Below are 57,671 nucleotides of genomic sequence, written 5' to 3' on the forward strand. Positions count from 1 at the left end.
AATATTGACTCCGCATATTGGAGGAAGCACAGAAGAAGCGCAAGAAGATATTGGGCATTATGTGGCCAACAAAATAATTAATTACATCAATACAGGTACTACTTACGGAAGTGTAAACCTTCCTGAAATTCAACTTCCTGAACTTCAAAGTGCGCACCGTATCATGCATATTCATGAAAATGTAAAAGGTATTTTGGCGCAAATCAACAATATTCTTTTGGAATATGACAACAATATTTTGGGACAATATCTTAAAACCAACGAAACTTTGGGTTATGTAATTACCGACATCGATAATTTTCATAACAAAGATTTGGAGAAAAAACTGAAAAAGATTCCGAATACCATTCGATATAGAATTCTGTACTAAATAATTTTAGATTTCAGCTTATAGTTTCAAATTAACCGAAATCTATAAGCTGAAATTTTTTAAATCTAAAATCACCAAAATGAACCTTGAAAGTCTTGAAAAGCAATTAGATGGAAAATTACTGTACGACCATACCATGCGTACGCTTTATGCCTCTGATGCTAGTGCTTACAAAGAAATGCCGTTGGCAGTTGCCATTCCAAAAACGAAGGAAGATATTCAAAAAATCATTGCCTTTGCTAGAGAAAATAAAAGCAGTGTCATTCCTCGTGCGGCAGGAACATCTCTTGCTGGACAGGTTGTTGGAAATGGAATCGTGGTTGATATTTCACAGGAATTTACCAAAATCCTTTCAGTTGATCCGGTTGAAAAATCGTGTTGGGTTGAACCTGGAGTGATTCGTGATGAACTGAATATCCATTTAAGACCCTTTAAATTATTCTTTGGACCAGAAACCTCAACCAGTAATCGCTGTATGATTGGCGGAATGGTAGGAAATAATGCCTGTGGTGCGAGATCCGTAATTTATGGCTCCACCCGTGAGCATTTGCTTGAAATTAAAGGTTTCTTGGCCGATGGAAATGAAGTTACTTTTGGTGCTCTTACCCATGCGGAATTTGAAGACAAATGCAATGGACTAAATGTAGTAAGCCCTTTGGAACAAAACATTTATGTCCAAACCAAAGAATTATTATCATCACCAGCCAACAGAGCTTTATTTGACGAAAATTATCCTAAAAAATCAATTCCTAGAAGAAATACAGGATATGCATTGGATTTATTGGCCGACAGTCAACCTTTTGGCGATCCGATCGAAAAATTTAATTTCTGTAAATTAATCGCCGGTTCCGAAGGGACATTGTTCTTTTCAACCGCGATTAAACTGAATTTGGTTGATGCACTAAAACCTTTCGCTGGTTTGGTCTGCGTACACCACAATAGCATCAACGAATCGTTGAAAGCCAATCTAGAAGCCTTGAAATTCAACCCGGACAGCGTTGAATTGATCGATCATTATATCCTGGAATGTACCAAAGAAAATATTGAGCAAAGCAAAAATAGATTCTTTGTGGAAGGCGATCCACAAGCGATTTTGGTTGTTGAATTTTTAAGGGACTCGAAAGAAGAAATTATTCAGGCAGCCCAAGAAATGGAAGAGCTGATGCGTTCCAAAAACCTTGGTTATCACTTCCCGATTGTTTGGGGCGAAGACACCAATAAAGTTTGGAATCTTAGAAAAGCGGGATTGGGATTATTGTCTAATATTCCGGGCGATGCCAAAGCAGTTGCCGTTATTGAAGATACTGCGGTTGACGTCAATGATTTACCTGATTTTATCGAAGATTTCAATATCATTTTAAAAGAACGTAATCTAAGTTGTGTGCATTATGCGCATGCGGCGACAGGAGAATTGCATCTTCGACCAATTATTGATCTAAAAACCAAAGAAGGAGCAGCACTTTTTAGAACTATCGCCACCGACATTGCTCATTTGGTTAAAAAATACAAAGGTTCACTTAGTGGTGAACATGGCGATGGAAGACTTCGCGGTGAATTTATTCCGCTGATGCTGGGGGAAGAAATATACCAATTGTTTATTCAAGTGAAAAACACTTGGGATCCGTGGGGCATTTTTAATCCGGGCAAAATCGTGAATACACCACCAATGGATACCAGCTTGAGATATACACCGGGTCAGGATACTCCAATGCCCGAAACCTATTTTGATTTCTCCGAACATAACGGTATTGTTCGTGCAGCCGAAATGTGCAACGGATCCGGAGACTGCAGAAAAACCGAGAAAAGTGGTGGTACTATGTGCCCAAGTTATATGGCAACCCGTGATGAAAAACACACGACTCGCGCCAGAGCCAACATTCTTAGAGAAACTATCAACAACTCTACCAAAGAAAACAAATTTGACGATGAAGGGTTACTCGAAGTAATGGATTTGTGTTTGAGTTGTAAAGGATGTAAATCCGAATGTCCGTCAAATGTTGATATGGCAAAACTAAAAGCCGAAACCTTACAACAATACCATGATAAAAACGGAGTGAAATTCCGTTCCAAATTAATCGGTAACACCCCAAAAATCAATCAATTGTTTGCTTCGGTGCCTTGGTTGTATAATTTTGGTTCCAAAGGAATTCTGGGAAACCTAATGAAACGTTCGACCGGTTTTGCCACCGAAAGATCATTGCCGTTAATGCACAAAACCACTTTTGCCAAATGGTTCAAAAGCTTTAGACAAACCGGAAATTTAATACAAGGAAAAGTATATCTGTACAATGATGAATTCCTGAATTTCTATGATGTCGAAATAGGTCAAGCTGCAGTAAAGCTATTTAATCGTTTGGGGTATGAAGTTGCGGTTCCTGAAATTGGCATCAGCGGAAGAACCTATCTTTCGAAAGGAATGCTGAAAGAAGCCAGAGAAATTGCCGAAAAAAATATACAGGCTTTCGCCAAAGAAATGCCGGAAAACACAATTTTGGTTGGAATTGAACCATCTGCTATATTATCATTCCGCGATGAATATCCTGATTTGTGCCGTGGTGATTTTAAAACAAAAGCAAAATCGATTTCAAACAGAGCAATGCTTATTGAAGAATTTTTAGCCAAAGAATTAGACGAAGGCCGCATCACATCAGATTCTTTTACAGAAAACACCGAAAGAGTCCGTATGCACGGCCACTGTTTTCAAAAAGCGTTATCATCATTGGTACCACTTAAGAAAATCTTGATGCTTCCAAAAAATTATACCGTCCTCAATATCCCAAGTGGTTGTTGCGGTATGGCGGGATCTTTTGGATATGAAAAAGAGCATTATGACATTTCTATGAAAATCGGAGAATTGGTTTTATTCCCAGCCATCCGTGCCGAAGAGGAAGCGACGCTAATATCTGCCTCTGGAACCAGCTGCAGACACCAAATTAGCGACGGAACAAGCCGAAAATCATTTCACCCTGTTGAGATTCTTTTTAAGGCTTTAAAATAGGGATTTTTGATGTTGATTAACGAATTAAGATTGCAGATGTTTTTTATAGACATCTGCAATTTTTGATTACGGTTCTTTCAAAATAAATTTTAGCTACAAATCATTTATATTTACAAAATAACTAAAGTCCTTTAAGACGAAAGTCTACAATGCCTATTTTCTTAATTCAGATCTAAAAATTACATCATGAAGAACCTTCTTTTCACCTTCTTTTTACTGATTAGCATTACAGCATCTGCGCAGTTAACGTTTGACAAAAGAATACTTGATTGTGAAAATAAATGGGTTGTATTTCCGGAGGAATATGGTGGATTACATAAGTATGGTTTCATTTACGTGGATTCGCGAGCAGTTCTTATATTTGAGTATCGAGGCAATTTAAAAATTGATTCTACAGGAAAGATTAAAGCATATCCAAACGAAGAGAACGCTGAGATAAAAGTCCCCTTATATCCAAGTAAAACCCTTATTGCTGTAATACCTGAAGCAAATCTCGAGCAATTAAAAATAAGCAAAGATCCCGGTTCGCTAAGCTTAAATAAATTGAAAGAAGGCTCAATTGAACAATTGTATAGCTGGGGTTCTATTTATAATGCTTGGGGAGAATATCAAAAAGGAATGGAGTTATTAGAAAAAGCATCTAAAATCAATAGCGAATATGAAGGATTATCTGTCCAATTAGCCTACTCGTATAATCGCTTGCAACAATATAAAAAAGCTATTGAATTACTAAAAAAAGCGCTAGTTGTAAATCCTACAGATGCCTTCATTAATAAAGAATATATTTATGCATTGGTAAATACTCAACAATTAGATGCAGCTATCGCTAGCTACACAAATTCTTTGGAAGTTTGTCCCGATAAAACATATGTTGCCGAAAATGCGTTTTACATTTTACAAGGCTATTTTTACAAGATTGATAAAAAGAACTTTGATAAGTGGTTAACCCAAACAGAAAATGTGATGTCTTCCAATGAACAAATAAAAAAAATAGTAGAACAAATGAAAATTGAAATGAAAAATGAAATGAAAAAAAACAAACAATAAAATAAATATAAATAAAAAAAAGACACCTAGAATACAACGGGAGATTGCGAAAAATATATAGCAGTAGAATTGAGGAATAGGACTGGATTCCTGCAACTATTCCAAATACCTAATAGCGTTAAATCGCCTCAAACATTTTCCCCGGCAAAGGTCGTATCACTCCTTTTAATTCCATATTCAACAATAAACCCGATATTCTGTAAATGGGAAAATCACAATGCAGGGCGATGATGTCCATCAACTCTTTTCCTGTTTTCAAAAGATAGTCGTACACTTTTTGCTCGTCATCATCAAGCGTGACAAACAGTTGTTTTTGAATGGGTTTGGTTTCTTTCTCGATATCCCAATTTAAAATATAAATCAAATCGGCAGCGCTGGTCAGCAGATTTGCTTTTTGGGTTTTAATCAAATTATTGCAACCCTGACTGTATTTGTCGGTAGTGCGCCCAGGAACGGCAAAAACATCCCGGTTGTAATCATTGGCCATATTGGCGGTGATGAGCGAACCGCCTCTATCGGCAGATTCGATGACAATCGTCGCTTCACTCATTCCGGCCACAATGCGGTTTCGTCGAACAAAATTCTCCTTATCAGGATTCGAAGAACTCCAAAATTCGGTCAAAAAACCTCCATTTTGTTCCATTTTGGTGACGTATTTTTTATGTGGTTTTGGGTAAATTTGATTCAGACCATGTGCTACAACTCCAATGGTTTGTAAGTCATGATCCATTGCCAGTTGGTGCGCCACGATATCCACACCATAAGCAAAACCACTGACAATAATGGGATCCAAAGGAGCTAGATCTTCAATTAATTTTCTGCAGAATTCGGTTCCATACGACGTGATTTGGCGCGTACCGACAATACTTATTATTTTTCGGTTTTTCAAATTGACATTTCCGGATGAAAAAAGTAAAACTGGGCCGTCAATGCAGTGCTTCAATCGATCTGGATACTTTTCGTCTTGAAAATAAAGCACATCGATCTCGTTGTTTTTTATGAAATAAAGCTCTTGTTTGGCTTTATCGAAAATAGTTTTGTCTTTAAAGTTTTTCAACAAAACAGTCCCTACCCCATCAATAGCGGACAGTTGCGAAGGTTTGGCATTCAAAACATTTTCGGCAGTTCCAAAATGAGTGAGCAACTTTTTGGCCATTATATCACCTACCCCTTCAACGCGGAGCAAAGCCATTATATAAAATAAATTTTCTTCTGACATATCTTACAATTATACTACATATTTTTGAATCAAAAAAAATTTCAGAGTCTAAATATTAATAAACAAACAAAAAGATATTTAAAAAAAAGAGGCTTTTAAGAAAAAAAACAAAAGCAAAACAGATTTATAGCACTTGATTTACGAATGCTAAAACAGTAATGCGCTGATGCTTAAAAGTATGTAAATTGTTAATAAAAATTGTGAATAAAATTTTGATAACTATTTTGGTTGTATAACTTTGTTACTATGAAAATCGAACTTTACATCGCGCAGCTTTTATACCGTTATCAATGTGTAACCGTTCCGGGTTTTGGAGCTTTCCTAACCGAAATCCAATCCGCTCAATTGATTGAAAACTCGCATTCTTTTTTTCCGCCAAAAAAGACGATTTCTTTTAATTCCCACCTTAAGAACAATGACGGATTATTGGCCAATCACATTGCCCAAGCCGAAAAAACTTCTTATGATTATGCCGTAAGTGCCATAGAATATGAGGTGTTGAGCTGGAAAAAAGCATTACAGGAAAACAAAACTTTTTCGATAAAAAGCATTGGAGTTCTGGGTTTGAATTCGGATAACAATATCATTTTTACGCCAAACGAACAAACCAATTATTTGGCACAATCTTTTGGATTAACTTCTTTTGTGTCGCCAATTGTAAAAAGGGAAATTGCATTTCAAAAAATTGAAACTGCAACAGAAAAAGCGGTAGTCGATCAAGAAAAACCAATTTTTAATTTTATCCCAGAAACCAGAAAAAGAAGCCCTTATCTTAAGTATGCCGCTGTCCTTGTTGTAGGACTGGCTGTCACTGGATCTATAGGTTACCCTTTATACCAAAATCAAATTGCTTCTGAAACTATTTTGGTTGAAACAGCCGTGCAAAAACAAGTGCAAAATAAAATTCAGGAAGCCACTTTCTTTATTCAAACGCCAATACCGGCTGTAACACTTTCTTTAAAATCGAATGAAGAAGAGGTAAAATACCCGTATCACATTATGGCTGATGCCTTTAGAAGTGAGGCCAATGCCAAAAAAAGATACAATCAATTAATTGCCAAAGGGTATAAAGCCAGAATATTGGCAATAAACAAAAACGGTCTGTATCCGGTTTTGTATGGCAGTTTTTCTACTTTTTCGGAAGCAGAAAAAGCAAAAAACGAAATAATAGAAAATGACAATCCCGATGCTTGGATTTTGATACAATCATTATAGAAAATTCTAAATTTCCGAATAAAAAAATCACGAATAGAACTGAATCAAATCGGTTTATTCGTGATTTTTTATTTTCTGGCAGTACAAATCCGTTTTGAGACTGAAATCTGGGTTCGTTTTAAGATGTTTTAAGCCCTTTTTGATTTAAAAACCCATTTGCCTTACCCAATAAAAAAACTGTCGTAGAAATCAACTATTCAAAAACTTACCAAATGCCATACTAAATGCATACAATCATGCAATAGTTTCGCTATCTGTTACTATTGCCAATTCCATAAACTTTCCTTTTATTCAGCGAATGAATAAAGTAGATTCATCAATAAATCTGGTTTCTGTTTTTCTCATAATCACTCAATAATAAACCAATTCCCAAGTGAAATCAAGACCAACAGGACGTTAATGCCTTAAATTAATACTAAAATTAACCCGTTGGGTGAAATTCAGATAAAATAAAAATTTAACCACATAGAATCATAGATTAATGCTGAATAGGCAAAGAATAAATAGAAATAGCACTATTTCACACATAGAATAGCTATGTGAATAGTAAAACGTCTATTTCTTTCTTTTAAAAAATATAAATTCTATGTTTCTATGTGGTAAAAAATAATTTCACCCAACGGGATAAAATTAGTACTTGGTATAATTATTATCCTTTTAAAAACCAGAATGTAATTCTGAAATAAGATCCGTTCTATTAATCACGAATACAATCTTAAAAAAATATTTGCTTAGCCCTTCTATCTTTTGTGTTTTAATCGGATTATCAGGCTTTTGAGCAGATTTATTTTTTATAAAAAAACGATTCACGTAATTTTATGTGACCCAAATTTTTGATGTTTAAAAATACAATTGAGTAATTAACTTAAAACAATCAAAAATGAAAAACAATCCAATTACAATCAAAGAATCTTTGTATCTCGTCTACGCTTATGTAAGCATCTTTACGTTTGTATTAATGGGAGCAAGCAAAATCACTAAAAATCTGGAAAGAGTTTTAGATTTCAATCCAATTGTGTCACTCATAATTGTTTTAAACATGGTGGTATTTATATCCTTGTATTATTACAAAAAAAGACATGACAGCCATATAAATCATCACAACTTTTAAAATTATAATAATACATTACGTATTAAAAAATAATTGCAAAATAAATGATTTTAAAATCAAAAAAAGAGGCTGAATCAGCATTCAGCCTCTTTTTTTTCGGAAAATTAACCCAAAACATTGTTGTATTCATCAAGATTACATTACAATTACTTCCCATTTTCAATAAACTGTAAAGCGCGGTCCAAAACCTCATCTTTTCCTTCTTGAATTCCTTTAATGGTAGGTTTCACTTCAATGTCCGGAATGATACCGATTCTTTGTGTTTCGCGTCTGTCTGGATAATAAACTCCAATTCCAGAATACGTAGTATGGAATCCTTGAAAATCAGGTCCAAATACATTTCCGTCTGCACCAGCTGTCTGACTTCCGATAATGGTGGTGTTGCCTGCCGTTTGAAAACACATGGCCGTCCATTCTGCCTGACTCAAAGACTCTTCATTAAGCAACACAATTACCTTTCCTTTGTAGTGATCTTTATTTTCAAATCCACATCTTCTTCCATCGTCTGTCCATACATATCTTCCCGGATAATTTAAATAAGGTTGGGTATAAATTGCAAACACTTTTTCTTGAGAATTTATGAAATTTGCAATATCATCAAAAGTTCCGTTTGGATAATTTCTCATGTCAAATACAATTGCTTTTGTAGATTGCAATGCTTCAATCATCTCTGGAATATGTCTCTCTTTTATGACACCCATATTGACATAACCAATATTTTTGTCGAGAAGTTTAAATTTTTCCTTCTTTTTCATGGCGCCTCTTTTGAATTCATTTCTATGAGATTCATGATAATCAAACCAAGTCATTGATTTTGTTTCGTACTTCCCCTCTTTAAGAAATTCTACTTTAACCTTTTCTGAATCGGAACTCAAAATGAATTTCACAATTCTATCCAAATACGAAGATTCATTTGAAGCAGAAACTAAATCTCTATATGCTTCAATATGCTGTTTTATTGTTTTATCATCTATTTTAGTAATTACATCTCCAATTTTAATATTGTCAACCTGTGCCAAACTATCACCAAGAATCTCAGTAACAACCATTTTATCATCAATTATTTTACAGTTCGCAGGAAAGTATGTAGTAATTGTTCCAGATGACGAGGCCCCATAAACGGCAAATTCAACATGACTGTCATTGAGTTTCGTTGTCATGGTATTCATTGCCTTATAAAAATCTTTTTGATCTTTGGCAGCAAGAGCAAGAGGCAGTATTTGTTCTAAAGTTTTATCCCATTTTTGGTCCAATACATATTTATACGGATAATAATATTCTACCAAATTCCAATAAGCAAACACCATTAGAATTCTGGAATCTTTCTTATTATAATCAAGATCAAAGTAGTTTTTTAAGTTTTTTAAGCCATCAAAACCCGGTTCAAATATTTCATTGCTTTGATACCTGTTTTCTTCTATAAATTTCAACTTTTTAGAAAGAGTTACAGCAAACAACTTGTCGTTATTCATCCAACTTAAATCAAAGTTTTTGTCAAAAAACTCAACATTTGCAGGAAGAATAATTGGAGCAATTTTCTTTACTTCACCAAGACCATCAATCCAGTTTTCCAAAACCAACGAAAACTCTTCTTTGGTATGTGATTTTTCGACTAGAGGCAAAATTGCAAAAAGCTGCTCGTCCCAATTTTTACTTCCATCGGCCACTTTAGGATGGTAGTATTTAAGAAAACCCCAAACTTTGCAGGTTGCGGCGAGTTTTTGGGCTTCGGTAAGTTGCATTTTTGCAAATACAGTTTGCGATAGAATAATGAGGAGCAATAAGGTGATTTTTTTCATTTTGAATGGTATCGGTTTTATAGTTTGGGTTGTTATTTAAAGTTATTTTCCAGTTTCAATAAACTGTAAAGCGGGAATTTTTTGTTCAATATTATTCAAAAGAAATCATCGCTTCATTTGTAAATCATTAATTTTTTTTAAAGCAAAATGTACTCTTTGGGTCAACATCCCCTTCAGGAAAATCTTTACTATAAAAAACTCTTTTGCAAGTGTAACACTCGTTATCAATACTTATAATAGTCACCACAATTCTATCTCCCAACGCTATTTGAGTCTCGCCCAATTTTTTAATACAAACTACTTCATATTCACATTCAGAAAGCCACTTTAAATCCCAAACCATTTGAAGCACACCATTGTTATAGCTTTCTTGTACATTGTCTTTTATCATAAAAGACCTGTTGGGAAATTCCGGATTATAAGCCGTTACATTTTTAAACTTACTGCAATCTAAAGTTTGCGAATATCCCACTGAACCCAATAATACTAATAAAATAAGTGCTGTTTTTTTCATAATTGTTTTTAATGATTGTTTTTTTAAATGATTGGGTGAAATAAATCACCGTTTTTAAATTTATGTACCTGTATTGGATACTATATTAATTTTGAAGTTAATTACTCTTTTTAATACAGTTATAAAAACTCTTTGTATCTGAACCATCAGCAAATTTTTTGTCTATTAATTTTCTATCAAACTCGAAACACTCACCATCAATAACTTTGATTGTTACAATCATTTTATCTCCAACTGCAATAAATTCATTCGTGCTTATAGTACAAACAGCTTCATATTCACAATCGTTTATCCATTTTATACTCCAAGTCCAAACAAGAAAATCACCAGCGTTAAAATCTTCCATCATTGTGTCTTTAATGACAAAAGAGCTTGTGGAAATTTTACTATAAAATTTTCCGTTTTTGAACTTACTACAATCTAGCTTTTGAGAATAGGATATTGAGCCGAGTAATAATAATGCCAAAAAAAATATTTTTTTATTCATGATTTTTTGGTTTTTATTTTAAAAGTTAGTTAATTTTTAAGTATTGTAGCATTATTTATTTATGAAACGAATTGCCTCGTCTAAAACTTCGTCTTTGCCTTCTTGAATTCCTTTGATTGTTTGTTTTACTTCAATATCTGGAACAATTCCAATACGTTGTGTTTCTTTTTTGTTAGGATAAAAAACACCGTAACAGGTAAACGATGTTTGATAGCCTTTGATAATTTCAAATGGAGCATTTGCGCCATCTGCTCCCGCAGTTTGACTGCCTATTATTGTTGCATTTGGTGTTACTTGCAAACACATTGCTGTATATTCTCCGTGGCTAATCGTTTTTTCATTTACTAAAATAACTACTTTTCCTTTGTAGAAATCAGGATTCGTTTTTCCACATTTTTCGATTTCTGCTCTCCAAATAAACCGGCCAGGAAAACTCAAATCTGCATCCAAAGATTTAACAAACTCTTTTGGTTCTGGATTTAAGTATTCCGCAATAGCAAAGTTCGTGTCATTAGGATGGTTTCTAGTGTCGAAAATAATTGATTTAGTATTTTTGAACTGTTCCATAACTAATGGGACATCATCTATTTCAAGCTCCGCTAGATTAACATATCCTATATTATCATCTAAAAGTTTCCATTTTTCCTTTTTGGGGAATTGAACTTTTAAATCTTGATACGAATACCTTTTTAGTGTTTTTATGGATTCTTTCCCATCTCTTATGAATTCAATTTCAGCAGATTTTGACTTTCCCATAAGGATAACCCAATAAAATTTATCCAGAACGGCACTCGGATTAGATCCTTCAACATATTTTTTATTTTCTTTTATAATTTGTGCTATTGTTTTTCCGTCAATTTTTGTAATGGCATCCCCAACTTTGAAATCGTCTATTTTTGCCAGAGAATCATTTTGAAAACCAGTAACAACTGCCTTTTCATCAATAATCTTAATTGTTGCGGCCATCCATTTATCACCAAAATATTCAAACATTTTTCTTGAAGAAAAAGAGGCATGGGTGTCATTTAATTTTGTCACTATTTCTCGCATAGCCAAAACGAAATCTATTTCCGATTCAGGCTCACTAATTTTAGGTAGCATTTCGTTTAAAGCACTATCCCACTTTTGATCCATTTGGTATTTATAGGGAAAAAAGTATTCTACATAATTCCAATATCTAAAAAGCGCTAAAAGACGAAAATTTCTATCGCTCCATTTAAAATTTGAATATTTAACTTCATTATTAAATCCTAAAAGAATCCCATTATTGAGATCATATTGAACATAATATTGTTTTCCCTGAAATCTATTTTCTTCAACAAACTTAAGTTTCTTGGACAAACTTTTGGAAAAGAGTTTGTCTTTGTTAATCCACGATAAATCAAAGTTTTTATCAAAATATTCAATGTCTTTTGAAGTAGAGATTGGAGCAATTTTATTTACTTGACCAAGACCATTAATCCAGTTTTCCAACACCAATGAAAACTCTTCTTTGGTTTGGGCTTTTTCTACTTGAGGCAAAATTGCAAAAAGCTGTTCGTCCCAATTTTTACTTCCATCAGCTACATGGGGGTGGTAATATTTTAAATATCCCCAAACTTTGCAGGTTGCGGCCAATTTTTGGTTTTCGGTAAGTTGGGTGTGCGCAAATACAGTTTGCGATAGAATAACGAGGAAATAAAGCGTAATTTTTTTCATTTTGAATAGTATCGGTTTTATAGTTTGCTTTAATTTGTTATTTTCCAGTTTCAATAAATTGTAAAGCACGGTCTAATACCTCGTCTTTCCCTTCTTGAATGCCCTTAATTGTGGGTTTAATTTCAATGTCAGGAATGATCCCGATTCTTTGTGTTTCACGCTTGTCAGGATAATAAACGCCAAGTCCAGAGATTCTTGTAGAAATATCTTTAATCAAAATATCTGTTACATTGCCATCGGCACCAGCGGTTTGGCTGCCTATGATTGTCGTATTGCCGGCAGTTTGAAAACACATCGCTGTCCATTCAGACTGGCTCATGGATTTTTCATTGAGCAAAACCACCACTTTCCCTTTATAATTATTTTTGTTCTCTCTGCCAGTAAACTGCGGTTCTGTCCATTGAAATCTTCCTGGATGTTTTAAATCCGGTTTAGTATAGATTACAAATTTTTCTTGATTAGCATTTAAAAAATTTGATATTACTTCGTAAGTCTCATGTGGATAGTTTCTCATATCAAAAATTATCGCTTTGGTAGAGGCCAGTTTCTCAATCATTTCGGGTACATTGTTGACTCTCAGAATTCCCATATCTACATATCCGATACTGTTATCCAAAATTTTGAATTTTTCTTTTTTGATTCCTTTGTTAAATCTATTTTTATCATAAATAAAATTATTGCTATAATAGTCATTTATTGTTTTGGTTGTCGTAACACCATCTTTTAAAAACTCCATTTTTAAGGCGGCGGCAGAATCTAAAATCGGACTATCAACCAGATTATTTAAATACGCTGCTTCATTCGAACCATTAATCAATTCCCTGTTTTCTAGAATTATTTGTTTTACCGTTTTCCCGTTTAATTTCGTGATAACATCACCTATTTTTATATCATGCTCTTTTGCCAAACTTTCGTTTAAAATTTCTGTAACAATCAGCTTATCGTCAATTATTCGATAATGATCCGGTAAAAAATAGGTGCCGTTTATAGAACTGTCATCAGTATAAAATGTAGTATGCGTATCATTGAGTGCAACTGTTACTTTTTGCATTGCGGTATAAAATTCATTTTCGTTTTTCGCTTCTATAAAAAAAGGCAGCATTTTTTCTAACGTTACATCCCATTGCTGATCCATAAGATATTTGTACGGAAAAAAATATTCTATTACATTCCAGTACATAAAAAATGTTAGAATTTGTATGTTCTTATCTTTAAACTTGTAAGCTGAGTAATTTTCGTTTTTTATAAATATGTTTCCATCTTCATGTGTATCAACATAATATTGATCGCCTTGAAATCTATTTTCTGCGATAAACTTAAGCTTTCCCGAAAGATTTTTTGAGAACAGTTTATTGTTGTTAATCCAAGACAAATCAAAGTTTTTGTCAAAATACTCAATGCCTTTTGGAATAGCGATTGGAGCAATTTTCTTTACTTCACCAAGACCATCAATCAAACTTTCCAGAACCATTGAAAACTCTTCTTTGGTTTGCGCTTTTTCGACTAGAGGCAAAATTATAAAAAGCTGCTCGTCCCAATTTTTACTCCCATCGGCTACTTTAGGATGATAGTATTTAAGAAAACCCCAAACTTTGCAAGTGGCGGCGAGTTTTTGGGTTTCGGTAAGTTGCGTATGGGCAAATACGGTTTGAGAAAGTACCAATAGAAGCAGTAAGGTAATTTTTTTCATTGAGTAAGTAGGTTGATTATTTGGGGTGCACATTGAATTATTTTGTTTATAAAAAAAAAAGCGCCTTTTTATCCGTCTTTTTTCTTTAGACAGCGGCCTCTTGGTTCATCTCCCTCATGAAGCACAATTTCGGAATGTAGGAACTCGGCGGCGGCGGCTGAATCTTGGACTTTGGAAGCCGAACGTTCTAACATTTCTGATTCAAAGTCCGTTAATACGCTTTTCCTAATTCCTGCTTTTCTCCATTGTGATAAAGGTCTGCATCCTCTTGCAATTCCCCGAGCCAGCGTGAGCGCATCTAGGAGCGCTTGATTGGCCCCCTGCCCTTTGAATGGACTCATGGGGTGAGCCGCATCGCCAATCAGCGTCACTGGCCCTCCTTTGGTCAACAATTCTGGCTGGAGTAATTCTCGATCATAAACGGGATAGCCAGAAATTTGAGCTTCCTGTGTCGTCGCCAAAATACTTGGAATAGGATCATGCCACTGTGTTCTACGACACGCTTCTTCTTTTAGCGCTTGAGGCCCTTTCGCACTTAATGCCTTTGCCTCTTCTTCGGACATTAGGAAGCTAAGTTGCCACATTACCGAGTCTGCCGTAAAAGGCATTATATAGATCCGTTCATTGCCATTGGCAGTTTGAAATACGGTGGCCGAGTCGAGCAAAGAACTATCCACCCCTTCGAGAGCACTCAAAGGACAAATACCCAATATCACAATACAACCCAAGTAGCGCAAAGGAGTAACATCCTCTCCAATCAGCAACCTGCGCACCGAACTACGAATACCATCGGCTCCAACTACTAAATCAGCTTTTGCTATTTTAAGATTACCTCCGACTTCAAAAGTCAGCTCGACACCTTCACCGTCGCCTGCGGCAAAATCTATTAAATGATGCCCCCATTGAACCGCTTCGTGTCCGCCGAGTTGTTCCAACAGCGCAAAACGCAAAGATTGCCTTGCGATATGTACATTGGTACGTTTGAGAAACGTTTTTGCATCCGATTGCATCCATTTTCTTATTCCCCATTCCCCAATCACTTTTCCTTCTGTAGTATGAACCAAATGTCTTGTTGAAACCACCCCATCCTCTAAAGAGAAAATACCCAATCCCTCGATCGCTTTACTTGCTTGTTGCAACGTAAGTCCGTAGCCCTGAGATCTTGCCTCGAAATTGCTATCGCGCTCATAAAGGGTAAAAGGAATGCCGCGGTGCAAACAAGCCACAGCAAGCGCCACACCACCGATACCGCCACCAATAATAGCAACGTGCGGATAGTTTTCTGTATCTGCCAAAGGAGGAGTATCAGATGGAACCAAACCTGATCCCTTACAATTCGAGCAAGAGTATAAGTGACCCTTGGGAGGAACTGGAGCCATTCCTTCTCCATTCGTTTTTTCAAATTGATCGAATGCAATCTTATATTGGCGTCGCGCTTTGTCGCTGAGGCCTCGACTTTTTTTGCCACGCCCCTGACATTCGGGACAAACAATCCAGCTTGCAGCTGAGTTTTCGAACTTTTTCAATTCTTTATATTTAAACTTCAATAATTTATATTTTTAAGTGATAAGCAAATGCAAATGGCTCGAAAGTATCTTAATTCAGATAAGCAAATTTACACACAAACAAAGTGAATTGTGCCAAATCCAATCAGCAAGCTCAATTCGTTTTTACTCTTTTCAACTTCTTCACTTTGTCGACATACTGTGTTAGCGTGTTTATCTACTTCAATTCACTTCATTCGTGTGCAAATCCTCATGATCAAGCTTTCTGTAGTCAATTTTAGGGTGTCAAATTGAAAATAATTAAATCAGGGTTTTCTTTATCCGTTTCTTTGGATTTTACAAAATTAAGTTTGGCCAAAAGTTTGGTTGAATTCTGATTTTCAAAATGAGTAAACGCTACTATTTTTTGAACATTCAAAGCCTGAAAAGCATAGTCAATGACTACTTCTGCCGCTTCTTTCATTATTCCCTGTCCTTGAAATTTTGTCATCAATTCATACCCGATTTCGCAACTGTTTTTTTCGTTTGAAAAGTCAAATAAACAAATTGTACCAACAAAAATTTCGCTGCTGGTTAAAGTTATTGCCCAATAAATCGAATCGTTTTTTCGTATACTATCATTAATCTTGTTGATAAAGTGTATTGCGTCTTCAATTGTTCTGCTTGGTTGTCTGCCTAGGTATTTGTTTATTTCTGCGTCAGAACGCAAAGCAAAAATAGCTTGTCCATCCTCTATTGACAATTGCCTAAGAGTTAGCCTTTCGGTTGTCAAAATTGGGAAAGGCGTAAAATTTCTATTTACCATTTTTTCTTATTTAATTGGACAATCTTGTGAGTCGAACGTTCTCTTGTTTCTAGTGATTTCGGACTAAATTAATCCCTATTTACGGATTTGCCACTAGAGCCCCGATAATTATCGGGACGAACAGATGAAGCAATCCCAATAGCTATCGGGACCCAAATACAAGACTAACTTTCGATTAAGCCAATTGCCCAAATCCGTTATAGTAGCTTTTGGTGAAACGTCATTTTTGGCATTGTTTTTTATACTCATTTAAATAATTTTCAAAATCATCTTCGAATAATATTTTTTTGATGTTCTCTTCGACATATTTATGATAAGCTGGACAATCTTCTACTATTTTAGCTAACTCTGCTTTCCAAGCTTTTGGAAAAGTAATTGGAAAAGTATAGTCTTTTTCATTCTCCTTTTTGATTAAATACCCTAATTTAATGTTATAATTTACACCTACATAGCCTGATCCGTAAAATTGATACACTGTTAGTTTATCTATTTTATTACCAATAACTCTAAATAAAAAAGAACCTTTACCTTTTTGATCATCATAAAATGAATCGAAGCAAAAATATCTATTGTTTGATTTGATACAGAATCCATTTAATTCACTTGGTTTTGAAGTTATGCTTTCCCCATTTAATTTATATTTTACTTTTTCCTGAAGTTTTTCTATTTTTCCAAAACTTCTTACTGTTAGTTCTTCGACATTAAATTGAACATTTATCGTATCATTGTTTCGTATAATATATCCGTTATTTTGACAATAACTTAAATTATAAAATGTAAGGAGTAAAAGTATAAATGTAAGTTTCATTATTGTTTGGTTTTAAAATTTATTTGTTGTTATAAGCGACTTCCCACCAATGTTCTGGTACTTCAGTAGGTTTGGAACTAAATTAAGCTCTATCTTCGTATTTATAATCCCGAAAGCTATCGGAACCCAAATACAAAACCAATTTTCCATTAAGCCTAATGCCCAAATCCGTTGTAGTCGTTGTTATGCCTTGTTTTTTTCTTTCTCAATAATTATTTTTTCAACTAAGTCTCTGAAGGTTTTTATATCTCCAATTAACAATTCTGAATTTTCCCAATCCAAAAAATTAAATATTTTCCAAAATCCTTTTTTTCTAATTCTTAATATTTCGATTTTATCTATTGGTTTAGTTCCTGTTAAAGTGATTTCTTCTAAAACAGGCGAAAAGTATTTGTCCATATACTCCGTCAAACTAGAAGAGGGTCTAAGTTCTGAAACATTTATACCTTTGTTCTCTAAATTTTTCTTTATGGTCAAGAATACACTTGCTTTTAAGCAAGGTTGTCCAAACAGTTTCTTCGGTTGATAATTATCCTTTTTTGCGTGATTGGCAATCAGTGTGCAAACTTCAATCAGTTTTCTTTTTTTAGCAGGCTCTAATTTGTCATACCAGACATTTTCAGGTATTTCAATTCTGAATTCTTTGTTGAGAAATTCGCTTAATTCTTTCCAACCCAATAAGTCTCTAGCCCATCTCCATTCTCTGATTGTCATTTCGGCTTTAATTTCTGCCCAAGGGTCTGCTTCAGGGTCAAGACTACTACAAAGCCTATGCTGTTCTTTGAAAATTTCAAGAACTTGTTCAGGTGAATATTTTTCTGTTGTGTTTGTCATTGTCTTGTCCTGATATTGGTTGACTATTTTTGGTTGTTTTATAATTTCAAAAATAGGTGATTGTAGACGTAATATTGATAAGTTTAGAAAAAATCTTTGAAGGGATTTTTTTCCAAACTTGTCAACATTCCTACGCAACTAAAATAGCGATTTTATTCTTCTTATAGGATTTGTATTTGTGGATTTGATTCACGTGTGCAAATTCAGGTGTTTTCATTCCCAGAGAGCAATGTCTACGTTCGTTGTTGTAAATTTCTATTGCTTGTTTTACCATTTTTTGAGCTGTTTTTAAGTTTGGAATTGTTTTATTTAATCCAAATTCGTGTTTTAATATTCCATTAATTCTTTCTGCAACAGCATTTTCATATGGGCTGGAATTTTGTGTTGTACTTAAAATAATGTTCTTAGATTTAGCAAATTCAGCAAAATCTGGACAACAATATTGCATCCCTCTATCGGAATGATGGATTAGATTTATATTGATGTAACGTCTATTTTTAACAGCCATTACTAAAGCATCTTTGACCAATTGTACGCGCATATTTGTATCAATTTTATAACCCATGATTTTCTTTGAATAAACGTCTGTGACTAAGGCTAAATAGGCATGCTGAGATGTGAGTTTAATGTAAGTTATATCACTGACAAATACCTGTTCAGCATGTTTTATTTCAAGGTTGACAAGTAAGTCTTTTGATTTGTAAAATCCATGTTTAGAGTCGGTTGTAATGTGATAAAGCTTTGTTTTTGGTATTAATAAATTGTGATATCTTAAAAAATGAAAGAACTTGTCTCTACCTATTTTTATATCATTTTTTTTAAAGTCATCTTTCAAGTCAAGATAGAGTTTTTTGGCTCCATATCGAGCCATTTTTTGGCGAATAGGAGTGATGAGTTTTTTGATTTTTTGAGCCTCTAAATCCTCAATATTCTGTTTATTAATTCGTTTGTAATAAGCCTGAGTGCTTATTCCGAAGCACCTGGAGAACCATTTGATTTTAAAAGGTCTTTTTTCTTTTTCTCCACTTCTTTTAGCAATGCTTCGGGCAATGACTTTTTTGCAAAATCAAGATTAGTACTTACTTCAAAATCAGCAATTATCATTTGTTGAAAGTCTTTAATGAATTCCAGTTCTTCGATACGCTCTTTAAGTTTTTTTAGTTCTTGATTTTTGCTCATAGTTTTGGAGTTTTGTTCAAAGGAACGTAATTTTTTCATCCAATACGTTATTGAAGAGCGAGAAATTCCATGTAATTTTGAAGCATGATTTAGGGAAATTTGACCGTTAGAAATTTGGTCAATGATGGAAAGTTTTAAGTCAAAACCGATTTTTTTGTACTCAATTTTTGGACAGTGTTCTTTTTTTGTGGGTTCCATAGTTTACTAAAAGTGTTTAATTTTTAGTCAACCTATTTCAGGATTTGTCACATATTAAATTAAGGCATAACGTCTTGGCACTCCCACGGGTTTAGGACTAAATTAAGCTCTATCTTCGGATTTATAATCCCGATAGCTATTGGACCCAAATACAACACTAACTTTCCATTAAGCCAAATCCCCAAATTGCTTGTAGCGTGTGTTAGCGGATGGACTTATTCTCAGTTTTTAGTAAAGTCTGGTCAATAAAACTATTCCGTAGATCCAAAAATTATATAAAATTGTGTATGTAAATCCGTAAAATATACTTCTTTCAATATTCCCACTACATTCTGAAGACTTTTTAAATATCAATCTCAATGCTCTGAAAAATATCCAATATAACATTCCAAAGAAAACTAATATTGATAACCAAATTATTGTTCCAAGTGCAAAAAATAGATAGCTAATAATAATCGTAGCTAAAAGCCACAAAATTATACTCATTATTATTCCACCAATTCCTTCTCCAATTTCTGGCATAGAATGTCCGAAACCACCGTCAGCATTCATCTCTTTTAAAAAGTTCAGTTTTTTAGAGTCAAATTTATCCGTTAATTTTCCTAAACCATCTTTGAGTTTAGTTCCGTTATATAAACTAATTGTAATAAAAAGAAAAAAAGCAATTGAAAGAATTGAGGTTGAAATCAAAGAATTTTCTATAACTGTTTTGTGTTTTCCAATTCCATAAAACCAAACACTTAAGATTGTAATTACAATACTAATTAATGATATTGTAAATATTTTTTTTGAGTCAATTAATCTTCTTCTGTTTGGTATTTTCATTTTTAACCGTAAATTTTTTAGTCTATCCGCTAACGTTCTGGCGCTACACGAGGTTTGGGATTAAAGAGGCGAGGTCTTTCGGTTAAACACTAATTCCCCAAATACAAAACCATCTTTAAATTCAACCTAATGCCCAAATCTCGTGTAACGGCTGTTAGTGGCTGTTTTTTATTTGTAGATAATTGTCCAATTTTGTTTATCTAAATCTTCTTTCGACAATATATATTTCTTTGTGTAAATATTTTTTTTAAATATTTTATGCCAACCATATTTTTCTACAGAATCTTGAGTAACAATAAATAGTCTTAATTTTTTATCTTCAATTCCTTCAAAGTAACTATCCCAAAATCTAGGCCTATCGTGATTTTCAATTTTTTCATTTGGTAAAATTGGAGTAAATTTAAATAGAAACAAACTATCTTCTTTTGTAAAAATATGCTTTTCGTCATATTCAAATTCCCAATAAAAACCTTCAGTTCCAATTTGATTATCTGAAGAAATTATGCTGTAGATTGTTTTGTCTGAATTGTTTTCTACTTCTAACATTCGATTATCAAATCTATCGCAAGCAGATATAAATATTAGAAAAATTATAAAGAACAAAAAAGATGATAATTTCATAATTATTTTTAGTTAATTTTCTCCGATTCTGTGGTAAAATAGCCACTAACTTACACATAGGTCTTATAAAATCAGACCTATCCATCCTAATAAGAGTAGCTTTGTCTTACAAACATACCGTTTATTTTTCTTAATAGAAAAAGATTTTAAAATCAATTGCCTATTTATTCAATAATTCCCGCATGGTTTCCAGCTGTATTTCCATCTTTTGTATTAGGGCGTTTTTCTCGGCCAGTTCTTGCTTTAGGGCTTTTTCGCGAAGGGTTTCATACCGGTACGGCAAGTATTCGCCTAAATGCGCAATAAAATTGTAGTTCATTGCCGTACTCAGCTTCCATAAAATGGCAAATTGTAGGGACTCTTTCTTAAAATATTCGTTCAATCCCGTAGGGAGTATGCCCAATGCTCTGGCAACATCGGCTTTCTTGATTTTGTTCTGGATAATGTGATAATGGATAAAATTGCCAATCACAGGGTACTGTTCCCCTTTTCCATTCTTGTATTTGTTGCTGGTCGATATCATCTTTTGTGTGTTTTAGGTTTTAGATACATGCTATTTTCTATAAAAAGTAGTGCTAAACACTAATAGTATTGGTTCTAACTACATGTTCTATTGGTTCTAACTACATATGCTATAGGTTCAAACAACAAATTCTATTGGTTCGAACTACATATGCTATTGGTTCAAACCACATACGCTATTGGTTCGAACTACATACGCTATTGGTTCGAACTACATCTTCTATTGGTTTGAAAAACCAATAAAGTTGGTTCAAACTACCTATACTATTGGTTCAAACTACATACGCTATTGGTTTAAACTACATACAATTGCTTTTGAAAACCAAAAAAAACGGCAAAAAATTGCCCCTTTTGAAATAAAAGAGGCGATTGCAGTTGTTTGTTAATGAATTGTTTTACTACACCGCAGGTGCTACTGGCGGTGATGTAACGGCATTACCTCCACTAGTTGCAAAACGCTTTTTGAGCTGGTCTACTATGCTGTCGGCACCCTGTACTCCGGCTTCGGCAGCTGCGCCAAAGGTTTTGTACAAGGCGAGCGCCACTCCATAAGCCTCGCTACCGGCGAGCATTTTGGTGTCTTCGATGCGCTCACACAATTGTGTAGCAATGCTTGAGATTTCATCCAACTGGTTGAATAGCGTTAAATCATTTTGGATATTAGCTACCGAAAGATACGATGGGATAAGCGTTGGGTTGTTTACACCCGCATAGATGGCATCCTCGGTAAAGGCTTTGTTGTTGACATCAATGGTGTTTAATGATTTTCGTTCGTCGGCCGTGAGTCCCACCAAAAAAGGAAGGTTGGTCAAGATGGTCTGAAAAGCGGCTTTAACTGCCGTTACCTGTGCTGCCGTAGCAGTCGCGTTTACGCGGTTGTTGAGTAAATTTGACATAAATAGTTTTTTTTGGTTTCTGTAATAATAGATTACAAAAACAAAGCTAAACTATTCCTGTTTTTTTTTATAATGTTTTTCTTTCGATAAAAAGGAATTTGTTAAATTTATAGGTAAAACTGTACGTTATGAATTTAAAAGTGAAGTTTTTTAGCATGTTTATGAACTAATATCGTTTGCAAAAATTTGTTTCAAGTGATTTAATTTACTGTAGTGTCAAATCGCCCTGCGGTCACCTTAACAATTTTGCCATCGCTATTTATGGCATCAAACCAAAATGTCCCTGTAATGATCCTTCGATCTTTGTCATAAAACAGTATTTTCAATTCCCCTTTCTGAATCGAATTTGTCTTGTAACGGTCTTCATTGAAGTTGTCTGATGTCAAGGTATATTCTGCATAACTTTCAGAATTTTTTTCTGTTGCCAAATCAAATACACGGCCAGCGGCCATAGTCAGGTAATTTATATTTAAGGCAACAATGCGTATGCTTTTGTACGTATTGTTCTTATCATTAGAATAACCAATAGTGAAATAATCCTGACCATTAGAATCTTGAGCAAATAGGCAATGTATATTTCCATAAATTCCACCTCCTTTGGGTTTTACAATACTACCATCAATTCTACTTGAAATTCCACCTTGACCATTGTTCTTTATTCGGGTCAACTCGTCGTCTTTGGAACAACCAAAAAAAAAGCAATGCAATCAATACAAATAGAGAAATTTTTTTCATGGTTTAAAGAGTATTGTTATGTCTAACTGCTGTAATATTCTAATGTTAATAGTAGTTTTCAACTAGATTGAGTGTATAGCTGCATTATCATGACTACAATTCTTTTATTAACCCGTTGGGTGAAATTCAAATAAAATAAAGTTTTAACCACATAAAATCATAGATTAATGCTAAATAGGCAAAGAATAAATAGAAATAGCACTATTTCACACATAGAATAGCTATGTGAATAGTAAAACGTCTATTTCTTTCTTTTAAAAACTATAGATTCTATGTTTCTATGTGTTAAAAAATAATTTCACCCAAAGGGTTTTTATTAATTCAATGGGAACGAATACCCCAAAGCCATTGCTCCGCTAAACTGTTCTACCGAGGGTTGGTAATAATACGTAAAGGCCAAATCAAAATTATGTTTGCGGCCCAATGCCAACCCTAGTGTAACAGGGATATGCATTAATATACCGCTATCTTTTATGTCAGTTAATGATGTATAGGTTTCAAAAGAACCCACAGAGGCACCGATCCCAATTTCAAAATAAGGAGCAACATAGGGAATTGGCGCAGCAAGACGCACTTTTCCGCCAAACATAAATGCCTGTGAGGTTACCTTGTATTCCGATTGATAGGGTTTGTCGGTATTATCCGGTGAGGTAACAATAAATCCGGCATAAGGCCTTACGCCAAACCATTTGCTTATGTTAATCACATATTCGCCCTGAGCATAAAACCCAGAACCGGTTACATCTGTCGCATCATACGGGGCGGTTACTCCCAAACCTACAGCAACATTAATAAATTTTCCCGGACCAATTTGTGCTTTAGTCTCATTGGAAAGAATTAGGGTGAAAAGGGTAATGGTAAAAATGGTACGAATGGTAGAAAGTGTGTAATTCATTTTATTTACTATAAATTTTTAATACTTTATTTTGGCCAATTAAGACCTATTTGTTAAACGTTTTTAATGCCTCAAATATAAATGATTTCCCGCAATTCTATTTAGTCTTTTGGTTGTTAATTTTCATCATATGACGAAAGTTTTGCTACAGATTCAGACTGGACTTAAACATCCTTAGCTCTTCCCAACTGAAAGTGTCTCCGTATTTTTCTTTCAACGGAGAAACCGATTCTTCTTTGTAGCCCGCAAAAGCCTCGGTGAGTGCGGCTATTTTATCTTCAGTAAATACCTCGCTGATGGTTATGGTTTTGGCCTGAATCAATTTGGTGAGATGCGACAAAATGGTTTCTTGCGTAAACTTGCGTATGGTGGCTATTTCTTGCACGGTTTTCTTTTCCAGCCACAGCTCGTGGGTTTCCTGCACCGTCGATTTTTTGGGTTCCTTTTTGGTGGTTTTCTTCGGTGCGTAGCGTTCGGCATCTTTTTCGTCCTCGATCAGGGTGATGTTGGCTTTTTTGAAATCTTCGATGACGCGCTCGACTTTAACGGTTTTGTATTTTTTTATTTCATCAGAAGTTAGTTTTTCTTTTGAGATGGTTTCCCCTTTTACCAATGTGGCAATCATCAGTTTGGCTTTCATCAATTGAAGCACTGCTTTGGTTTGCAAATCGTCGAGTATAACGAGTTCGTCATAAAAGGCTTTGGCTTTTTTGAGTCGTTTTACTTCTTCGAGCTTCCACAGAATTTCGTAAACCAACTTGTCCATCGGATCCATAAAATAATTGAATGCCGCATGGATCCGTTCGGAAATATGACTAAATTCCAATTGTTCATTGTGGAACAATTTGTCCAGTTGAACCAAAAACTTGGAGGAAGGTTCCAGCAATTGCCAAATGACACCGGCCTGGTTTTGTGCCCATGCTTTGTGTTTGAATTTAACGGAATTTTCGGCATCTTCGTTGTAACTGAATTGATGGTTGCGCCATTCCTGTGCCAATTCGTTCCAGTCGAAACTGTTTTTCAGGTAGTTGAGTATGAAATTCTTGGTTTCCCGTTTCAAGGCATTGGCCAAAGCTTCTTCCGAGGCTTTGTTCTCTGCGTAATCCATCACATCCTGATCGTTTGAAATACCATTCATTCGCAACGGAGAAAGCAAAACAAGCCCGTTTAACGAACGCAAACGCGATAATGCCACATAGGCCTGCCCGGGCAAGAAAACTTGCGATACATCAAGCGCAGCTTTGTCAAAAGTCAATCCCTGGCTTTTGTGTACTGTAATCGCCCACGCCAACTTGATCGGGTAATGCACAAAAGTGCCCAAAACCTCCTCCTCTATTTCCTTGGTCATTTCGTTTACGGTGTAGCGAATGTTTTGCCATTCATACTTGTCGACTTCGATGGTCTTGTCTTCGTCGGGAAAATGCACCCAGATTTCTTTGCTGGTCATCGTTTTTACAATACCCATTTTTCCGTTGAAATAATTTTTATCCAGCGACAGATCGTTTTTGACAAACATAATCTGCGCGCCTACTTTGAGCTGTAAATTGGGATCTACAGGATATATTTTCTCCGGAAAATCACCGGTGATTTCGGGTGTGAAAGTCGTTAGTTTACCTTCTAAATCCTCAAGTGACTGGGCGTTCATCACATCGGCTTTGGCATTGTGCGTGGTCAGCGTGATAAAACCTTTGTTTGCTTTTAGGTCAAAATTGGGTTTCACAAATTCGTTAAGCATTTGAATATCAGTAGGTGTAATCTCATTATTGCGCAGATTATTCAAAACCGAAATGAATCGATCATCGGTCTGACGGTAAATTTTGGATAACTCAATGTACAACGGCGGATAGTGCTGAATCACATGGGCATGAAAAAAGAATTTTCCTCTGTAGTAATTTCGTAAAGTACGCCATTCTTCGTCACGAATAATAGGTGGTAACTGTAATAAATCTCCTATAAATAATACCTGAACACCCCCAAAAGGGGCGGATTTCTTTCTGACGGTTTGCATCATATAATCCATGGCGTCGAGCAAATCGGCTCGTAACATACTGACTTCGTCTATGATAAGCAATTCCATATTACGAATGACTGCGCGTTTTTGTCCACTCATCTTGAAATGCCTGCGCAAAGTGGCTTTGGTTTCAAATTTGGTTGTATCCGAAAATTGGGGAGCCGAATTGTCAGGAATAAAACCACCAAAAGGCAATTGAAACATCGAATGTATCGTCACTCCTCCGGCATTTAGCGCTGCAATTCCCGTAGGCGCCACCACCACCGTATTCTTGTGAGTCGTGGCAATAATTTGCCGCAAAAGAGTGGTTTTACCCGTTCCTGCTTTCCCGGTAAGAAAAACGGATTGGTGCGTTTGATTGATAAAACGGAGAGCATAGGCAGCGGCTTCGGATAGGGATTGCATTTGGCGTATAGTTTAAAAAGCTAAAATATGAAAATAACGGAAATAAAAAAACCTTCAATCTTATTCAAGATGAAGGTTTTATAAAGTTTTGTGAACTAAAGATTACTTCTTAACTTCTTCTGTTTTTGCAGTCGATTTGTATTTTTCGTTCAATAATTTTACGATTTCTTTTGTAATGTCGTATTTTTCTTCGGCATACAAAACTGATGCTGCATCTCCAGTACCGTAGATATAGGCATATCCTTCTTTTTTACCGTACGCTTTTATGAATTTTTTTACTCCGCTTACAAGAGAATCCATTTCTTTTCCGCTGTCTTGTTGCAATTGCATTTGCAAAGCTTGCTGTGCCTGACCCAATTGTTGCTCTCTACGTTGCAATTCAGCACCATTTTTTTGAGCCCATTCTTGACCGTTTGCCTGAGCATTACGTTGAAAATTGGTAGCATCCTGTTTGAATCTGTTGATTTCTGCTTCCAGTTGTCTTCCTTTCTCTGCTGCTTGCGCTTTGTATTTTGCTTCCAGATCTTTGGTCTCCGTATATTCTTTCATCAAGACAGCAGTATCAACATAAGCTGTTTTTAATTCTTTAACTTCTGCTTTTTTATCACAAGAAACAAGTGATATTGAAATTGCGATAAATAATAATGCTTTTCTCATTTTGATGTATTTCAGGTTTTTTTAGTATGGATGACAAAAATATAAAAAAATAGATAGTATTGACAAAAAGTTTGAAAAATGCGACTATTTTTATATTATATATTTCGATTATTGATAATTAAAATTTAATAACGTATGGCTATAATAAACGGATTTAAAGGAGGGTTTTATATAAACAAACAGAAAGTTTTGACCTAATTCCCTATTAAAACCAAAATAAACGTCTTAAAACAGCTTAAAACGAGTTTTGGTTGTTTTTAAGGACATAAATGTGCGATGAATATTCAAAATTTTGTTTGGCTTTCCAATTCGACTGCAATCCAATGAAAAAGGCCTTAATGTAATTCATTTTTCCGGTTTTGTATTTTTCGGAAAGTAAGCTCACATAAAAAGAATCAAATTTCATTGGAAGCACTTTTACAAGTTTCATATTTTCCTTTTCAAACAATTTTTGAATCGCTATTTTGGAGAAATGCCAAAAGTGAATCGGCACATCATAAGCCGCCCAAAAGTTTCCATAATATTTTGCGTCATAAGATTTGAAATTGGGAACGGCAACAATCAAAGTTCCACTTGGTTTTAGCAATCGTTTTAATTCCTTTATCTGTTCGTCCAAATTGGGAACGTGTTCCAAAACATGCCACATCGAAATCACATCAAAAGTATGGCTTTCCAATTCAGCTGTTTTTTCCACAAAAGAAACGCCTTTGCTCTTTGCAATCGCTTTGGCTTTATCACTGGGTTCGACTCCTACCGTTTTCCAACCGTCATTTTGGGCAACCGTCAAAAAATCTCCGGTTCCAGCACCTATGTCCAAAATCAACCCTTTAGAAGGTTGATACGAATTGATTAAACTCAATTTATTTTTTAATGCAATATTTTTTACAAAATGGTATGCCTTTTCAAACAACGATCTTTTGGAGTCGGTATGCGAAATATAGTCGGGACTCTCATAGTACTTCCCTAGAACATCCAAACTCGGTTGCGGATGCGTAATTAACATATCCAATGTTTCATCATGATAGAGATCGAAGGTTTCTTGAGAAACGGAATAATCTTTTACTTTTAAAAAATGTGTTTTGTGTGTAATATCCATTTGTGTTTTTAAATAAATAATTTTAGATCTTTAGAAAAGAGCTAAAAAGAAATTTTTTTTTAATTAATTAAAGAAAAGAAATGATTTTTCATTCTATATCCTTTCCCATCTTATTTTGACAGCAGAAATTTTCTCATTTTCCATCCGTATATTTTCATTCACTATAAATCCGTTTTTAGAATAAAATTCTATTGGAGAAAGATAAGGTTCGTTATTCTGTTTAAAATCATTTTGATGATTGGTAGCCCAGCCATTCAAAATCGATTTATGCTTTTTTAGTTCATTTAGCAAAAGTGTCCCAAATCCTCTACCATGTATGTTAGAATCAATTATAATCCCAAACCAATCCTCTTCTTCCCGAACAAAAGTAAAAGCCCAGCCTAGAATTGTATTTTGATCATTCATCAACAAATAATGTTTTATTTCTAAAAGTCCGTCCAGATAATCTTCAAATTCGGACAATTCATTATAGCCAATTTTTTTAGGATATTCTGAATTCCAAAGTTCAAACAACGATTGTTTTTGTTTTAAAGATAAAATTGTTGTTTGGATAATTCTCATTTATAAAATATTTAAAAAACATTTCTTCAAGAAACACGAGTGTTACGAACGTAGTTTCACGTGGAACAAATTAATTTTAGAGTTCAAAGTTTAGATTATATATTCACTTTCGAATTGAATAAAAAAAAGCACCATTCAAAATTTAAATAAAAAAATTAAACTCAGTTCAATAAATAAGATTCAATAAAACTGTACTTAAAGTAAAGCTTCAACTAGTTTAAAAAACTTGATTCTGAAATCCTCTTACCTTCCCATATAAATCAAAAGTACAGAAACATCACTTGGCGAAACTCCACTTATTCTCGACGCTTGTGAAATCGTCACAGGACGTATCTTTCCAAGTTTTTGCTTCGCTTCAATAGACATTGATTTAATCTTATTATAATCAAAATTTTCAGGGATTTTGACATCTTCCAATCTGGTCAACTTATCAGCGTTGTTTCTTTCCTTTTCAATATAACCTGAATACTTTACTTGAATCTCGGCTTGCTCCAAAATTTCCTGATCAAGATTGTTATCAACCAAGTATTGTTTAACTTTTTCAAATTTCAACATATCTTCCAAATCGATTTGTGGTCTTGAAAATACTTTAAACATTTTATCGCCTTGATTGATCAGGGCTGTCTCTTTCGCCTCCAAAATAGGATTAGTCTCTTCTACCGAAACACTAGTCTCTCTGAAGAAAGCCACCATTTTTTCAGACTCATTTAATTTGTACTCCATTCTACGCAAACGCGTTTCAGAAGCCAAACCAATTTCGTACGATAGTGGTGTCAATCTAAAATCAGCATTATCCTGACGCAACAATGTTCTGTACTCTGCTCGGGAAGTAAACATACGATAAGGTTCTTCTGTACCCTTCGTAATTAAGTCATCGATCAAAACTCCAATATATGCTTCGTCACGTTTCAAAATTAATGGCGCTTGTTCGTGAACTTTTAAATGCGCATTGATTCCAGCCATCAAACCTTGAGAGGCTGCTTCTTCATATCCTGTTGTACCATTAATTTGTCCTGCAAAATACAAACCTTCAACCAACTTAGTTTCCAACGTATGTTTCAATTGCGTTGGCGGAAAATAATCATATTCGATAGCATAACCAGGACGAAAGAATTTGACATTCTCAAAACCAACAACTGTACGCAACGCTTTAAACTGAATATCCTCTGGCAAAGAAGTAGAAAAACCATTTACATAAACCTCGCAGGTATTCCAACCTTCTGGCTCCACAAACAATTGATGACGTTCTTTATCAGCAAAACGATTTATTTTATCTTCAATAGAAGGACAATATCTAGGGCCTATACTTTTTATTCTTCCATTGAACATCGGAGAACGATCAAATCCTTCTCTCAAAATATTATGCACCTCTAATGAAGTGTACGTCATGTGACAGGATTTTTGAATCGCCAATGGTTTAGTCAAATCAGAATATGAAAACTTATCTGGCCTCGCATCGCCTTTTTCTTCATTCATTTTAGAATAATCCAAAGAACGTCCGTCAACTCTTGGAGGCGTTCCTGTCTTCATTCTTCCTGCTTCAAAACCAGCTTTAATTAAATCTTCGGTGATTCCATACGCAGCACTCTCTCCAGCACGACCACCTCCAAATTGTTTTTCTCCAATATGAATCAAACCATTCAAAAAAGTTCCATTCGTCAACACAACCGATTTGGAACGAATCTCCACTCCCAACGAAGTTCTGATTCCCTTTATCTTTCCGCCTTCAATTATCAAACCTTTTACCATTTCTTGATAAAAATCAAGATTAGGAGTTCCTTCCAACATCATTCGCCATTCTTCTGCAAATCGCATACGATCACTTTGAACTCTCGGAGACCACATTGCAGGACCTTTTGATTTATTCAACATCTTAAACTGAATAGCCGTTCGATCTGAAACAATTCCAGAATATCCACCAAGCGCATCAATCTCACGAACTATTTGTCCTTTTGCAATTCCGCCCATTGCAGGATTGCAAGACATTTGCGCAATGTTTTGCAAACTCATAGTCACCAACAAAGTTTTGGATCCCAAATTTGCAGCCGCAGCCGCAGCTTCAGAACCAGCGTGACCCGCTCCCACCACAATTACATCATACTCTTCTAAAAACATTTTTTTATATATTAACCCTTTTCAAAGGAATTATGGAATTAAAAAATTTCTGTTCCACGTAAAACATTATACACTACCAAATCTATTAGATAAAAATTTTAAAAGATGTTCCACGTGAAACATAACTTATTAAATAAAAGCAATAATAAAGCTGTTCCATGTGAAACATATTGCTTAAAAACAACTAAAAAATATAAAAATTTAACAATGTTTCACGTGGAACGTATTTCTTTTTTATATAATTTTGATAGGTTTGAATTACTGTTCCACGTGAAACATTGCAAGTTTTTCATCTTCTTTGCTTCTCATTAAAGCTTCGTCTTTTTCGGTTTTGTCTTTATATCCGCAATAATGCAAAACACCATGTACTAAAACTCTTTTTAATTCTTCGTCGAAAAGCGTGTTGTAGTCTTTGGCATTGTCTAAAACCCTTTCTATAGAAACAAAAACATCGCCGCTTATTTCGTTGCCCATCGTGTAATCGAAACTAATAATATCGGTAAGTGTGTCGTGATTTAGATACTCTAAGTTAATCTTATGAAGATACTCGTCATTACAAAAGATGTAGCTGATTTCACCTTCTGTTTTGTTTTCCGAAAGGATTACATTGCTTAGCCAAGAGGATATTGCCTCTTCGTTTTCTAAAATAAAATCGGATTCGTAATTAAAATTGATCATTTGTTGTTAAAATATTCTTGAACTTTTTGATTAAAATTCGAGCGCAAAGGTAGCGATTGTCTATTTAATATTTCGATGCTATTTAAATATTCTGAAAGAGCCTTTGGTAATGGGCTTGCTTGATTGGAATAGCTTTTGATATTAGTTTCAGATTGGCGCTTTGGGTCCTCTCCTTGTAATCGAATAGCAGTCTCTAATTTTAAAAGTTCTTGTTTAATGTTGTTAGTTCGTTGTAAGGTTTCATTATTAAAACCTTTGTTTAATAACTGTTTTTCTAACTGTTTCATTTGCTCTAAAGCATTCTGTCCATTATTTCCTAGTCCTTTTTTATTAAGTTCTTCTTGCAACGCATCACGCAATTGTTGCTGCTCTTTATAAATATCAATAGTCGCTTTCGCGTCCCCTTCTCCATCCCCTTCCTTATCACCATCATTACCTTCGCCTTTTCCGGACTGAGTTCCTTTGCTTTTACTTTCTCCTGGTTTACTGCCTTCTCCTGATTTTTTGCCAGGCTTAATTCCTTGCTTCATTTTATCTGCTAATTCTCCTTGCTTTTTTATAATATCCGGCAACTGCATTCCTGAGCCTTTGCCAGGTTTTGGTTTTCCTCCACTGCTGCCAGATATTTGCATTTGCATACTGTTCAAGGAATCGCTCAATAAATCGGCCAATTTATTAGCAGATGAAATCGCATATTGTTGTTGAGAAAAACCTCTTTGCAGTTGAGAATCAGTTAAACTTTCAAGAGATTTATCAATATTGTATTCTACATTGGCAACCTCTTTTGTAACAGATTCTGCTATTTTTGGTTGACGTAATGACAATGCAAAAAGACTATCGTCAACATGCTTGAATTGTAATTTTAAATTTTGTTGCGTTTTAATGTATTTATTAAAAGAAGGAGAGCCAAGTTTTGTTGCTTTGAATTGTTTCATCACCTCTTCTTGTGAAAAAGAATAAGCTAATAAATTATCTAAAATTTGACGCAACATTTTTACGTCTTCTTCAATCTGGTCTTTGTTTGATTCTTCCATTGCTTGCTCCATCGCCTTAGACATTTCTTTCATCTTTTTCGAAGCACTCTTTTGACTAGGTTTAGCTTTAGCTTTGTTGTTATTTTGCAAATCTGAACCTGCTTTATTGAGGTCATCTTTAATACTTTTTTCTTTGTCTGAATCGGAAGGAATATCAATTGGGGATTTTAAATCGTCATTATCCTTTTCCAATTGTTTTAATTCTTCTTGAATTTTCTCGAATTCATCTGTTAATTTCTTCTGCTCTTGAGCAGAATTTTCTTTTTCATTCTCTGATAATTTATCCTCTTTCTGGGAAAGTTTATCCAATTTATCAGCTAATTGTTCTGCTTTTTTTTCGACATAATAACGCTTGGTTAATTCAACCAATTGCGCAAGATTCTTATTTTGACTTTTACTGCTCTGCTTAAATTTATCAAGCTTTTCAACAAAATCTTCATCTTTAATTTTATTATTTAATTCATTAAGTTCGTCTAATAGCTTTTTATTCTTATCCAATTCCTTATCTGTATTGTCTAATCTTTTTTGCAATAATTCTTTGATTTCATCCTTCTGCTGGGGATTTGACTTGTCTAGATTGTTTTTCATTTTATTGGCAAATTCTTTCATCAACTCATTTTGCTGTTCCTGCTGCTTAATAAAATCGTTTATTTTTTGACGATCTTTAAAATCCAAAGCATTCTTTTCCTTATTTGTTTGTTGCAATTTTTCCATTTCAGAAAACTGTTTCTCTTGCTTAGACAAAGATTTTTGCAAACTGTTTATTGTACTATTTTGCTCTTGAAGATTACTATTTTGTTTCTCTTCATCGGTTAAAATGCGGTTTGAAAAAACAGAAGAACGACTGCTTTTATAATGATGAATGGCATCATTATCAAAAATCTCAAAGTAGAAATCATAATTTATTCCTTTTGCCAAATCAAGATTTGCAGGAAAATTAAAAACAAATTGATCAAAAGTATCCTGCTTAACAGCTATTGTTACACGCTTGGCATTTGCTGGTTTTCCAGATTCATAATATACAATCTGCAACTTAGACAATCCATAATCATCAGCCAATTGCCCAACAAAATAAGTATTTGAAACATTCAAACTATCTGGTGCTTTAGTAATATTAATCGTTGGATACTGATCTTTGACAACATTTAACTGATAATCCAATTTTTCGAAGTTTTTTACATTATTATTGGATGTAATTATTTGATATTCTGTATTTTGAGTTATGTTTTTAGATAAATTAAATCTATTCTCAGTCTTTGAGAAAGGGAAACTATTTACTTCATTTTTCCATACCACATTTTGCGTTGCATTTGTATTCATCATCCAGGTAACTTGTGTCCCTTCGGGAATAATACCATTACCAGTTCCCTTAATAATAGTAGATTTTAAATTTAAATAAGCAGGATAAACGAACTTCATTTCAAAGTTTGAAATAGTGGGAACAGCAATTACCTTCAATTCGTAATCGGATGAAATAATAGTATTTGCTTCCAAATGAAAAGAAACATTCTTAAGTGGTTTCACAATTTTAAATTGAAATTCCCCTGGCTTAATGATTTCAAGAAAATAACTTTCATCACCAATAAAAATCAAAACATTTTCAGGCACTACTGCTCCTTGAGATTTAATATGCAAAATAAAATCTTTGCCTTGTTCCGTAACTAAATTTGAATTTAAAACAGTAAACTTAAAAGGTGCAGGTGGGGAAAAAGCAACATTGAAGTGCACTACCCTATTCAAACTTTGCGAAATAATCTGACCATTTCCAGACAGAAGAAAGAACAATAAAAAAAGAATTGGCAAAATCGCTAACGGTATATATTTTCTATTGGAACTAAAATCAATAGCTCTTCCAAAAGGAATTGGACGCAAAGCATTTGCTTTTTGCTCTATGGAAGCCAATAATAATTCTGAATTATAAACTGTAGTGTCTGAATTTGAAAGCTGCAAATAGTTAGTTAGGGTATCGTTTACTTCAGAAAAATGTTTTCCGATAATTATGGATGCTTGACTATAATCAATTCCCTTTTGAAATTTCAAAATTTTGAAAATGGGGAACAGTATAAAACGCATTAATAAAAACGCTTCGACAGTAATGAAAAACCAAAATAAGACCGTTCTTCCTTGTGGTTTTAGCCAAAGGAAATATTCAATAAAGAGCGTAAAAATAAAATAAATTAATCCGAGTCCAATAAAAAACATTATGCCACGGATTAATTCATTGGTATAATACTTCTTTATAAAAGCTTCTAATTTTTGATGTATCGAATGTACCTTTTCCAAAATTATAGTATTGATTTAATAACCAATAAAAGTAACAATTTTAATGATTAGTGAAAGGTAAATAAAACATAATATTAAAGTGTTCAAGAAACACTAATTACAGATAGAAAACGACAAATTGAAATTGTATATTTGCAAAAAATTTACAATAATGTCTAAACCAGTTCGTGTGCGTTTTGCACCAAGTCCCACAGGACCTTTACATATTGGCGGAGTACGTACCGCTTTATTTAATTATTTGTTTGCTAAAAAAAACGGAGGAACTTTTTACCTACGAATAGAAGATACCGATCAAAATCGATTTGTTCCAGGAGCAGAAGAATATATAATGGAAGCTTTGGAATGGTTAGGAATAGCTCCTGATGAAACCATAGGAAAAAATGAAAAGTTTGGTCCATACAGACAAAGTGAGAGAAAACAGATATACAGACAATATGCCGATTTATTAATCGACTCAGGAAATGCTTATTATGCTTTTGATACTGCCGAATCACTAGATGCACATAGAAAACAGCATGAAGCTGAAGGCAAAACATTTATCTACAATCACCATAATCGTGAAAAACTGGATACTTCTTTAGTAATCACCAAAGAAGAAACTGCAAAAAGAATAGCCAATAAAGAAGATTATGTAATCCGTTTTAAAACACCGACTAATGAAACTTTGCTTTTGCAAGATATTATTCGTGGCGAAGTAAAATTCGAAACCAATCTTTTGGATGATAAAGTATTGTTTAAAAGTGATGGTATGCCAACCTATCATTTGGCAAATATTGTTGATGACCATTTGATGGAAACCTCACACGTAATTCGTGGTGAAGAATGGTTGCCATCTATGCCATTACACGTAATGTTGTATCGTGCTTTTGGATGGGATGCACCGGAGTTTGCGCACTTGCCTTTAATATTAAAACCAATCGGAAACGGTAAATTATCCAAAAGAGATGGAGACAAAATGGGATTCCCCGTATTTCCGTTAGAATGGAAAACATCAGAAGGCGTTTCGTCTGGTTATAGAGAAAAAGGATTTTTTCCCGAAACAGTTGTGAATTTTTTAGCCTTATTGGGCTGGAATGATGGAACCGACAAAGAACTTTTTACCTTAGAAGAATTAACACAAGTGTTTGATTTAAAAAGAGTACACAAATCAGGGGCGAAATTTGATCCGGAGAAAAACAAATGGTTCAATCATCAATATTTAATGAAAAAAGATGATACCTTTTTGGCTGAGAAATTCTCAAAAATTATCGATTCAAAAGATCTGAACAGGTATTTTTCACTGGTTGATTTGTCAAAAATTGTTTCATTAATAAAAGAAAGAGCAGACTTTGTTTCTGATTTTTGGGAAATGAGTGATTTCTTTTTTATAGCTCCGTTGACATATGATGAAAAAGCAGCTAAAAATTGGAAAACAGAAACACCGGCATTGATGCAAGAATTGATATCGGTACTAGAAGAAATAAGTGATTTTACATCATTAAATATTGAAAGTATCCTAAAAGACTGGATGACCAAAAATGAAATTGCAATGGGAAAAGTAATGCAACCCTTTCGTTTGAGTTTGGTTGGAGCACTCAAAGGCCCTCACCTATTTGATATTGTGGAAGTCATCGGAAAACAAGAAACCATTTCCAGACTACAAACAGCAATAACTAAATTATAAAACAAAAGCTCCCAAATGACTGGGAGCTTTATTTTATCTTTTATTGTTTTTTTTCCAAAATAGATAAGACAAGGAGAAAGAAATAGTGTTAAGTTTTCCTTCAAGAATTGGACCAGTATATAAATTAGAATCATCACGACTATTAGTTTCAACACTTTCTAAACGATTACTTAAACCCATCGTATATCTTAAATCGAATCGAAAGTCATTATAACCTCCAGTTAAACCAAACCCTGCATCAAGACTAATTGGGGACATATTCCGAAAACTATTATCATCAATTAAATAGGGTAAATATCTATTATTATAAGTCTCTCCATTTCCGGCAGGAATAAATTCGCCAGAAAACGACGTGGTAAAACCTAATTGTGGTCCAATAAAGAATGCGTCTTCTTCAGGTTTTAAAATGTAATAATTAAAATAGAAACCGAAGTCAATAGCTTCAGAATTGAATTTAACAGAATTAACGGTCTGATAGTCCCCTTCAACAGATTTTAAATCAAATGATTTTTGGTTATATAGAAACTCTAGTTGGAAATTGTATGTTTCATGATAACCCCATGATCCTATTATACCTGTTTTGAAACCTATACCAGGATCAGACAACAAATCATCAGACTTTAAAGAAGTTTGTGTAAGACCTGCAGTTGCATAAAATCCTCTTGGTGCTTGACTAAATGCAGGAAGAAAAGCGATAGCAAAAATTATATATATTATTTTTTTCATATTTGTTTTTAATTACAATTTGTATATTTAGGACTAGTAAAAGGCTCAAGAACATTAAAAAAATATTCATCTGTCTCATCCTTTGAAAACTGATTCATAATACCTGGACAATCCGAGAAATACTTCTCCAGCATAGGCATTATTTTCATTCTTTCCTCTTTATCGCTTTTGGTAGAATTACAGTTAACATAATCTAAGATGTTGTTTTTACTATCAATAACTTTTATATTATAATGATCAATAGATGAATATTTACCAATTACAGTGTAGGTATAACATAATAAAGTTCTTTCTTTAGTTTCTACCATAACAAAAAAGGCTCTTTCCCTTTCGGGTTTACCTCTCATATTTAGCAATTTGTATGACCTAAATAAATGTGGTCCAATAATAGCATAATCAAGATCTTTGAATTTGATGTATTTTTCCCAAGTCTTATCAACTTCAGCATACGATATTCTCTCGTCTATAACTATGATTTCAACGGTTTGGTCACTCATTATAGTTTTTTTTCCTTTCTTATCAATAAAAAAGGAGTTCTGAGCGTAAGAAGAAATACTCAAAAAGCTAATTAAAATAAATAGTTTTTTCATATTTTATTTAGTTACAGTAAACATAGTAGATCCTGTTAAATCAGTTGTAGTATTGTTATTGTACGAAAAAGGAACCTTGCAAAATTTCGCAACTGTATTTCCTTCAACATCGTAATAAACTAACACATCTCCACTTTTAGCAAAATAATTTGAAGTACTATAAAATATAGCTTGAACATGGACTGTTCCACTAGATAATGCGGTAGATTTATTCACAATGGAATAAATACCCGCTTTTGGACTTTCATCTCCTGCAAAAATCACATGAACAGAATTATTATAATTTGCTCCCTTTATTAGATATTCATTATTTATTAGAGAACCAGCATCGTTATCGTAATCTATAAAAGTATAATTATTAGAATCAAATGATGCAGTATTATTCGATTGAGCACAAGTTACCGTATTAGTAATAACTGAAACTGTAGTACTAATTTCCTCTGTTTTGCATATACCTTTACTTGCAAAAACTTTATATTCACCAGCCATTCCTGATGTAACATTTGAAATTATCGGATTAGCATTATCAGATTGAAAACCGTTTGGTCCACTCCAATGATAAATTAGACCCTCATCAAAAGGGGTATTCAAAACAATACTTTGTCCAGTAATGACAGGCGAATTACTGCTTACAGTTGTTTTTGGTAAAAAACATTTAATCTCTTCTTGAGATGCACAACCTGCGAAAAATAATGGAATAATTAAAATAGGTAAAATAAACTTTTTGAAAATCATTTAGTATTGGTATAAAAGGTTAAAAATGCGAAAGTAGTATAATAATTAATAAAAAAAAATAAAATAAAATTATAAGTAACTTTTAATATATTATCACGTATAACTTACACGAACTTAAAAACATAGACCATGAACATTACCTTTATTTTTATAATCGTCTTCGGATTGATTATTTTTCTTTCCTCTTTTTTTACCGTAAAACAGCAAACAAGTATTATCATTGAACGTTTTGGAAAATTTCTAAGCGTAAGAAATTCTGGATTGCAATTCAAAATTCCTTTGATTGACCGAATTGCAGGACGAGTAAATTTAAGAATACAGCAATTAGATGTTTTAATTGAAACCAAAACAAAAGACAACGTATTCATCAAAATGAAAGTTTCAGTACAATTTAAAGTTATTCAAGATCATGTTTATGAAGCTTTTTATAAATTAGAATATCCACACGATCAAATTACCGCTTATGTATTTGACGTTGTACGTGCCGAAGTTCCAAAGTTAATTTTAGATGATGTTTTCGAAAGAAAAGATGATATAGCAATAGGTGTGAAACGCGAATTGAACGAAGCGATGATGACTTATGGTTATGACATAATCAATACATTGGTTACCGATATTGATCCAGATATTCAAGTAAAAAATGCCATGAACAGAATCAATGCTGCCGATAGAGAAAAAACTGCGGCAATGTTCGAATCTGAAGCACAAAGAATTAGAATTGTAGCCAAAGCCAAAGCAGAAGCAGAAAGCAAAAAACTTCAAGGTCAAGGTATTGCAGACCAACGTAGAGAAATTGCCCGTGGTTTGGTAGAAAGTGTAGAAGTGTTAAATAACGTTGGTATTAATTCGCAAGAAGCTTCTGCATTAATTGTCATTACTCAGCACTATGATACTTTACAGGCTATTGGTGCCGATACAAATTCAAATTTGATATTGTTACCAAACTCTCCTCAAGCAGCAAGTGATATGCTAAACAGTATGGTAACTAGTTTTACCGCTTCTAACATTATTGGAGAACAAATGAAAAAACAACCAAAAAGAATAAAAAAACCAGATACAACAGCTATTGATTATAATCCATCTGATACTTCAAATACAACTGAACCAGCATAAAGAAAAAAGTTTTGTATAACAAAAAAGAGGCTTAATTGCCTCTTTTTCTGTTTATAAAATAACTGATTATATATGGAACTACCGATTTAATAATTGAAAGCAACTGATTAGGAATCGCTTCTTTATAGGGTGCCAAAAAACCATTAATGATATTTTCTGGAGTTATAGAATCCCTTGTCCGTTGTACACTTAAAACTACCTTTTGATAACTGATTTCTTTTTCTAATTTTAAGATTTCCAAATCACGATCAATTTCTGCGTAAGAAGAATATTTTTTAGGCTCCATAATTAATCGTTAAAAAAGATTTCTGAAAATTTCGCTAAAATTGGACCTTCAATTACTTTGTCTTTTATCATAGCAATTAATAACGTAGTTACAAAATAAAACCCTCCAACAATAAGAAAACCTTTAGCATAACTATCATAATAGGAACCAATTGCAAAAGCAGCAGCAATAGAACCAAATAATAAAACCATACTAATACATAATAAAATCAGAGTAAACTTCAAAATCATAGTGGTTGATTTCATGGCAACCTTAAAACCCCATAATTTATAATAGGAAGCCGAGCTCTCAAAATAAGCTTGTACTTGGTCTTGAATATTTTCAGTATTTTCTTTTATTTTATCAAAAGCCATAGATGCTAGATTTTATTTTTGAAATTTAGCGTTTTTTAATTTAAGTTCTGCCAATTTGTTTTCTAAAAATGAAATTACATCTTCAGTTTTATGACTAAGTGTAGAAACTATGTTTTCGTAATTTCCATCGATGTCATCTTTGGCAACTAAAACTTTTCCAATTAATTTTTCAGACACATCATGAAATTTATCCTGAAGATTATGTTTCGCATCATCAAAACCATCTTTTAGTTTTTCACGAGTTTTAGATCCTTTGTCTGGTGCAAACAAAATTCCAATTCCTGCTCCTATAGCAGCACCAACTAAAATAGCTACAATTGTATTTCCCGTATTATTTGACATGACATTTGAGTTTAAAAATTTCTATATATAAATTTACAACTTTATTAACAAGCGTATGTTAACAAGCCGTTAAAGTGTCAAATTATACTCCAAAAATTAAAATAAAGCCCTGTAATTATCTTAAAATCTAAAATGATATAAAGTGATACAAAATATTTAAAATTGCTTTAAAAAAGAGATATAGAAGTTGTTTTTAATTAGTAATATCTATTAAAAAATAAAAAATGATATATAATTTTTATTTAATGCATTTTATAATAAAATATATTTGTAAAAGTAGAAACTGTTAAAAATAAAAAAAAGTAAAACTTGAAAAATTTTTTTTTAAAATAAAATAACAAATAAAAACCTCTAATGAATCAAAATGCAAAAAAAGTAAATAGATATACAATAAATTAAAAGAAGCCTTAAAAATCATTTATGAAGGTGTTTTTTAATAATAAAAATTTATAAATAATATAAAAATAATCATTTTTATATATAATAAAAAAAGCACCTTGTGTAAGGTGCTTTTTATTGATAAAATTTATATTAAGAATTTAAATAGAATTCAAGACTTCTAAAACTTTCTCGTCCTTTTCTAAATTTCTTAAATCAGAAATTTGAGATTCAAAAAGAGAAAAATTGCTTAAATCTGTTTTTATATTTAAAACCACAAAAATACGTACTGATGCTAATTGACTTTTTAAACTCATTGTATATAATTTATATAAAACTTCCTGGTCAATATCTTTAGCAGAAACTTTATCTGAAAAATGCATAAGTAAATTTGCAAACAACAAAGAGTTATTATCATTCTTCACATTCTTCACCACAGTTTGACAAAGCAAACTGAAATTATCAATAGATTTGATATTATCAACAATCGTGTTCAAAAGAATGGAAGTGTTTTTTTCGTCTTTTTCTTTAACATATTTGTTAATCTCTTTTTGGGTGTTCATCAACAAATTGGATTCTTTTTTATCCTTTTCTTCCCAAGCATCTTTAAGACCAACCGTTTTGTTAAACACTAATTTTGAGTCAGTTGAATCTTTATCGACTACAAAATAACCCAAACGTTGAAACTGAAAATGATCTCCAATTGTTGCAGCAGTTAGACTTGGTTCAACAAAACCTTTAACAATTTGTAAAGAAGACTTATTCATGAATTCTAAGAAACTTTTCTCTTTATGACTGTCTGGTGCTTCATCAATAAACAAACGATCATACAAACGAACTTCGGCTTCTACCGCAGTCTTTACAGCAACCCAATGCAAGGTTCCAGCAACTTTTCTTTGACTGGCTTCACTCCCACTTCCGCTTCTGGAATCCTCATCATAAGTAACATGAATCTCAGTAATAATACCGTTTGTATCTTTTATAACTCGTTCTCCTCTAATAATGTAAGCATTTTTTAGACGCACTTCATTACCAATACTCAAACGGAAAAACTTGGCTGGTGCCACTTCAAGAAAATCATCTCTTTCTATATATAATTCACGAGAAAAAGGTACTTTTCTGAAACCTGCCGATTCATCTTCCTGATTATTTTCGGCTTCAAGCCACTCCTCTACTCCCTCTGGATAATTGGTAATCACAACCTTTACGGGATCTAAAACAGCCATAACTCTTGGAGCCGTTTTATTTAAATCTTCACGCAAACAAAAATCCAAAAGTGATACATCGATAATATTCTCCCGTTTGGCAACACCTATAACATCACAAAATTTACGAATAGCAGCAGCGGTGTAACCACGTCTTCTCAATCCCGAAATAGTAGGCATTCTAGGATCATCCCAACCATTTACAATATTTTCCTGTACCAATTGCAAAAGCTTTCGCTTACTCATCACAGTATAATTCAAATTCAGACGGGCAAACTCATATTGACGAGGACGAACTTTATTTACATCATAAATCTGATCCAAAAACCAATCGTATAATTCTCGGTGCATTACAAATTCCAAAGTACAAATGGAATGCGAAATTTGTTCAATATAATCACTCTCACCATGTGCATAATCATACATGGGATAAATATTCCAATCATTTCCTGTACGATGATGATGACGATGTAAAATTCTATACATCAGTGGATCACGCATCAACATATTGGTAGAAGCCATATCAATTTTGGCTCTCAGAACATGACTTCCTTCAGGGAACTCACCATTTTTCATTCCTTCAAAAAGAACTAAATTTTCTTCAATAGAACGATTTCTATAAGGTCCGTCAACTCCAGGCTGAGTTGGAGTTCCTTTTTGAATGGCCATATCTTCAGAAGATTGGCTGTCAACATAGGCTTTACCACTTTTTATCATGGCAACAGCCCATTCGTATAATTGTTGGAAATAATCAGACGAATACAATTCCTCCGACCAATTAAATCCCAACCATTTTAAATCTTCTTTTATGGCATCAACGTATTCTTGCTCTTCTTTGGCCGGATTGGTATCATCAAAACGCAAATTTACTGGCGCATTGTATTTTAAACCTAAACCAAAATTAAGACATATTGATTTGGCATGTCCAATATGTAAATATCCGTTTGGTTCTGGTGGAAAACGAAAGCGTAATTTATCTTGTGGAAAACCGTTTGTTAAACTGTCTTCTATAATTTGTTCAATAAAATGAAGTGATTTCTCTTCTGATGCCATTTTTTAATAATTTTAGCAAAGATAAAAAATAGATGATAGATAATGGACAATAAGATAATAGACTTTAAAGAAAAATCCGTTAGCTATTTTTAATACATTTGTATAAATACTTCATCATTTTTGATACTAAAAAGGTCTCTGATTTAAAATAATATTTTAAATACATCAATTTCGATCAATGAATTAATCACAGAAATACAAAAAAAATGGGAACAATAAAATTAAAAAATATACGTACTTTTTCTTATCATGGCTGCTTGCTTGAAGAAGGTAAAATAGGGTCAGATTACTGTGTGGATTTAGAAATAAGAACCAATTTAAAACTTTCCTCTGAATCTGATAATCTAAAAGACACAGTAGATTATGTACATTTAAATAAGATTGTGGTAGAAGAAATGGCTATTCGATCCAATTTATTAGAACATGTAGCCAAAAGAATTATCGATAGAGCATTAGCAGAATTAGAAACAGTTTCAAAAATAAAAGTAGCAGTTTCAAAGATAAATCCTCCTATAGGTGGTGATGTAGAAGCCGTTACAATTGAAATGGAAGAAGAGCGTTTTTATAATTTGTAGCAATTGGAATAAAAACAGAAAAAAGTTAACTTTAAACTTTTAAACTTTAATTTTTTAAGTTACTTTTGCCATCCGTTCAACAATGGCGTCGTGGCCGAGCGGCTAGGCTGGGCTCTGCAAAAGCTCCTACTCCGGTTCGAATCCGGACGATGCCTCTAAAACCTCTAAAGCAATTTAGAGGTTTTTTTATGTTTAATTTTTTAGAAAAATTAAGTAAAGTTTAGGTTCGAATCCGGACGATGCCTCTAAAACCTCTAAAGCAATTTTAGCCGTTTTTTTATGTTTAATTTTTTAGAAAAATTAAGTAAAGTTTAGGTTCAAATCCGGACGATGCCTCTAAAACCTCTAAAGCAATTTTAGTCGTTTTTTTATGTTTAATTTTTTAGAAAAATTAAGTAAAGTTTAGGTTCAAATCCGGACGATGCCTCTAAAACCTCTAAAGCAATTTTAGCCGTTTTTTTATGTTTAATTTTTTAGAAAAATTAAGTAAAGTTTAGGTTCAAATCCGGACAGTGAGTGCAACAAGAAGAGATAGAAATGTGTCTCTTTTTTAAATAGAAATTTTAAGAAAAGCCAATTATAAAAAAAGAGGACTTAAATTAAGTCCTCTTTTTTTATTTCGATTTAATGGTTTCAAATGCCTTTTTTACCATTTGTTTTTCTTCAGGAAACCATCCTTGAATAATCAAAGCAAAACCAAAAATCATCAGGACCAAACTTATAGCCCTTTTTATTTTATAGATATTATTGGGTGTCATTTTGTGTTTTAATTGCTTAGCTAATGCTATTTTTATACAATCAATTAGTAAATAAGTAATAATAACGGATGCAAAAAAAGTAAACATCCTAGTAGGAACCATCTCTAATTTTGGACCTACAGAAATAATTACCGCCAACCAAAAACCTAGTACTCCAATATTAATAATATTTAGGAAAAATCCTTTCGCAAAAAGGCCAAAATAATTTTTCTTGATTATCTCATTATCTAATGTTTTGGTATTTATTCTCTTTTCTTTTTTCATTCCTATAAAAGAAATAAAACCGTAAACTAACATAATCAATCCACCAAAAATAAATAAAGAAGAATTGTCATTTAAGCTTTGTATCAGTCGGTAACTACCTAGATACGCTATAAGTATAAAAAAAATATCTCCAAAAACTACGCCTAAATCAAAAACTAAAGCAGCTCTGAATCCTTTAATAATACTGGTTTCAAGTAAAATAAAAAAAACGGGGCCGATCATAAAACTTAATAAAATACCCCAAGGAAGACCCCTAATAATATCGTTTATCATTCAATAATGACTTTAAAATTAATAGTTATTATTATTTTTCGGTGATTCTACCACCCATCAAAGTTTCTTGTTTAATTTGCTTTGGTTTTCCATAAATATATATATCTCCACCTGCTTTTACTTTTGCATCTACCAATGTACTGGCATTAACTTCAGCGTTTCCTCCTGCAGAAATACTTACTGTAGTTTGAGAAGTTACTAATTCACTTGCTTTTAATATACCTCCAGAATTGATTGAAACTGTTTGAGTGACTGCTTTACCCGTTAAAGTAACAATACCTCCAGAATAGGCTTTAATAGTCGTTTTATCTACATCTAAAGCAACAGTTATCTGTGCTCCTTCCTGAGTTGATAAATCCATAGTGGTTTGCTTAAAAGTATCGGCACAAGTTACTGTACTTCCTTCATTAGCATCTATACTTTGAATTTTTTTGAAATATAACTTTATTTGTACAGCATCACCGGCAAGCAATTTGGTAACAGCCATTCTTATTTTCAAAAGTCCGCCTTTATTAACTATTTGCACGTTACTTTGATTGGCTCCGGTAATAACAGCTTTGGTTTCATTGGAAGCAATTAGAACTACATTCAGCTTATCAAAAACTTTGACATCATCAAAATCCTTAAGAACTATTGTGGTTTGCGCAAAAGTAAATTGTATAAGAAATACAAAAAACACTAAAAATAATTTTTTCATCTTATTAAAATTTTAATTATTAATTTATTTTGAATACTTAATTATTCCTTCTTATAAAATTGAAATCCAATTGTTTCTTGACTAAATCAGCATTTTTTACTTTTACATAAATTTCATCTCCGAGTTGTAATAACTGATTGGAATTGGCTCCAATCAAGGCATATTGTTTTTCATCAAAAGTATAATAATCTTCTTTGATGTCTCTTGTTCTCACCATTCCTTCGCACTTATTTTCAATTATTTCCACATAAATTCCCCATTCGGTAACACCAGAAATAACTCCAAGAAATTCCTGATCGTTATGATTTTGCATGTATTTGACCTGCATGTATTTTATAGAATCCCTTTCAGCGTTGGTCGCTAATCCTTCCATTGTTGAGGAATGCAGGCATTTTACTTCATACGTTTCTTCATCTACTGATTTACCTCCATCCAAATAATACTGCAACAAACGATGCACCATAACATCGGGATAACGGCGTATAGGCGACGTAAAATGCGAATAATAATCAAATGCCAATCCGTAATGGCCGATATTATCCGTAGAATATTTGGCTTTACTCATGGATCGAATGGCTAAAGTATCAATTAAATTTTGCTCTTTTTTACCATTTACTTCTTCCATCAAAGCATTCAATGATTTGGAAATATCTCCTTTGTTTCTAAAATCTATTTTGTAACCAAACTTAGCAATCAGATTTTGCATCGCTATTAATTTGTCCTCATTGGGTTCATCGTGAATTCGATAGATAAACGTTTTCTTTTGTTTACCAATATATTCTGCAACTTTTCTATTTGCCAGAAGCATAAATTCTTCAATCAGATGATTGGCATCTTTTGAAATTTTAAAATAAACTCCTTCCGGTTCTCCTTCTGCATCTAAATTGAATTTCACTTCTACTTTATCAAAAGAAATAGCGCCTTCGTTCATTCTGTTTCTTCTGAATATTTTGGCCAGCTGATCCATTTTTAAAGTGGCAGCTACGATTTCATCAGAAACTACATAAGAACTTCCTGTTATGGAAATTTCTGTTGGAATAGTATTGTCTTTGGTTTCTATGATGTATTGTGCCTCTTCATAAGCAAAACGCTGATCGGAGAAAATTACAGTACGACCAAACCATTGATTCACCACTTGGCATTTTTCGGTTATTTCAAAAATAGCCGAGAACGTATATTTTTCTTCTTGAGGACGTAATGAACAAGCGAAATTAGATAGTACTTCTGGTAACATGGGCACTACCCTATCTACCAAATAAACCGATGTAGCTCTTTGATACGCTTCATCGTCCAAAATAGTTCCTTCTTCCAAATAATACGAAACATCGGCAATGTGAATTCCAATTTCGTAGTTTCCATTTTCCAATTGTTTGAATGACAAAGCATCATCAAAATCCTTGGCATCTTTTGGGTCAATGGTAAATGTCAATGTATCACGCATATCACGACGTTTGGCTATTTCACTGGCTTCAATCGAAGTGTCAATTTTTTGGGCAAAGGTTTCCACTTCAATCGGAAATTCAGCAGGTAAACCGTATTCAGCAAGAATAGCGTGAATCTCTGTATCGTGTTCTCCTGGTTTTCCAAGAACTTTCACCACTTTTCCAAAAGGACTATCCGCTCTTGATGGCCAATCTTCGATATGAACCAAAACCACATCTCCTTGTTCTGCCTCCCCTATTTTATCTTTTGGAATAAAAATATCGGTGTACATTTTTGGGTTGGCTGTCGAAACAAAAGAAAAATTCTTTTGAATGTCAATAACTCCCACAAAGTCGGTTTTGTATCTTTCTATTACTTCAATTACTTCGCCTTCTGCTCTACGACCGCTTCTTTTGTTATAAACATACACTTTTACAGTATCTTTATCCAGAGCGTGATTCAAATTATTGGATGGAATAAAAACGTCTTCTTCAAATTCAGGACAAATAAAATAGGCAGTTTTACGACCGGTCATATCAATTTTTCCTTCGTAATACTCTTTACTTTCTGCTTTTATCAAATATTTACCCGGTTCGGATTCTATAATTTTCTTAGAAGCCGCTAAAATCTTTAAATCTTTTATAATCTGATTGCGGCTTTGGGTATCATCTAATTCGAGCTTTGCTCCTATTTGCTTATAATTGAAGGCTTTATTGGCACTTTGCGATAATATTTTTATAATTTTATCTGAGAAATCGTTCTCTTTTTTTATCGGCTTTCTTAATCTTTTACTCATGTATCTTTTCTTAAAAGTCTAAAATTACGAAATTGTATTCACTATTCCTTATTCTGCCTACAGTTTTACACTAATAATAACTTTACTACATTTATAAAAAATTCAAAATGAAAGACTTTAAAACGATTGCTATTTTTAATTATCCACATGAAATTGTAGTACTTAGACATATCTTGGATCAGGAAGGAATTCATTATTTTTTCGAAAACGAACACATCGTCTCCATTGACCCACTGGCAAGCTTTGCTTATGGCGGAATCGAACTCAAAATACATCCAAACGATTTTGAACAAGTTCAAGAAATACTGGATAATTTGAATTCCAAACTTTCTATTGTTTGAAATTTTTTTTGTTTTCAAATTTTAAAGTTGTCAACATATATTAAATACAACAAAAAGAAAATTTAAATTTAAATTATTTATTTATGGTTATTATAGGGTGTTAATAGTTGCTATAAATTTCTAAAAAAACGCATTGAAATGAAGTTTTGGTTTTTTATATTGAGTTATTAACATCGTTATTGATACGTAAATATTTAGTTTTTAAGCTATTTTTTAAATTAGTTAACAACTGTTAATAATTCAAAAATTATATAAATTGTAAATAAGTGATTTTATATTTTTTGTTGAAAAACCAATTTTAAGTATTGATAACTTTTCTAAAAATTCATCAAACTTTATTTGGATTTTAAATATAGGTTTTGGATTACTTATTTTTTGTTTAAAAACTCAAAAAACTTCTAAAATTCTATCCAAAGTTATAAACAATCTATGTTAATTTAAGGTTAACTGAATATCAAGTAGTTATGTTTTGCTATTAACAATACAAAAAATTAACATTTTAATTATATTCTACGTATTGATTAGCAGACTATTATGTATTTATAAAAAATGTTAATAAACTCCATATTTTCTTATTATCAAGTAGTTGTGATTGTATTTTAAATTAAACGCTATTACGCTATTTCTTTCTTTTATTAGAAGTGAAAAGCAACTTTTACATTATATCTAAAATACTTTGGTTAAATTTGCAGTTCAAAATCTAATACAAAAAAAATGAAAATTTCGATAGGAAACGACCACGCTGGACCAGATTATAAAAAAGCAATTGTTGCGATGCTTGAAGCAAATGGACACCAAGTAACCAATTATGGAACAGATACCGAAGCGAGTGTTGATTATCCTGATTTTGGACATCCAGTTGCAACGGATGTTGAAGAAGGAAAAGCAGATTTTGGTATCGTTATTTGTGGAAGCGGTAACGGAATTGCGATGACTGTTAATAAACATGCAGGTGTTCGCGCCGGTTTGTGTTGGACCAAAGAAATTGCCTATTTAACACGTTTGCATAACGATGCTAATATCGTAAGCATTCCAGCGCGATTTACTTCTATTCCACAAGCTGTAGAAATTGTTGAAATGTTCTTGGCTACTGAATTTGAAGGAGGAAGACACCAAAACAGAGTGAATAAAATTGCTTGTCAATAAAAAAAATCGCGAGGTGCTTCGCACCAAATATTTAATAAAAGCTCAGTTTTAGACCGAGCTTTTATTGTTTTATAATGGTATTAGATCAAAATAAAACAATGTGATAATGATTATAATCTGAAAAGAAACGATTCCAAAAAATTTCAGCAAATAACTTGTTTTTAATGTCTTGTGCCGAAAAATTGACATCGCAAGCGATGATCCAATCGTTCCACCGAGCGCCACCGAGAATAAAAGTGTTTTTTCGGAAATTCTTCTTTTATTATTTTTTGCTAATTTTTTGTCGTAGCCTATTAATACAAAAGCGATTAAATTAACGGCTAAAAAAGTATATAATAAAATCATAATTGGTGTTCAATTAAAATTTAAAGATAGTATTTTAGCATCGCTTTTTTTACAGAAAAAAGATTCCTTTTTAAACAGAAATTTACAATGACCAATTTACAATTCATTTCAAAACACGTTGCGACTGCAACAATCAATATTCAAAACACAGTTCAATTATTACAGGAAGACTGCACGATTCCGTTTATTTCGAGATATCGAAAAGATAAAACGGGGAATCTGGATGAAGTTTTTATTGAGCAAATTGCCAAATTTCAAAAAGAATACGAAGTCATTGTAAAACGCAAAGAAGCAATTTTAAAATCAATTCAAGAGCAAAATGCTTTGACACCGGAATTGGATAAAAAAATTCAACAAAGTTTTGATTTACAGGAGTTGGAAGATTTTTATCTGCCGTATAAAAAGAAAAAAAGAACCAAAGCCGATGTAGCTCGAGAAAACGGATTGGAACCTTTGGCCAAGATAATTATGGCACAAAGCAAGGATGATGTTGATTTCTTGGCAACACAATATTTGAATGAAAATGTCATAAATGAAGAAGCTGCTTTGCAAGGAGCAAGAGACATTATAGCAGAATGGATCAATGAAAACATTTATGTTAGAAAACAACTCAGACGATTGTTTGAGCGCAAGGCGACAATCACAACCAAGGTAGTTAAATCCAAAAAAGAAGAAGAAGGTGCCCAAAAATTCAGTCAGTATTTTGATTGGGCTGAGCCATTGACCAAAGCGCCATCGCATCGTTTATTGGCGATTATGCGTGCCGAAAACGAAGGTTTTATCAAGTTTAAAGTCGATGTAGAATTGGATGATGCTTATGATATTATTGACGAATTAATTATAAAAGGAGACAACTGTACCACGCCACACATCCAGTTGGCGATAGAGGACAGTTACAAACGTTTGTTGAATCCGGCAATTTCAAACGAAGCATTGCAGGAAGCCAAGACCAAAGCCGATGCCAATTCGATTCAGGTGTTTGCTAATAATTTAGGGCAGTTGTTACTGGCGCCACCATTGGGAGAAAAACGAATTTTGGCTATAGATCCCGGATTTCGTTCGGGTTGTAAAATTGTTTGTTTGGACGAGAAAGGGGATTTGTTGTACAATGAAACCATTTATCCGCATGCTCCGCAAAAGGAGGAAGCGATGGCAATGAAAAAAATCCGCTCGATGGTCAACGCGTATCAAATTGATGCCATTTCGATAGGAAACGGAACGGCTTCGAGAGAAACGGAATTCTTTATCAAGAAAATCGCTTTTGACAAACCCGTTCAAGTATTCATCGTTTCGGAGGCGGGAGCTTCGGTATATTCGGCTTCGAAAATTGCGAGAGAGGAGTTTCCTAATTATGATGTAACGGTTCGAGGTTCGGTTTCTATAGGGCGAAGATTATCGGATCCGTTGGCCGAATTGGTAAAAATTGATCCTAAAGCGATTGGAGTAGGGCAATACCAACACGATGTGGATCAAAATAAACTGAAAGAAGAACTGGACAATACGGTGATTCGCTGCGTGAACTCGGTGGGGATAAACATCAATACGGCGAGCAAACATTTGTTGAGTTATGTGAGTGGAATAGGAGAGAAGCTGGCCGAAAATATTGTAACCTATCGTTCTGAAAACGGACCTTTTACTGATAGAAAGCAACTTAAAAAAGTGCCTCGTTTGGGAGATAAAGCTTATCAGCAAGGAGTGGCTTTTATTCGAATTTCGAATGCCAAAAACCCTTTGGACAATTCGGCGGTGCACCCAGAAGCATACAGTATTGTTGAAAAAATGGCGAAAGATTTGAAATTGACGGTAAATGATTTGATTGCCAATAAAGAAAAAACGGCTTTGATAAAACCGGAAAATTACATTACACCTGATATTGGAGTTTTGACATTGAAAGACATTATTAAAGAGTTGGAAAAACCGGGATTAGACCCAAGGAAAGCAGCGACGGTTTTTGAATTTGACCCGAATGTAAAATCGATAAAAGATGTTAGAACCGGAATGATTCTGCCTGGAATTGTGAATAACATTACTAATTTCGGTTGTTTTGTTGATATTGGAGTCAAAGAAAGCGGTTTGGTTCACATCTCTCAACTCAAGGCAGGTTTTGTAAGCGATGTGAATGAAGTGGTGAAATTGCATCAACACGTTACCGTAAAAGTGGTAGAAGTGGATGAAGACAGAAAAAGGATTCAGTTGACGATGGTGATTTGAAATTCTAAATCTCCAAGAATAAATAATAAAATCCCAATCCAAATCTCAATGGATTGGTTTTTTTTGTTTCAGTAAAAAACTACAAACAAAAAAAAACTACGTATTTTTACTTATTTGTAAAGAATTGCGAATAACTGAAAAACAACAGACTCTAAGTATACGAAATGGGCAGTCATGCTTTTTTTTAGTATCATTTATAAAAAAAGCATAAAAAAAGAACTTTTTTTTGAGTCGAATGAACTGCTCGTTTGCTTGTGCCAAGTATTGTTTATTGCGAAAAACATATATATTTACTTCTAATAAAGATAGTTACAGAAGAATCTTCACCGATTTCTTCAGTTAACCAAGATTTGTTCATTAGTCTACTATAAAGGAATAATAACCAGTGTTATGAAAGAGAACCAAGCCATTTGCAATAGTTGTAGTAATGAAAATTGTTTTATCAAAAAGCATATTCATTTGCCTAAGATGCAAAGTTATATAGAGAAGAAACATAGTTTTTGCTGCAAGAAAGCACAACAGTTTATTATTGAGGGTGCGCCCATTCAAGGGCTGTATTTTGTGCAAAAAGGAAAAGTAAAAACAGTGAAAACCGGAATCAACGGCAGGGAACAAATTGTTCGATTTACTACTGATGGGGATACGGTTGGTTTTAGGGGTTTTGGGACGAGCAACCGGTATTTGATTGGGGCTTATGCTTTGGAAGATACGGTTTTGTGCAACTTTAACAATGAAGTGATGCTGGATATCCTAAAAAATGTTCCGGAGTTTACTTTTGATATGATGCTTTTTTATGCAGAGGAATTAAACAAAAGCGAGAACAACATTAGAAAAATTGCCCACATGAACGTGAGGGAGCGCGTAATTGATACCTTATTATACATTCATCGAAAATTTGGTCAAACCAATGAATTGATTAATCTCGATTTGTCTCGAAAAGAAATCGCCGACTTTGCCGGAACGACTGAAGAACAAGTGACTCGGGTTATTTCGAGTTTGAAAAGAGAAACACTAATTAAAACGGTTGGGAAGAAAATAGGATTGCAGCAGATTAATAAAATGAAATCGGAAATTATAGAACATAAGTATGTCTAAGTAGTTTTTGATAAATAGATAGAATTAATAAAGCCCTTTTGGGGCTTTTTTTGTGCAAATAAATTTCGGATTTAGAAAAATTTGGGATAAAAATATATTTTTAAGCTTTAAACTAAGTAAGTTTAAAAAAAGCTCATCGATAATTACAGGCTCTCATCAAAATTATTTGCGTAAACGCAGCAAATAAATTGTTTTCTGTAATTCTTTTGCTGTAGTAAAAAGAGTTTGTAAGCTGTATAAAACAAATACTTAAGTATAAATACGTAAGTATATTTGTTTCATACTAATCAAAACCAATTTATTATGCAAAAGAGTACAACTCCAACACAAAAAATAAAAGTACTAAAATGGACCAAAAATTCAAAATCTATTCTATTAGGTTTGGCTTTAACATTGTTTGGGTATAAAGCCGCCAATGCACAATTAACCGCAACAGGACAATTTAGACCAAGAGCAGAATTTAGAGATGGATACAGTACGTTACAAACGGCTGGTGCTGACCCAGCTTATTTTATTTCGCAAAGAACAAGATTGAATGTGGGATATACTGGATACAGATTCCGTTTTTTTACATCAATTCAAGATGTTCGTGTTTGGGGACAAGACGCTTCAACCATAAACAGACCTACAACTGCAGAAAACAACGGAATACAGTTGCACGAGGCATGGGGTGAAATAATGTTAAACGATACAGTAAGCAGCATTGAAAATTTATCTTTAAAAATCGGTCGTCAAGAAATCTCATATGATGATCAAAAGCTATTGGGAGGTTTAGACTGGTTGCAACAAGCACGCTACCATGATGCTATTATCTTGAAGTATTATAACAAAGGATGGATTGCCGATTTTGGAGCAGCATTCAATCAAAATAAAGAATTATTGGCGGGAACAATTTATAATGGTGTTCCAGCAGCAGGTTCAGGATATCCAGCGGGAACAAATAATTTGGGAACCAATTACAAATCGTTCGAATATGTTTACTTGGCCAAGAAGTTTTTCTTTGGAGACATCTCCTTTTTATTGCTAAGTGACAATTTCAATAAATATACCAATGTAACTTCTGGGACTCCGCCGGTTGTGACGAAGGTAAATCAAGAAGGCGTTTGGACACGTAACACAGTTGGAGTTTATTACAATGTTAATGTAATGAGAAAGCTAAATATAGTAGGGAGCCTTTACAACCAAGGCGGGCATGATAAAAACGGACGTAGTTTAAACAGTAATTTATTCTCAATTTCGACAGCTTTACAAGTGGGAAGAAAATTATTTGTAGGGCCAGGAGTTGACTATTTATCAGGGAATGACGGTACGGAAACCGTTACAGCAACCTCTCAAAACCATCAGTTTGATCCACTTTATGGCACACCACATAAATTTTGGGGATCGATGGATTACTTCTATGCAGCCAGCGGTTTTGGAGCACAAGGTTTATTAGATTATTATTTTAAAGCAAAATACAATTTCAAAGACAACTTAATACTCTTTGCTGACCTTCACGGATTTGAAGCTGGTAACACATTGTCTAATGGAGCAGGAGGAACACAAACCAAATATTTGGGAACTGAATTGGATTTAAAAATATCCTATAATTTAACCAAAATAGTCAATATAGAAGGGGGTTATTCTATAATGAAAGCCAAAAAATCTATGGCATCTGCACAAGTAAAAAATGTAGCAAACGCAAATCTTACTCCACAATGGGCATATGTGATGGTGAATATTAAACCTAATTTTTTGAACAAAAAGTAATTGAATCAATCTTTAAAAAACAAAAAAATGATACAGACTAAAAAATATAGAAGCACGATTTTTACCACTTTGATGTTGTTAATGTGCATGGTTTTGTTCTCTTCTTTCAAAACAAATCCAAAACCACCAATTGCGAGTGAACCTATCAAACTAGGATTCATTCCCTTAACCGATTGTTCGCCAATTGTTATGGCCAAAGAACTGGGCTTATTTAAAAAATACGGGGTTGAGGTTGTAGTAACCAAAGAAACATCTTGGGCCAATGTTCGTGATAAAATTTTAACGGGCGAATTGGACGGCGCTCATTGTTTATACTCTATGCCATTTTCTGTGTACACAGGAGTAGGAGGAAAGGCCGGATCTGAAATGAGAATCGCCATGATGCTAAATGTAAACGGACAAGCGATTACTTTATCCAATGACTTTTGCGGGAAAGTAGGTTTCAAGCAAATGAATAAAGTAGCTCCTGTTGTGGCAACCAAATTGAAAGCCGAAAAAGAGGTAACTTTTGCCATGACTTTCCCTGGAGGAACCCACGATTTATGGTTGAGAAACTGGATGGCAATTGCGGGAATTAATCAAAAAGCGGTAAAAATAATTACCATTCCGCCTCCGCAAATGGTGGCCAACATGAAAGTGGGCAATATGGACGGATACTGTGTAGGCGAACCTTGGGGCGGTGTCGCAGTAAAACAAGGAATAGGTTTTACGCAAATTGCATCACAAGATATTTGGAAAGACCACCCAGAAAAAGCGTTAGTGGTCAACAAAGAATTTAGCGAAAAACGTCGTGAAGATCTAAAAAAAGTAATGAAAGCCATTCTGGAAGCCTGCATTTGGCTGGATAATCCTGCCAACCGCAAGAAAGCTGCCGCTATCATCGGGAGAGCGCCTTATGTAAATGCACCGGCCGATGTTATCGAAGGAAGATTAATGGGAGATTATAACCTGGGTTGCAACCAAGGAACCGAGGTGTACACAGATGATTATATGTTGTTTTACAAAGGAGGAACCGTAAACTTCCCTCGTAAATCCTATGCAATCTGGGCCATGGCGCAATACGTACGATTTGGATATTTGAAAGAAGAACCCAATTACAAAGCCATTGCAGACAAACTAATCATGCAGGATTTATACGAAGAAGTGGCCAAAAGCATGAAAATAAAAATTCCGACAGACGATATGAAACCGTTCTCGCTTACGATGGACAAAACCGTTTTCAATCCCTCAAATCCCTCGGCTTACTTAAAAGTGGTGAAACGTTAAAAATAGTTGGGCGTGACCCAGTTGAGAAAAGGGGCTTACTTATAGCACTGCTCATTCAGCCCCTTTGCTCAACTCGGTCGGGCTATCCGCACTACTTCGGTAGTTTGCTCCTATCCCTCACGCGCTCGTGGAAACTACTAAATAGAAAATAATATTAAAATCTATAATTATGTCAAATTCAACTACAGCAACAATCGAACAAGATGAGGTAGCGGGAAGCTATTCTCTTCAAAACACTTTTGAAAAAATAATTAAGAAAAAAAATCTAAAAAAAGGGTCACGTTATATTTTAGAAAAAATAAAATCGGTCTTATTTGCATGTGTGGGATTGACCATTTTTTGCGGATTTTGGAGTCTATTGAGTTATTATACAAAAGATGCGCTTCCGGGTCCAACAGCCACATTAACCGTATTATTCGAAATGTTAAGCGATCCGTTTTATGATTATGGGCCAAACGACAAAGGGATTGGTCTTCAATTATTTGTTTCGATCAAAACCGTTTTATTAGGGTTTTCATTGGGTTCTTTATTTGCAATCCCATTCGGAATCTTGATTGGAGCGAGTTCTTTTTTCAAAAAAGTGTTTTATCCTATCGTTCAGTTTTTAAAACCGGTTTCACCTTTGGCTTGGTTTCCTATTGGCTTGGTGGTTTTCAAAGACACAGGAATGGCAACCATATTTATTGTATTTATTACTTCTTTGTGGTCGACATTAATAAATACTTCTTTTGGAGTGAGCACCATTCCGCAAGACCATAAAAATGTAGCTAAGGCTTTTGGCTTTTCAAAATGGAGGTATTTGACCAAAGTTGTTTTTCCATATACCTTGCCACACATTATTACAGGATTACGGTTGAGCATCAGTGTTGCGTGGTTGGTTATCGTTGCCGGCGAAATGCTATCAGGCGGCGCAGGAATTGGATTTTTTGTATGGGACAGCTGGAATGCATTAAGCCTTGAAAAAGTAATTTCGGCCATTATCATCATCGGATTTGTCGGAATTATTTTTGACGGATTTTTTACAATGATTGAAAATAAGGTAAGATACTAAGTTTCTGAAATGCTAAGTTCCTAAGCTTTAATCTTAGTTACTTAGTCCCGATAGTTATCGGGACAGAAACTTTAAAAAAAGTAGAATGCTTTCTTTTAGCCCCGATAGAAGTGAAAATCCTTGTGGGCTGGGGTTCAGCCCACAAGATTGCAACGAATAGCGGGAGGACTCATCTTAAAAAAACAAATGCTTCTGCTCCCGAAAAAAGCTAAGCCATTTAGAAACTTAAAAAAACAACTATGAGCTATTTAGAAATAAAAAATTTGGAAATTTCTTTTCCAACACCAAAAGGGAAATACATTGCAGTAAAAGACATTAACCTTTCGATCAAAAAAGGGGAAATTATCTCCATAATTGGGCATTCGGGTTGTGGAAAATCGACCATTATGAATGCTATAGGAGGGATGCTAACCCCAACAGGCGGGTC

General features: G+C 33.8%; 52 protein-coding genes and 1 tRNA gene (2 of these 53 only partly in view). 17 read left to right on the top strand and 36 right to left on the bottom strand.

Annotation, left to right across the window (positions count from 1 at the left end; genetic code table 11):
- The 3 genes from serA to OLM57_RS04365 form a co-directional block, all read left to right on the top strand.
- Positions 1-370: the final stretch of a phosphoglycerate dehydrogenase gene (serA, locus tag OLM57_RS04355; RefSeq protein ID WP_264566946.1), read on the top strand. Its footprint begins 1,526 nt before the window's first position; only the last 370 of its 1,896 coding nucleotides appear in the window; the start codon falls outside the window, past its left edge; its stop codon occupies positions 368-370.
- A 79-nt stretch (positions 371-449) separates the two neighbouring features.
- The gene (locus OLM57_RS04360) at positions 450-3,368 is read left to right on the top strand and encodes an FAD-binding and (Fe-S)-binding domain-containing protein (protein WP_264566020.1); all 2,919 of its coding nucleotides are present in this window, start codon (positions 450-452) and stop codon (positions 3,366-3,368) included.
- Positions 3,369-3,554: 186 nt separating this feature from the next.
- Positions 3,555-4,415, top strand: coding sequence for a tetratricopeptide repeat protein (locus OLM57_RS04365; protein WP_264566021.1), 861 nt, complete (start codon positions 3,555-3,557; stop codon positions 4,413-4,415).
- 118 nt (positions 4,416-4,533) lie between these two features.
- Here OLM57_RS04365 and dprA read toward each other — a convergent pair whose 3' ends face one another.
- Positions 4,534-5,634, bottom strand: a complete 1,101-nt coding sequence (gene dprA, locus OLM57_RS04370; RefSeq protein WP_264566022.1) for a DNA-processing protein DprA — start codon at positions 5,632-5,634, stop codon at positions 4,534-4,536.
- 246 nt (positions 5,635-5,880) lie between these two features.
- On the opposite strand from dprA, the gene OLM57_RS04375 reads away from it, so the two are divergent.
- Complete coding sequence (locus OLM57_RS04375) at positions 5,881-6,849, top strand: SPOR domain-containing protein (RefSeq protein WP_264566023.1); 969 nt, start codon at positions 5,881-5,883, stop codon at positions 6,847-6,849.
- A gap of 880 nt (positions 6,850-7,729) precedes the next feature.
- Positions 7,730-7,960 (top strand): hypothetical protein, encoded by a 231-nt coding sequence (locus tag OLM57_RS04380; protein WP_264566024.1) that lies wholly within the window; start codon positions 7,730-7,732, stop codon positions 7,958-7,960.
- A 146-nt stretch (positions 7,961-8,106) separates the two neighbouring features.
- Here the strand turns inward: OLM57_RS04380 and OLM57_RS04385 are convergent, their stop codons facing one another.
- The 24 genes from OLM57_RS04385 to OLM57_RS04500 form a co-directional block, all read right to left on the bottom strand.
- Complete coding sequence (locus tag OLM57_RS04385) at positions 8,107-9,759, bottom strand: S41 family peptidase (protein WP_264566025.1); 1,653 nt, start codon at positions 9,757-9,759, stop codon at positions 8,107-8,109.
- A gap of 127 nt (positions 9,760-9,886) precedes the next feature.
- A complete protein-coding gene (locus OLM57_RS04390; protein WP_264566026.1) occupies positions 9,887-10,273 on the bottom strand; it encodes a hypothetical protein in 387 nt (128 codons plus the stop codon).
- 97 nt (positions 10,274-10,370) lie between these two features.
- Positions 10,371-10,760: a hypothetical protein gene (locus OLM57_RS04395; protein WP_264566027.1), complete on the bottom strand. Its 390-nt coding sequence runs from the start codon at positions 10,758-10,760 to the stop codon at positions 10,371-10,373.
- Positions 10,761-10,811: 51 nt separating this feature from the next.
- Positions 10,812-12,458, bottom strand: coding sequence for a S41 family peptidase (locus OLM57_RS04400; RefSeq protein WP_264566028.1), 1,647 nt, complete (start codon positions 12,456-12,458; stop codon positions 10,812-10,814).
- Positions 12,459-12,495: 37 nt separating this feature from the next.
- A complete protein-coding gene (locus OLM57_RS04405) occupies positions 12,496-14,148 on the bottom strand; it encodes a S41 family peptidase (RefSeq protein WP_264566029.1) in 1,653 nt (550 codons plus the stop codon).
- Positions 14,149-14,216: 68 nt separating this feature from the next.
- Positions 14,217-15,674 carry an FAD-dependent oxidoreductase gene (locus tag OLM57_RS04410; RefSeq protein ID WP_264566030.1) on the bottom strand — a complete coding sequence of 486 codons (1,458 nt, stop codon included), beginning with the start codon at positions 15,672-15,674 and terminating at the stop codon, positions 14,217-14,219.
- 256 nt (positions 15,675-15,930) lie between these two features.
- The gene (locus OLM57_RS04415) at positions 15,931-16,458 is read right to left on the bottom strand and encodes a GNAT family N-acetyltransferase (RefSeq protein WP_264566031.1); all 528 of its coding nucleotides are present in this window, start codon (positions 16,456-16,458) and stop codon (positions 15,931-15,933) included.
- A 220-nt stretch (positions 16,459-16,678) separates the two neighbouring features.
- The gene (locus OLM57_RS04420) at positions 16,679-17,266 is read right to left on the bottom strand and encodes a hypothetical protein (protein ID WP_264566032.1); all 588 of its coding nucleotides are present in this window, start codon (positions 17,264-17,266) and stop codon (positions 16,679-16,681) included.
- 183 nt (positions 17,267-17,449) lie between these two features.
- Entirely contained in the window at positions 17,450-18,100 is a 651-nt protein-coding gene (locus tag OLM57_RS04425) for a hypothetical protein (RefSeq protein WP_264566033.1), read from the bottom strand.
- A 130-nt stretch (positions 18,101-18,230) separates the two neighbouring features.
- Positions 18,231-19,151, bottom strand: coding sequence for an IS3 family transposase (locus tag OLM57_RS04430; RefSeq protein WP_319800280.1), 921 nt, complete (start codon positions 19,149-19,151; stop codon positions 18,231-18,233).
- Complete coding sequence (locus OLM57_RS04435) at positions 19,067-19,477, bottom strand: helix-turn-helix domain-containing protein (RefSeq protein WP_264564824.1); 411 nt, start codon at positions 19,475-19,477, stop codon at positions 19,067-19,069. The genes OLM57_RS04430 and OLM57_RS04435 overlap by 85 nt, the downstream gene beginning before the upstream one ends.
- 228 nt (positions 19,478-19,705) lie before the next feature.
- Positions 19,706-20,302, bottom strand: coding sequence for a hypothetical protein (locus OLM57_RS04440; protein ID WP_264566034.1), 597 nt, complete (start codon positions 20,300-20,302; stop codon positions 19,706-19,708).
- Between the two features lie 168 nt (positions 20,303-20,470).
- Positions 20,471-20,923: a hypothetical protein gene (locus OLM57_RS04445; RefSeq protein WP_264566035.1), complete on the bottom strand. Its 453-nt coding sequence runs from the start codon at positions 20,921-20,923 to the stop codon at positions 20,471-20,473.
- Positions 20,924-21,083: 160 nt separating this feature from the next.
- On the bottom strand, positions 21,084-21,446 hold the full coding sequence (locus OLM57_RS04450) for a transcriptional regulator (RefSeq protein ID WP_264566036.1): 363 nt from the start codon (positions 21,444-21,446) through the stop codon (positions 21,084-21,086).
- A gap of 397 nt (positions 21,447-21,843) precedes the next feature.
- Positions 21,844-22,341: a hypothetical protein gene (locus OLM57_RS04455; RefSeq protein ID WP_264566037.1), complete on the bottom strand. Its 498-nt coding sequence runs from the start codon at positions 22,339-22,341 to the stop codon at positions 21,844-21,846.
- A gap of 200 nt (positions 22,342-22,541) precedes the next feature.
- Positions 22,542-23,009 carry a DUF6252 family protein gene (locus tag OLM57_RS04460; RefSeq protein ID WP_264566038.1) on the bottom strand — a complete coding sequence of 156 codons (468 nt, stop codon included), beginning with the start codon at positions 23,007-23,009 and terminating at the stop codon, positions 22,542-22,544.
- A 383-nt stretch (positions 23,010-23,392) separates the two neighbouring features.
- Positions 23,393-23,971, bottom strand: a complete 579-nt coding sequence (locus tag OLM57_RS04465; RefSeq protein ID WP_264566039.1) for an outer membrane beta-barrel protein — start codon at positions 23,969-23,971, stop codon at positions 23,393-23,395.
- A 145-nt stretch (positions 23,972-24,116) separates the two neighbouring features.
- Positions 24,117-26,387, bottom strand: coding sequence for a helix-turn-helix domain-containing protein (locus OLM57_RS04470; RefSeq protein ID WP_264566040.1), 2,271 nt, complete (start codon positions 26,385-26,387; stop codon positions 24,117-24,119).
- Positions 26,388-26,489: 102 nt separating this feature from the next.
- Positions 26,490-27,044 carry an OmpH family outer membrane protein gene (locus OLM57_RS04475; RefSeq protein ID WP_264566041.1) on the bottom strand — a complete coding sequence of 185 codons (555 nt, stop codon included), beginning with the start codon at positions 27,042-27,044 and terminating at the stop codon, positions 26,490-26,492.
- A gap of 235 nt (positions 27,045-27,279) precedes the next feature.
- Positions 27,280-28,140, bottom strand: a complete 861-nt coding sequence (locus tag OLM57_RS04480) for a class I SAM-dependent methyltransferase (RefSeq protein WP_264566042.1) — start codon at positions 28,138-28,140, stop codon at positions 27,280-27,282.
- A gap of 93 nt (positions 28,141-28,233) precedes the next feature.
- A complete protein-coding gene (locus tag OLM57_RS04485; RefSeq protein ID WP_264566043.1) occupies positions 28,234-28,701 on the bottom strand; it encodes a GNAT family N-acetyltransferase in 468 nt (155 codons plus the stop codon).
- A 243-nt stretch (positions 28,702-28,944) separates the two neighbouring features.
- On the bottom strand, positions 28,945-30,816 hold the full coding sequence (gene mnmG / locus OLM57_RS04490; RefSeq protein ID WP_264566044.1) for a tRNA uridine-5-carboxymethylaminomethyl(34) synthesis enzyme MnmG: 1,872 nt from the start codon (positions 30,814-30,816) through the stop codon (positions 28,945-28,947).
- Positions 30,817-31,074: 258 nt separating this feature from the next.
- Entirely contained in the window at positions 31,075-31,494 is a 420-nt protein-coding gene (ybeY, locus tag OLM57_RS04495; protein WP_264566045.1) for an rRNA maturation RNase YbeY, read from the bottom strand.
- Positions 31,491-34,811, bottom strand: a complete 3,321-nt coding sequence (locus OLM57_RS04500; RefSeq protein WP_264566046.1) for a DUF4175 family protein — start codon at positions 34,809-34,811, stop codon at positions 31,491-31,493. The genes ybeY and OLM57_RS04500 overlap by 4 nt, the downstream gene beginning before the upstream one ends.
- A gap of 151 nt (positions 34,812-34,962) precedes the next feature.
- Here OLM57_RS04500 and gltX point away from each other — a divergent pair, with 151 nt between their 5' ends.
- On the top strand, positions 34,963-36,474 hold the full coding sequence (gene gltX, locus OLM57_RS04505) for a glutamate--tRNA ligase (RefSeq protein WP_264566047.1): 1,512 nt from the start codon (positions 34,963-34,965) through the stop codon (positions 36,472-36,474).
- A gap of 33 nt (positions 36,475-36,507) precedes the next feature.
- Here gltX and OLM57_RS04510 read toward each other — a convergent pair whose 3' ends face one another.
- The 3 genes from OLM57_RS04510 to OLM57_RS04520 are packed head-to-tail and all read right to left on the bottom strand — an operon-like array spanning position 36,508 to position 38,525.
- A complete protein-coding gene (locus OLM57_RS04510) occupies positions 36,508-37,200 on the bottom strand; it encodes a PorT family protein (protein ID WP_264566048.1) in 693 nt (230 codons plus the stop codon).
- Positions 37,201-37,208: 8 nt separating this feature from the next.
- On the bottom strand, positions 37,209-37,790 hold the full coding sequence (locus tag OLM57_RS04515; RefSeq protein ID WP_264566049.1) for a hypothetical protein: 582 nt from the start codon (positions 37,788-37,790) through the stop codon (positions 37,209-37,211).
- Positions 37,791-37,793: 3 nt separating this feature from the next.
- Positions 37,794-38,525, bottom strand: a complete 732-nt coding sequence (locus tag OLM57_RS04520) for a hypothetical protein (RefSeq protein WP_264566050.1) — start codon at positions 38,523-38,525, stop codon at positions 37,794-37,796.
- Positions 38,526-38,654: 129 nt separating this feature from the next.
- On the opposite strand from OLM57_RS04520, the gene OLM57_RS04525 reads away from it, so the two are divergent.
- On the top strand, positions 38,655-39,638 hold the full coding sequence (locus tag OLM57_RS04525) for an SPFH domain-containing protein (protein WP_264566051.1): 984 nt from the start codon (positions 38,655-38,657) through the stop codon (positions 39,636-39,638).
- A gap of 31 nt (positions 39,639-39,669) precedes the next feature.
- Here OLM57_RS04525 and OLM57_RS04530 read toward each other — a convergent pair whose 3' ends face one another.
- The 4 genes from OLM57_RS04530 to OLM57_RS04545 form a co-directional block, all read right to left on the bottom strand.
- On the bottom strand, positions 39,670-39,924 hold the full coding sequence (locus OLM57_RS04530) for a DUF6327 family protein (RefSeq protein ID WP_264566052.1): 255 nt from the start codon (positions 39,922-39,924) through the stop codon (positions 39,670-39,672).
- 2 nt (positions 39,925-39,926) lie between these two features.
- A complete protein-coding gene (locus tag OLM57_RS04535; protein ID WP_264566053.1) occupies positions 39,927-40,277 on the bottom strand; it encodes a competence protein in 351 nt (116 codons plus the stop codon).
- Positions 40,278-40,289: 12 nt separating this feature from the next.
- Positions 40,290-40,619, bottom strand: a complete 330-nt coding sequence (locus tag OLM57_RS04540) for a YtxH domain-containing protein (protein WP_264566054.1) — start codon at positions 40,617-40,619, stop codon at positions 40,290-40,292.
- A 539-nt stretch (positions 40,620-41,158) separates the two neighbouring features.
- Positions 41,159-43,255 carry a glutamine--tRNA ligase/YqeY domain fusion protein gene (locus OLM57_RS04545; protein WP_264566055.1) on the bottom strand — a complete coding sequence of 699 codons (2,097 nt, stop codon included), beginning with the start codon at positions 43,253-43,255 and terminating at the stop codon, positions 41,159-41,161.
- Positions 43,256-43,461: 206 nt separating this feature from the next.
- Between OLM57_RS04545 and folB the strand changes: the two genes are divergently transcribed.
- The gene (folB, locus tag OLM57_RS04550) at positions 43,462-43,830 is read left to right on the top strand and encodes a dihydroneopterin aldolase (RefSeq protein WP_264566056.1); all 369 of its coding nucleotides are present in this window, start codon (positions 43,462-43,464) and stop codon (positions 43,828-43,830) included.
- An 84-nt stretch (positions 43,831-43,914) separates the two neighbouring features.
- Positions 43,915-43,985: transfer RNA gene (locus OLM57_RS04555), tRNA-Cys, on the top strand.
- Positions 43,986-44,444: 459 nt separating this feature from the next.
- On the opposite strand, the gene OLM57_RS04560 is transcribed toward OLM57_RS04555, so the two are convergent.
- From OLM57_RS04560 to rnr, 3 genes are read right to left on the bottom strand one after another with little or no spacing between them, the layout of a single operon-like run.
- Positions 44,445-45,125, bottom strand: a complete 681-nt coding sequence (locus tag OLM57_RS04560; protein ID WP_264566057.1) for a LysE family translocator — start codon at positions 45,123-45,125, stop codon at positions 44,445-44,447.
- 31 nt (positions 45,126-45,156) lie between these two features.
- Complete coding sequence (locus tag OLM57_RS04565) at positions 45,157-45,822, bottom strand: head GIN domain-containing protein (RefSeq protein ID WP_264566058.1); 666 nt, start codon at positions 45,820-45,822, stop codon at positions 45,157-45,159.
- 37 nt (positions 45,823-45,859) lie between these two features.
- Positions 45,860-48,040, bottom strand: a complete 2,181-nt coding sequence (gene rnr / locus OLM57_RS04570) for a ribonuclease R (RefSeq protein ID WP_264566059.1) — start codon at positions 48,038-48,040, stop codon at positions 45,860-45,862.
- A 107-nt stretch (positions 48,041-48,147) separates the two neighbouring features.
- Here rnr and OLM57_RS04575 point away from each other — a divergent pair, with 107 nt between their 5' ends.
- Together OLM57_RS04575 and rpiB are read left to right on the top strand one after the other, a co-directional pair.
- Entirely contained in the window at positions 48,148-48,381 is a 234-nt protein-coding gene (locus OLM57_RS04575; RefSeq protein WP_264566060.1) for a DUF2007 domain-containing protein, read from the top strand.
- Between the two features lie 714 nt (positions 48,382-49,095).
- A complete protein-coding gene (gene rpiB / locus OLM57_RS04580) occupies positions 49,096-49,527 on the top strand; it encodes a ribose 5-phosphate isomerase B (RefSeq protein ID WP_264566061.1) in 432 nt (143 codons plus the stop codon).
- A 69-nt stretch (positions 49,528-49,596) separates the two neighbouring features.
- Here rpiB and OLM57_RS04585 read toward each other — a convergent pair whose 3' ends face one another.
- Positions 49,597-49,872 carry a DUF1294 domain-containing protein gene (locus OLM57_RS04585; protein WP_264566062.1) on the bottom strand — a complete coding sequence of 92 codons (276 nt, stop codon included), beginning with the start codon at positions 49,870-49,872 and terminating at the stop codon, positions 49,597-49,599.
- An 87-nt stretch (positions 49,873-49,959) separates the two neighbouring features.
- Here OLM57_RS04585 and OLM57_RS04590 point away from each other — a divergent pair, with 87 nt between their 5' ends.
- The 6 genes from OLM57_RS04590 to OLM57_RS04615 form a co-directional block, all read left to right on the top strand.
- Positions 49,960-52,083: a Tex family protein gene (locus tag OLM57_RS04590; RefSeq protein ID WP_264566063.1), complete on the top strand. Its 2,124-nt coding sequence runs from the start codon at positions 49,960-49,962 to the stop codon at positions 52,081-52,083.
- A gap of 390 nt (positions 52,084-52,473) precedes the next feature.
- Positions 52,474-53,178, top strand: a complete 705-nt coding sequence (locus OLM57_RS04595; RefSeq protein ID WP_264566064.1) for a Crp/Fnr family transcriptional regulator — start codon at positions 52,474-52,476, stop codon at positions 53,176-53,178.
- 303 nt (positions 53,179-53,481) lie between these two features.
- Complete coding sequence (locus tag OLM57_RS04600; RefSeq protein WP_264566065.1) at positions 53,482-54,927, top strand: alginate export family protein; 1,446 nt, start codon at positions 53,482-53,484, stop codon at positions 54,925-54,927.
- Between the two features lie 27 nt (positions 54,928-54,954).
- Entirely contained in the window at positions 54,955-56,193 is a 1,239-nt protein-coding gene (locus OLM57_RS04605; protein ID WP_264566066.1) for a CmpA/NrtA family ABC transporter substrate-binding protein, read from the top strand.
- 169 nt (positions 56,194-56,362) lie between these two features.
- Complete coding sequence (ntrB, locus tag OLM57_RS04610) at positions 56,363-57,244, top strand: nitrate ABC transporter permease (protein WP_264566067.1); 882 nt, start codon at positions 56,363-56,365, stop codon at positions 57,242-57,244.
- Positions 57,245-57,483: 239 nt separating this feature from the next.
- Positions 57,484-57,671 carry the 5' end (the start) of an ABC transporter ATP-binding protein gene (locus tag OLM57_RS04615; protein WP_264566068.1) on the top strand. It continues 619 nt past the right edge of the window, so only the first 188 of its 807 coding nucleotides appear in the window; the start codon lies at positions 57,484-57,486; its stop codon lies off the right edge, out of view.

This window comes from Flavobacterium sp. N3904 (assembly GCF_025947305.1).
Taxonomy (GTDB): Bacteria; Bacteroidota; Bacteroidia; order Flavobacteriales; family Flavobacteriaceae; genus Flavobacterium.

Bases quoted from the DNA above. Each gene is read 5' to 3' on its own strand.
- OLM57_RS04575 (WP_264566060.1), top strand. From the start codon at position 48,148: ATGAAAGACTTTAAAACGATTGCTATTTTTAATTATCCACATGAAATT.
- OLM57_RS04450 (WP_264566036.1), bottom strand. From the start codon at position 21,446: ATGATATCGACCAGCAACAAATACAAGAATGGAAAAGGGGAACAGTAC.
- OLM57_RS04445 (WP_264566035.1), bottom strand. From the start codon at position 20,923: ATGAAATTATCATCTTTTTTGTTCTTTATAATTTTTCTAATATTTATA.
- OLM57_RS04540 (WP_264566054.1), bottom strand. From the start codon at position 40,619: ATGTCAAATAATACGGGAAATACAATTGTAGCTATTTTAGTTGGTGCT.
- OLM57_RS04590 (WP_264566063.1), top strand. From the start codon at position 49,960: ATGACCAATTTACAATTCATTTCAAAACACGTTGCGACTGCAACAATC.
- gltX (WP_264566047.1), top strand. From the start codon at position 34,963: ATGTCTAAACCAGTTCGTGTGCGTTTTGCACCAAGTCCCACAGGACCT.
- OLM57_RS04565 (WP_264566058.1), bottom strand. From the start codon at position 45,822: ATGAAAAAATTATTTTTAGTGTTTTTTGTATTTCTTATACAATTTACT.
- OLM57_RS04545 (WP_264566055.1), bottom strand. From the start codon at position 43,255: ATGGCATCAGAAGAGAAATCACTTCATTTTATTGAACAAATTATAGAA.
- OLM57_RS04535 (WP_264566053.1), bottom strand. From the start codon at position 40,277: ATGGCTTTTGATAAAATAAAAGAAAATACTGAAAATATTCAAGACCAA.
- folB (WP_264566056.1), top strand. From the start codon at position 43,462: ATGGGAACAATAAAATTAAAAAATATACGTACTTTTTCTTATCATGGC.
- OLM57_RS04420 (WP_264566032.1), bottom strand. From the start codon at position 17,266: ATGAAACTTACATTTATACTTTTACTCCTTACATTTTATAATTTAAGT.
- OLM57_RS04440 (WP_264566034.1), bottom strand. From the start codon at position 20,302: ATGAAAATACCAAACAGAAGAAGATTAATTGACTCAAAAAAAATATTT.
- OLM57_RS04380 (WP_264566024.1), top strand. From the start codon at position 7,730: ATGAAAAACAATCCAATTACAATCAAAGAATCTTTGTATCTCGTCTAC.
- OLM57_RS04415 (WP_264566031.1), bottom strand. From the start codon at position 16,458: ATGGTAAATAGAAATTTTACGCCTTTCCCAATTTTGACAACCGAAAGG.
- dprA (WP_264566022.1), bottom strand. From the start codon at position 5,634: ATGTCAGAAGAAAATTTATTTTATATAATGGCTTTGCTCCGCGTTGAA.
- OLM57_RS04530 (WP_264566052.1), bottom strand. From the start codon at position 39,924: ATGGAGCCTAAAAAATATTCTTCTTACGCAGAAATTGATCGTGATTTG.
- ybeY (WP_264566045.1), bottom strand. From the start codon at position 31,494: ATGATCAATTTTAATTACGAATCCGATTTTATTTTAGAAAACGAAGAG.
- OLM57_RS04515 (WP_264566049.1), bottom strand. From the start codon at position 37,790: ATGAAAAAACTATTTATTTTAATTAGCTTTTTGAGTATTTCTTCTTAC.
- OLM57_RS04485 (WP_264566043.1), bottom strand. From the start codon at position 28,701: ATGAGAATTATCCAAACAACAATTTTATCTTTAAAACAAAAACAATCG.
- OLM57_RS04525 (WP_264566051.1), top strand. From the start codon at position 38,655: ATGAACATTACCTTTATTTTTATAATCGTCTTCGGATTGATTATTTTT.
- OLM57_RS04455 (WP_264566037.1), bottom strand. From the start codon at position 22,341: ATGTCAAATTTACTCAACAACCGCGTAAACGCGACTGCTACGGCAGCA.
- rnr (WP_264566059.1), bottom strand. From the start codon at position 48,040: ATGAGTAAAAGATTAAGAAAGCCGATAAAAAAAGAGAACGATTTCTCA.
- OLM57_RS04480 (WP_264566042.1), bottom strand. From the start codon at position 28,140: ATGGATATTACACACAAAACACATTTTTTAAAAGTAAAAGATTATTCC.
- OLM57_RS04405 (WP_264566029.1), bottom strand. From the start codon at position 14,148: ATGAAAAAAATTACCTTACTGCTTCTATTGGTACTTTCTCAAACCGTA.
- OLM57_RS04560 (WP_264566057.1), bottom strand. From the start codon at position 45,125: ATGATAAACGATATTATTAGGGGTCTTCCTTGGGGTATTTTATTAAGT.
- OLM57_RS04510 (WP_264566048.1), bottom strand. From the start codon at position 37,200: ATGAAAAAAATAATATATATAATTTTTGCTATCGCTTTTCTTCCTGCA.
- OLM57_RS04390 (WP_264566026.1), bottom strand. From the start codon at position 10,273: ATGAAAAAAACAGCACTTATTTTATTAGTATTATTGGGTTCAGTGGGA.
- OLM57_RS04385 (WP_264566025.1), bottom strand. From the start codon at position 9,759: ATGAAAAAAATCACCTTATTGCTCCTCATTATTCTATCGCAAACTGTA.
- OLM57_RS04365 (WP_264566021.1), top strand. From the start codon at position 3,555: ATGAAGAACCTTCTTTTCACCTTCTTTTTACTGATTAGCATTACAGCA.
- OLM57_RS04470 (WP_264566040.1), bottom strand. From the start codon at position 26,387: ATGCAATCCCTATCCGAAGCCGCTGCCTATGCTCTCCGTTTTATCAAT.
- OLM57_RS04465 (WP_264566039.1), bottom strand. From the start codon at position 23,971: ATGAATTACACACTTTCTACCATTCGTACCATTTTTACCATTACCCTT.
- OLM57_RS04520 (WP_264566050.1), bottom strand. From the start codon at position 38,525: ATGATTTTCAAAAAGTTTATTTTACCTATTTTAATTATTCCATTATTT.
- OLM57_RS04595 (WP_264566064.1), top strand. From the start codon at position 52,474: ATGAAAGAGAACCAAGCCATTTGCAATAGTTGTAGTAATGAAAATTGT.
- OLM57_RS04400 (WP_264566028.1), bottom strand. From the start codon at position 12,458: ATGAAAAAAATTACGCTTTATTTCCTCGTTATTCTATCGCAAACTGTA.
- rpiB (WP_264566061.1), top strand. From the start codon at position 49,096: ATGAAAATTTCGATAGGAAACGACCACGCTGGACCAGATTATAAAAAA.
- OLM57_RS04375 (WP_264566023.1), top strand. From the start codon at position 5,881: ATGAAAATCGAACTTTACATCGCGCAGCTTTTATACCGTTATCAATGT.
- mnmG (WP_264566044.1), bottom strand. From the start codon at position 30,816: ATGTTTTTAGAAGAGTATGATGTAATTGTGGTGGGAGCGGGTCACGCT.
- OLM57_RS04395 (WP_264566027.1), bottom strand. From the start codon at position 10,760: ATGAATAAAAAAATATTTTTTTTGGCATTATTATTACTCGGCTCAATA.
- OLM57_RS04605 (WP_264566066.1), top strand. From the start codon at position 54,955: ATGATACAGACTAAAAAATATAGAAGCACGATTTTTACCACTTTGATG.
- OLM57_RS04360 (WP_264566020.1), top strand. From the start codon at position 450: ATGAACCTTGAAAGTCTTGAAAAGCAATTAGATGGAAAATTACTGTAC.
- ntrB (WP_264566067.1), top strand. From the start codon at position 56,363: ATGTCAAATTCAACTACAGCAACAATCGAACAAGATGAGGTAGCGGGA.
- OLM57_RS04600 (WP_264566065.1), top strand. From the start codon at position 53,482: ATGCAAAAGAGTACAACTCCAACACAAAAAATAAAAGTACTAAAATGG.
- OLM57_RS04475 (WP_264566041.1), bottom strand. From the start codon at position 27,044: ATGAGAAAAGCATTATTATTTATCGCAATTTCAATATCACTTGTTTCT.
- OLM57_RS04585 (WP_264566062.1), bottom strand. From the start codon at position 49,872: ATGATTTTATTATATACTTTTTTAGCCGTTAATTTAATCGCTTTTGTA.
- OLM57_RS04435 (WP_264564824.1), bottom strand. From the start codon at position 19,477: ATGGAACCCACAAAAAAAGAACACTGTCCAAAAATTGAGTACAAAAAA.
- OLM57_RS04425 (WP_264566033.1), bottom strand. From the start codon at position 18,100: ATGACAAACACAACAGAAAAATATTCACCTGAACAAGTTCTTGAAATT.